Raw genomic sequence first — 55585 nt, 5'->3', positions numbered from 1 at the left:
GCCCGAGACGCTAGACGCCGCGGAAAGCGCGCGCTGGGAAGCCTTCCGCCGCGACCGTCTGACCAAGGTCACGGCGCTGACCACGCTTACCCTGGACGATTACTTCGCCACCCTTGCCGCGCTGCGCGCCGACCCGGCCCGCGCCAGCCAACTCGCCCTGCTCGACCAGTTGCAGGCCTGGGGCGACGAGCTCGCCGCCGACCTTTCCCCCTGATACCCATGTCGAAAGCCTATTTCACCCCCGCCGCCTTCCGCTTCTGGAACGCCCTCGCCCGCCACAACAACCGCGACTGGTTCAGCGCCCACAAGGACGACTACGAACGCCACGTGCGCGAGCCCTACCTCGCCTTCATCGCCGACATGCAGGCGCCGCTGGCATCGATCAGCCCGCATTTTCGCGCCGACCCGCGCAAGCAGGGCGGTTCGCTCTACCGCTACTTCCGCGATACGCGCTACAGCGCCAACAAGATGCCGTACAAGACCTGGCAAGGCGCGCGTTTCTACCACGAGCGCCGGCACGAAATCGTCGCCCCCGGCTTCTTCATCAACCTCGAACCCGGGCATTGCTGGGCCGGCGGCGGCCTGTGGAACCCCGAGCCAGACGTGCTGCGGCACCTGCGCGACTTCCTCGCCGACAACCCGGAGGCGTGGAAACGCGCCACCCGCGGCAAGGCCTTCGTCCAGCACCTCGAACTGCGCGGCGAAACGCTCAAGCGCCCGCCGCGCGGCTACGACGCGAACCACGAGCTGATCGAGGACCTGAAACGCAAGGACTTCGTCGCCGGCAGCGCGTTCGACGAAGCCCTGGCCTGCTCCGCCGAACTGCTGCCGCGCGTGGTGGACACCTTCCGACGCGCGGCGCCGCTGGTGGACTACCTCTGCGCCGCGCAGGAACTGGAGTTCTGAACCGGCGGCGCGACCGCCGCCAGCCGCCACAGCGCCACCGCCGCCCCCGCCAACGCGGCCAGCGCCACGTAATGCGCCGGCGCCAGCGCGCCATGGTGCCGTACCAGGGCAGCGATCAGGGGCGGCGTGAGACCGCCGAACGCGGCATAGGCCACGTTGTAGGAAAACGATAGTCCGGAGAAGCGCACCGCCGGCGGAAACACGCCCACCATCAGCGCGGGCACCACGCCCACCACGCCCACGGCCAGGCCGGCGAGGCTGTAGAGCAGCAGGAAATGCGCCGCCCCGGCGCGCAGATCCAGGTACAGCACATAGCCGGAAACCGCCAGCAGCACGGCGCCGAGCAGCAAGGCACGCGCCGCGCCGATGCGGTCGGCCAGCCAGCCATAGCCCAGGCAACCCAGCGCCAGCGTCAGCGACGCCAGGCTGTTGCCGAGGAAGGCGCGCTCCGGCGCGATGTGGAACATCCCCTGCACCAGGCTGGGCGTCATCAGGATCAGCACCAGCACCGCCGCGGTGAGCATCCAGGTGGCCAGCATGGATTGCACGATGCCGCCGCGATGCCGCGCGAACACCTGCCGCAGCGGCAAGCCGCTGGCCAGCTCGCGGCGCGAACGCATGGCCTCGAACACCGGCGTCTCGCTGAGCCAGCGGCGCAGCCACACCGCGCAGAAACCGAACACGCCGCCGAGCAGGAACGGCAGGCGCCAGCCCCAGGCCAGGAGCTGCGCCGCATCGAGCTGCCGGTGGATCGCCGCCGCCACCAGCGAGCCGAGCAGGATGCCCACGGTGAGCCCGGCGGTCAGGCTGCCGCAGGCAAAGCCCACGCGCCGCGCCGGCACATGCTCGGCCACGAACACCCAGGCGCCCGGCACCTCGCCGCCCACTGCGATGCCCTGCACGATGCGCAGCAGCAACAGCAGCAAGGGCGCCAGCAGGCCGATCTGCGCATGGGTGGGCAGCAGGCCGATGCCCAGCGTGGGCAGCGCCATCAGGAACACGCTGAGCGTGAACATGCGCTTGCGCCCCAACAGGTCGCCAAAATGCGCCATCACGATGCCGCCCAGCGGCCGCGCCAGATACCCCGCGGCGAAGATGCCGTAGACCTTCAGCTGGGCCAGCCACGGCGCGGTGTCATGGGGAAAGAACAGCTGTCCCAGCGGGATCGCGAAGAACACGAACACCACGAAGTCGTAGAACTCCAGCGCGCCACCCAGCGCCGCCAGCACGAGGGTGCGCGCGTCATGGCGGCCCATGCTTCTGGACAGAACAAATTGGTCAGCATCATGCATGCGGCGTCCCCTGGCATCGGCAAGCGCCCACGATAACCCGAACCCGACGTTGGCTTGATGGCTTGTGCACACGCCGTCCTTTTGCTACACAACGGCGGGGGGAACACCACCGATATCCGCCAGCCATGGCGCCGGAGGCCAGCATGCCGCGACCCGCCGCACCACCTGCCGTGCACCGACTGCGGCACCTTGCCACCGCGCTGTGTGCGCTTTTGCTGCTGTCTGCCTGCGAGGTTCATGCCATGGGAAAGATGTGCCTGTTTTCCGCCGTGCACGGCGTGGTGCTCGACCACGACAAACCGGTCGCCGGCGCCACCATCGAGCGCAGCTACAACTGGGCCTGGAAGAACCAGAACGGCGGCGACCAGACCACCACCGATGCCACCGGCACCTTTGCGTTGCCGGCGATCTGGGGCAGCTCGTTCTTTGGCTCGCTGCTGCCGCATGAGCCCGTCGTCGAGCAGACCATCCTGATCCACCATGCCGGCAAGACGTACGACGGCTGGATGATGTTCAAGCACAACTACGACGAAAACGGCGAGTTGAAAGGCCGCCCGATCTCCTTGGTATGCCGGCTCGAAGCTGCCCCGACGCGCCACGACGAGTTCTACGGCATCTGCGAAGCGCAGTGATCGGCACCACCACCCGACGAGTGATATCCGCATGAGCACACTAACACCCGCCCAAGCCGCGCAGATCGCCAAAAGCGTATACAACCTGCGCATGTACAGCATCGAGCAACTTGCCCGACGCGGCGAGACGATGGGTTGTGATGGAATGTTCCAGACCGGCGCCGATTCCCGCCTGACCGGCCGCTCCGGTGGCCTCATCGCCGTCAAGCAGCTGAGTGGCTTCGGTTATATCGCCCGTGGCACCGGCGCCTACGCGGGCGACATCCTGATCGCCACGCGCGGCACCGACACCATGTACGACTGGCTCAGCAACTTCAATGTCGCCGTGCAGAAGGGGCCGGGCGGCACGCCGGTGCACGCGGGTTTCCACGAGGTGTGGAAGTCCTTCGCCGCCGAGATCGCCAGTTTTGTCCGCGGCCAGAACATCGCCACCGTGCACTGCGTGGGCCACAGTCTGGGCGGCGCGCTGGCCACGCTGAACGCCGATCACTTTTCCAGCCTGGGCACGGCGGTGAAGCTGTACACCTTCGGCTCGCCGCGCGTCGGCGACCTGTTCTTCTCGCGCAGCCTGAGCCAACGCGTGGGCGCGGAAAACATCTACCGCGTGCACCACCACGCCGACCCGGTACCCAAGATCCCGCTGTTCCCGTTTTTCCACGTGCCATGGGCGAACGAGGGCTACCGGGTGGCCGGCGGGCCGGGCGGGCTAATCAGCAAGGCGGCCCACTCGATGGAGAAGACCTATATCCCCGGCATGGGCGCGCACAGCTGGGCCGATCTCGCGCTGGCCGGCGGCGTCGGCGCGGGCGAGGTCGCCCCCGCCACCTGGCTGGAGCAGATCGGCTCCAACGGCAACGGCATCCTGATCGGCAGCGCCTGGGCGCTGCAGATGATCGGCAAGGCGCTGGGCTGGCTGCTGGCCAAGGTCGGCCAGCTGGCGGCGGGCACGCTGGGACTGGCGCTTACCGCCGGCATGACCGTGCTCGACCGCCTGGCCTGGATGCTGGCGCGGGGCGCCACCCTGTCGCTGGAGGTTTCCAGCTACGTGGGCAACCTGATCGGCGCCATCTTCCGTTTTCTTGGCCGTGGCCTGATGCGCGGTGTCGCGCTGACGCTGGACTTCATCCGCTGGGTGCTTGGCCTGCTGTTCGACGCCCTCGCCGCCGTCGCCAGACGCGCCTTCGCCCTGCTGGGTTAGGAGCTTGGGCGGTAGAAACCAAGCCGGCGAGGCAACGTCCGTTTTGAACCGGCCTGCCGTGACGGTTTGCAGACCCATGGCTCAGCCGGCGCACCCGGCCAGCACCGCACCGGCCACGAAGAACGAACCGAAAGCAAGAATGCGCTCGCCCGGTTGCGCCGCCGCGCGGGCCGCCGCCAGCGCGGTGGCGACGTCGGCGTGCTCGGCGTGCCTCGCCTGCGGCAAGCTCTCGCGCAGTACGCCCGCCAGCGCCGTCACGCTCATGCCACGCGTGCTGGCGCCATCCAGCCCGGCCAGGTGCCAGTACTCGATGCGCGGCCCCAGCGCCGCGATCACCCCTGCCACGTCCTTGTCGCCCAGGGCGCCATACACCGCATGCGTGGGCATGGCCGGCTGCGCGTCCAGCCATGCGGCCAGCGCGCGCGCCGCCTGCGGGTTGTGGCCCACGTCCACGTACAAGGCAGGGTCGCCGCCCAGCGCCTGCAGGCGCGCCGCCACGCGCACCTGCCGCAAGCCACGGCAGATGGCCGCATGGTTTTCGCGCGGCGCCAGCGGGCCGGTGTCCGGCCACAAGGCATGCCAGGCGGCGATCGCCGCCGCCGCGTTGGCGTATTGCACCGGTGCCGGCAGCGCCGGCGCGGGCAATGCCATCGCGGTGCCGTCGCGGTGGCGCCAGCACCAGCCATCGGCATGACGTTCCACGTCGAAATCCACGCCGGCGCGCTCGATGTGCGCGCCGATGCCGGCCAGGGCATCAAGCAAGCCACGCGGCGGCGCCGCCTCGCCCACGATCACCGGCCGACCCGCGCGGGCGATGCCCGCCTTCTCGCGGCCGATGCTGTCGCGGTCGGGCCCCAGCCATTCCATGTGGTCGAGGTCGACGGTGGTGACCACCGCGACATCGGCGTCGACGATATTCACCGCGTCCAGCCGCCCGCCCAGCCCCACTTCCAGCACCGCCACGTCCAGACCGGCGCGGGCAAACAGATCCAGCGCGGCCAGCGTGCCGAACTCGAAATAGGTGAGCAGCGTGGCGCCGCGCGCCGCCTCGATGCGCTCGAAGCTGGCGATGAGCGAGGCATCGTCCACCTCCACGCCATCGATGCGGATGCGCTCGTTGTAGGCCAGGAGGTGCGGCGAGGTGTACGCGCCCACGCGCAAACCGGCACCCCGCAGCATCGCCTCCAGCAGGGCCACGGTGGAGCCCTTGCCATTGGTGCCGCCCACGGCGACGACCCGCCGCGCGGGCGCCGCCGCGCCCATCTGCCGCCACACGCGGCGCACCCGTTCCAGCCCCAGCTCGATGCTGTGCGGGTTGACTTGCTCCTGGTACGCCAGCCATTCGGCGAGAGTGCGTGACATGCGGCTTGCGGCCTTGCGATTGCGGGGGCGCAAGCTTACGCCAGCACACGGGCAGCCGGTGAGCCAGGCTGGCCCCGTTCCCCTCCCCCGTAGCCACGGCGTCCGGCGCGCGCGGGCAAACCACGCGAAGCCGTGCTGGCCATCACCAGATCAGGTCGTCCGGCACCGCGAACTGCTTGTAGTACTCATCGTCCGCTGCATCGCCGCTGCTGCCCGCTGCCGCTGGCTGGCCGTGGTCGAGCACGATCAAGCCCGCATCGCGCTCGCGCAGCTTGTCGGCAGCGGCGCGCGGCAGCAGTTCGTAGCCCTCGCCATGACGCACGATCACCAGCGCGCCGCTGGCCAGTTGCACGCGCAGCGCGGCGTTGACCAGCACGCTCCTGATCGCGCCGCCGTCGACGAAGCGGTAGGCGATCTCGCCTTCGCGCTGCTGCCGGTGCGTCTCGACGATCTGACGCGCCTGCGCACGCGCCTCGTCGACGCGCAGCTTGGCGTTGCGCTCGGCGGCCAACGCGCGATCGCGCTCGGCCTTCTCGGCCCGCAGGCGTTCCACCTCGCGCTGTTCGGCGCTGGGCGCGGCCGGCTGCTTGCCCTTGTGCTTCGCGGCCTGCTCGCGCACGGCCTGCGCGGCCTTGGCCTTGTTGACCAGGCCGGCCTTGAGCAGTTGTTCCTGCAGGGGATTGCGCATGGTGCACGGAGCTCGCTGGATGATGCCGTGATTGTAGCCGGTGCCGCCCGCCGCACTTCGCGCGCAAGCCGCGGCGACCAGCCATGGACGCCGCATCGTCCTATGCTTGCCGGGTCGCCACCGCAGGCCAACGTCATGTTGAACAAGAGCTACCCCTACTACCTCGCCAACCGCCCGCAGACGTCGAAGAACCTGCTCGACGTGCGCGACAAGTACAGCGGCAAGCTCGCCACGCGCGTCGCCATGCCGGACGCGAAGGCCACCGAGAAGGCGATCGCCGCCGCGGTGAAGGCAGCCAGGCCGATGCGCGAGTACAAGCCGTGGGCGCGGCAGGCGGTGCTGCAGCATTGCGCGGCGCGCTTCGCCGAACGCCGCGACGAGCTGGCCGAGGCGCTGTGCATCGAGGCGGGCAAGCCGATCAAGGACGCCGCCGGCGAGGTGACGCGGCTGATCGAGACCTTCCGCATCGCCGCCGAGGAGGCCGTGCGCATCAACGGCGAGACGCTCAACCTGGAACTGGCCAGCCGTCTGGACGGCTACCACGGCTACACGAAGCGCGTGCCGATCGGCCCCGTGTCCTTCATCACGCCGTTCAACTTCCCGCTGAACCTGGTGGCGCACAAGGTGGCGCCGGCGATCGCCGCCGGCTGTCCGTTCGTGCTGAAGCCATCGGAGAAGACGCCGATCGGCGCGCTGATCATCGGCGAGGTGCTGGCAGAAACCGACCTGCCGCGCGGCGCATTCTCCATCCTGCCGCTGGATGGAGCGCACGCCGCGCCGTTGGTGGAGGACCCCCGCTTCAAGCTGCTCTCCTTCACCGGCGGCCAGATCGGCTGGGACCTGAAGGCACGCGCCGGGCACAAGAAGGTGACGCTGGAACTGGGCGGCAACGCCGCGTGCATCGTCGACGCCGACCAGGGCCCGAAGCTGGACAAGGTGGTCGCGCGGCTGATCTTCGGCGCGTTCTACCAGTCCGGCCAGAGCTGCATCGGCGTGCAGCGCATCTACGTCCATGCCGACATCTACGACGCGCTGAAGCGCAAGCTGGTTGCCGCCACGAAGAAGCTGAAGGCCGGCGATCCGAAAGACAAGAGCGTGTTCCTCGGCCCGATGATCGACGAGGCCGCCGCCGAGCGCCTGCACGGCTGGATCCTCGAGGCGAAGAAGGCCGGCGGAAAAATCCTCTGCGGCGGCAAACGCAACGGCAACATGCTCGACGCCACCCTGATGGAAAACGTGCCGGCCGACGCGAAGGCCAACCGCATGGAGGCGTTCGGCCCGTTCGCCCTGCTCGCTCCGTTCAACACGTTCGACGACGCCATCGCGCTGGTCAACGACTCCGACTACGGCCTGCAGGCCGGCATCTTCACCGACAGCCTCGACCATGCCATGCGCGCGTGGAACGAGCTGGAACAGGGCGGCGTGATCGTCAACGACATTCCCAGCTTCCGCGTGGACAACATGCCGTACGGCGGCGTGAAACTGTCCGGTCTGGGCCGCGAGGGCGTGCGCTACGCGATCGAGGACATGAGCGAAGTCCGCCTAATGGTGATGCGCGAGTCGTGATTTGCTGGAGTTCGCTCGCGAGCAATGTCTTTTGCAACGTGATGGAATGCCATCGTCCGCCAGCGGGCTCCTACAACGACCCGGGTCGGGTCGCCCGCACGTTCCAGCCCATCGCGTTGTACACGTGGTAGCGCACGATGCCGGCGTACTCGTGCAGGGCCAGGTCGGCCATGGCGAAGTTGTACGACAGCGGCAGCCAGGACAGCATGCCGTCGACGTGGTCGGCTGGCACCGGCACGGCACGGATGCCGAAGTGCGTGAAGTACAGCATGGCGCGGCGCAGGTGGAAGCCGGACGACACCAGCAGCACACGGTCGGCGCCGTAGGCTTTCAGCAGCGGGCCGCTGAACTGCGCGTTCTGCCAGGTGTTCATGCTGCGCGATTCCAGCAGCAGGTCGGCGGTATCCACGCCAAGCCGCTGCAGCTCGCCGGCGTAGACGGCTGCCTCCGACCGACCCAGTCCGCGCGCATCGCCGCCGCTCACCTCGACCTTGCACTCGCGCCCGGCCTGCCGGCATGCGCGGTACAGCTGCGCCGCCTTGCCGATGCGGCCGTAGGCGAACAGGCTGGGCTCGACCTCGCCACTGCCGGCCACGCGCACCGTGCCGGCGCCCAGCAGCACGATCGCGTTGCGCTGGCCCCAGTCGATCGCTGCGGTCGTCGCGTGGCCCGCTTGCAGCCGCGCCAGCAGCCAGCGCGGCACTGGCCCGCAACCGACCGCCAGCAACAAGACCAGCGCCAAGCCCAGCAGCGCGCGGTTGCAGCGGCGCCATCCCGACAGCGCCAGCACGCCGGCAAGCACGAGCAGGATCAGCAGCACGGTTACGGTCATGGGCGGGGGCGGCGAAGAGGGCGGGACATGGGCGCCATTATGCCGATGCGCCGCGCGAACCGGGGGCGTACCCATTTTGGGCAGTCGGTCAAAAGTTCACATCGCCAGTCCTACTTTTGTCATCTTGTTGTGGGATAAATGGCGGGTCGGGAAAGAAGCCGGGGGGCTCTGCTCGACCCACTCAACCGGGGAACCTATCAATGAACTGGAAAACCAGGATCGCTGGCGGCTTGCTGCTGGCTTGCTCAATTGTTTCTGTTTCGGCATTCGCCGGCAGCCTGCCCGACCACGAGGAGTTCGACGCCGCGCTGCAGGTGCCGTTCCGCAGCACCGGGATGCGTCCCGTGACGATGCACTTCTCCTATCCCGGCGCGGCGCCGGGAACCCAGGTGGCCTGGGAGATCGCCCTGCTCGGCCACAACGGCGGCGAGCTGCGTACATGGCAGGGACACAGCACGATCGGCAATGGCAGCACGCAAGCCCAGGTACGCTGGGACGGGCTGGATCGCCAGGGCCACGCCCTGCCCACCGGCTATGTGACGGTACGGCTGCGCGCCGTGGCGCTGGATAGCACCACGGTGGCGCGCATCGGCAGCGGCCTGCCCGGCCAGGCGTTGACGCTGGCGCAACAGCGGGCACCGGAGCTGATCGAGGAGCAACGCTACGATGTGATGGTGGGTGCCGTCGCCGCACCTGCCATGCCGCACTTCCAGGCCCTGCGCCGACACATCGGTGCCACCACCGCGTTGTCGCCGATGTCGGTGGCCACCACCGGCGGCCTGCCGTACACCATCTACCTCGGCAACCTGCACAGCCAGACCAACCACAGTGACGGTGGCGGCGTGCTCTCCAGTTGTGTCGGCGCGCAGAGCCCGCAGAGCGGCGCGTACGGCCCGTCGGATGCCTACCAGTACGCCATGAACGAAGGCCTGGACATCCTGATGACGTCCGAGCACAACCACATGTACGACGGCTCGACCGGCACCAACGCGTCGGCCAATCCCACCACCGCGCACAACCTGTACCAGTCGGGCCTGCAGGCGGCCAGCACGTTCAACGCCGCGCATGCGAATTTCCTGGCGATCTACGGCCTGGAATGGGGCGTCATCAGCAACGGCGGCCACCTCAACATCTTCAACACGCCCAGCTTGCTGGAGTGGGAACACAACAGCTCCAACCAGCTGATCGGCGACGTGTACACCGCCAAGAGCGACTACGGCTCCTTGTACACACTGATGAACACCAACGGCTGGGTGGGGCAGTTCAACCACCCCGCCAGCACTGGCCAGTTCAACATCGGCGGAACGGATCTCGCCTATACCGCCGACGGCGACGCCGTGATGGCGCTGGCCGAGGTGCTCAACAGCTCGGCGTTCTCCAGCAACTCCACCGAGACCGAGACCAGCCACACCAGCTACGAGGCGGCCTACAACATCCTGCTCGAGCGCGGCTACCACGTGGCCCCCAGCTCCGACCAGGACAACCACTGCGCCAACTGGGGCGCCAGCTACACCAACCGCACCGGTGTACTGATTCCCAACGGCACCGCGCTGAGCCTCAACGCCTTCCTCGATGCGGTGCGTGCGCGCCACGTGTTCGCCACCGAGGACAAGACCGGCCAGATCGTGCTGACGGCGAACGGCCACATCATGGGCGACCGCTTCAGCAACAGCGGCCCGCTGACGTTGACCGTCAACTACGCCAGCAGTGCCGGCCACACCGCGCAGCGCGTGCAGGTGTTTGAAGGCGTGCCGGGCAGCAACGGCACCATCGGCAATACGTCCAGCACGGCGACCACCACCATCACCCCGACCAATGGCGATCACTTCTACTACGCCAAGATCACCCAGGAAGACGGCAAGCAGCTGTGGTCGGCGCCGGTGTGGGTCACCCAGGGCGCGGGCGGCGGCGACACCACGCCGCCGACGGTGAGCGCATCCGAGAGCGGCAGCTCGGGCACCATCACCCTGTCGGCCAGCGCCACGGACAACGTGGGCGTGACCAAGGTGGCGTTCTACGTCGACAACGCGCTGGTGGCCACTGACACGGCCACGCCGTACCAGGCCACCGTCGATTCCACCACGCTGGCCAACGGCAGCCACAACCTGGTGGCGAAGGCCTATGACGCAGCCGGCAACGTGGGCACCAGCAGCACGGTGAGCTTCGGCGTATCCAACAGCACCGGCGGCGACACCACCCCGCCAACGGTGAACGCGTCCGAGAGCGGCAGCTCGGGCACCATCACCTTGTCGGCCAGCGCCACCGACAACGTGGGCGTGACCAAGGTGGAGTTCTACGTCGACAACGCGCTGGTGGCTACCGATACCGCCACGCCGTACCAGGCGGCGCTCGACTCCACCACGCTGGCCAATGGCAGCCACAGCCTGGTGGCGAAGGCCTACGACGCGGCTGGCAACGTGGGCGCCAGCAGCACAGTGGCCTTCTCGGTGTCCAACAGCACCGGCGGCACAGGCACGCAGCTGGTGCAGAACAGCAGCTTCGAGAACGGCACCACGCCGTGGGCGCAGTCCTCCGGCGTGATCGACAGCACTGCCAGCGAACCGGCCCATACCGGCAACTTCAAGGCCTGGCTGGATGGCTATGGCACCACGCACTCCGACTACGTGCGCCAGAGCATCACCATCCCGGCCACGGCCACCAAGGCCACGCTGGATTTCTTCATGCACATCGACACCGCCGAAACCTCGACCAGCACGGCCTACGACAAGCTCAGCGCGCAGGTGATCACCTCCGCCGGCAAGTACGTGACGCTGGCCACCTGGTCGAACCTCAACGCAGCCAACGGCTACGTCGAGCATGCCGTGGATCTGTCGCCCTACATCGGCCAGACCATCCAGATCAACTTCTACGGCGTGGAAGACAGCTCCAACCAGACCTCGTTCGTGATCGATGACGTCAACGTGATGGTGCAGTAAGCGGGAGGGCGGGAGTCCGGCGCCGGACTCCCGCCTTCTTCACCCAGGTCGCGCATGCATCGGCACAGCGGGGCAACGGCGAACGCACACGAAACCGTTCAGGCGTTGCCGCGCATCCGCATCGTCAGCCCCTGCAGGAAGTTGCGCAGCAGCGCATCGCCGCACAGCTTGAAATTCTTGTGGTCGCGCTGGCGGAACAGCGCGTTGAGTTCCAGCTTGGACACCGGGAAGCCGGCGCTTTCGAGGATCTGGTGCATGTCCACGTCCTTCAGCTCGAACGCCACCCGCAGTTTTTTCAGCACCACGTTGTTGGTGACATGCTTCTCCGGCGGGCGCGGCGGTTTGTTCCCGTCCTTGCCGCGACGATGGAACACCAGGCCGTCGAGGAACAGCGCCAGCACTTCGTTGCTGCAATCCGCGCAACCGGGCTCGGTCCTTCTTCAGGAATGCCTGCACGTCGCCCTGGCCGATCGGAGAGGCCGCATCCGCGAGGTGGATGATCTCCACCACCCTGCCGTCGCTGAGGCCGAGCATGTAGCGGATGGCGCGCAGTACGTCGTTGTTGATCATGCTATGGATTCGGTCTCTGCCGGGGGCGCCATGCTACCGCACGCCCCCTCGTGCCCGATGAAGCCGGTCGGCGCACCGCGCCTACCGATGCCCGGCGGTTTGCCTTAACCTCGCCACCCATGGATGCCGCGGCCGCCCCCGATACGATGCCGATGCCGGCCGGCGCGTGCGACCAGCTCGCCGCGGTCGAGACGCCGCATGCGCATCGCCACGACACGCCACGCCACTTCCCACAGGGCGAATCCGCTGACCGGATGCAGCCGCAACGGAAGCTGCCACCGAGGCTTCACTCGGAACGGCGCGAGCCATGAGCGAAGCGCTGTCGACGCTGACCCAACCCTGCCGCCACCAGGAAGAGATCAAGAAAAGCCGCTTCCTCGCGCTGGCCGCTCCGGTCGAGTCCTCCGCACAGGCGCTGGCCTTCCTGCGCGAGGTGAGCGACCCCACCGCCACCCACAACTGCTGGGCGTACCGCATCGGCCAGGACTACCGCTTCAACGACGACGGCGAACCCGGCGGCACCGCCGGCCGGCCGATCCTGCAGGCGATCGAGGGTCAGGGCATGGACCGCGTCGTGGTGCTGGTGACGCGCTGGTTCGGCGGCACCAAGCTCGGCGCCGGCGGGCTGGTCCGCGCCTACGGCGGCACCGCGGCGGAATGCCTGCGCCGCGCCGAGCGCGTGACTATCGTGGCGATGGCGCGGCTGGGCCTGCGCTGCGACTTCGCCGAGCTGTCGCTGTTCAAGGCACGGCTGAAGGACCTGCACGCCGTGATCGAGTCGGAACAGTTCGACGCCGATGGCGTCGCGCTGCAACTGCAGCTGCCGCTGGATCGCGTGGCCGCCGCGCAGGCGCGCGTGCGCGACCTCAGCCGTGGCCGCCACGAGGCGCGTCTGCTGGATTGAATCCGCGTTCGCCCGGCTGCCATCAAATCGCCCGAAGCCGGTCTCGGGCGAGACAGCTTCAATGCCCATACTCGCCGCTCATCGGGCAGGCGGCGGCATCGGGCATGGAGCCCGATGCGGAGCATGCCACCCGCAAGGGGATGCCATGCACCGCCTGCCCGGTCTCGACCTGCTGCGCGCCATCGCCATCGTGTGGGTGATGCTGTTCCACTCCTGGATGATCGGCGGCCTCGGCGCGCCATACCAGCCGATCGCCGACTATGGCTGGATGGGCGTGGACCTGTTCTTCGTGCTCAGCGGCTACCTGATCGGCTTCCAGCTGCTGGAACCACTGAGCCGCGGCGAACCGTTGCGCTTCGGTGCGTTCTACCTGCGCCGCGCGTTCCGCATCCTGCCCGCCTTCCTCGTGGTGCTGACGGTGTACGCGCTGTGTCCGTCGTGGCGCGAGGCACCCGGCATGCAACCCCTGTGGCAGTTCCTCACGTTCACGATGAACCTGCTGATCGACTACCGGCACAACCAGGCGTTCTCGCATGCGTGGTCACTGTGCGTGGAGGAGCATTTCTACCTGCTGTTTCCGCTGCTGGCGTGGTGGCTGGCGCGACGTCCATCGTGGCGGCGCAGCGTGGGCGTCGGCCTCGCCGTGGTCGCGGCAGGCATGCTGTTGCGCGCGCAGGCTTCGCTGCGCGGCCTGGATTACCTCGAAAACATCTACTACCCCACCTGGACGCGACTGGACGGCCTGCTCGCCGGCGTGGCGCTGGCGGCGATCCAGGCCTGGCGCAAGGACTGGTGGGCGGCACTGCAGGCACGCGCCGGTACGCTCGCCTGGCTCGGGCTGCTGGTGACCGGCGCCGTCATCGTGCTGTTCCGCCATCGCTTCACGCTGACGGCGAGCGTGTTCGGCTACCCGCTGCTCGCGCTGGGCCTGGCCTTGCTGGTCGCTGCCGCGACAAGCCAGCGAGGCTGGCTTGGCCGCTGGCGCGTGCCGGGTGTCGGCTGGATCGCCGCGATTTCGTACAGCCTCTACCTCAGCCACAAGCTGGTCTTCCACGCGGTCGCCACCGCGTTGGCCACGCGACCACAGCTCCACGGCTGGGCCGCCTTCGCCGCGTACGCGGCGGCGGCCCTCGCCGCTGGCGCCCTGCTCCACTACGCCGTGGAGCGGCCGTTCCTGCGCCTGCGCACGCGCCTCGGGAAAACTCGCAATCGAGCCACCGCGGTGGAAGCCGCGCCCGCCTGAGCGGCGCCACTGCGGCGCGCGATTGAATCGCCTGCGGCGGCCCCCATGTGTTTCGGGATTCCGCCGCGGCGAGCGCCATGAGCACACCCCAGACACCCGATGCCCGATCGCCACGCCGCATCGGCGCACTACGCGAACTGTGGCCGTTCCTGAAACCGCATCGCGCGCTGGCGATCGGCTGGCTGTCCTTCCTCGCCCTGTCTTCCGGCGCTTCGCTGGTGCTGCCACTGGCGTTCCGCCACATCATCGACCAGGGCTTCGGCCACTCCAGCAATACCGCGATCAACCAGACCTTCACCGCCCTGTTCGGCGTGGCGCTGGTGCTGGCCTTCGCCACCGCCGCCCGCTATTTCTGCATCACCCTGCTCGGCGAGCGCGCGCTGGCCTCGCTGCGGCAGACGCTGTATGCGCACGTGATCCGGCTCGACGTGGGCTTCTTCGAGAAGAGCCGCGTGGGTGAGCTGCTGTCGCGCCTCAGCGCCGACACCGAGGTGGTGCAGGCGCTGATCGGCTCGGGCGTGTCGGTGGCGCTGCGCAGCGCGGTGATGCTGGTCGGCGCGGCGGTGGCGATGGTGTGGACCGCGCCGTCGCTGGCCGGGCTGACCGCGCTGGTGATCCCGGCGGTGATGCTGCCGATCCTGGTGTTCGGCCGGCGCGTGCAGAAGCTGTCGCGGGCCAGCCAGGACCGCCTTGCCGACGCCGCCGCGATCGCCAACGAGACGCTCAACGCCTCCACTGCGGTGAAGGCGTACGCGCGCGAGCACATCGAGAGCACCCGCTACGGCGGTGCGATCACCCGCGCGCTGGCCACCGCGCGCCGACGCATCGGCATGCGCGCATTGCTGACCCTGGCGGTGATCGTGCTGGTGTTTGGCGCGATCACCCTGGTGCTGTGGGCCGGCGCGCGCCAGGTGCTGGCCGGCACGCTGGGCGCCGGCGTGCTGGGCCAGTTCGTGCTGTACGCGGTGTTCGCCGCCGGTTCGGTGGCGGGCCTGTCCGAGGTGTGGGGCGACGTGCTGCGCGCGGCCGGCGCGATGGAGCGCATCGGCGAACTGCTGGGCGAGCGCGCCGACATTGTCGACCCGCCGCAGCCACAGGCGCTGCCGCAACCGATGCGCGGCGAGCTGCGCTTCGACGGTGTGACCTTCCACTACCCCACCCGCCCCGACGCGCCGGCGCTGCACGACTTCACCCTCACCGTGCGGCCCGGCGAGACGGTGGCGCTGGTCGGCCCCTCCGGCGCCGGCAAGAGCACCGTGTTCGCGCTGTTGCTGCGCTTCTACGATCCGCAGGCCGGCCATATCGCCCTCGACGGCGTCGACCTGCGCGCGGCCGCGATGGATGACCTGCGCGGGCGCATCGCGCTGGTGCCGCAGGAAACCGTGATCTTCGCCGGCAGCGCGGCGGACAACATCCGCTTCGGCCGCCAGGACGCCGGCGACGACGAGGTGCGCGAGGCCGCCCGCGCCGCCGAGGCGCACGAGTTCATCAGCGCGCTGGATGGCGGCTACAACGCCGAACTGGGCGAGCGCGGCGTGCGCCTGTCCGGCGGCCAGCGCCAGCGCATCGCGATCGCCCGCGCGATCCTGCGCGACGCGCCGCTGCTGCTATTGGACGAAGCCACCTCGGCGCTGGACGCGCAGTCCGAGGCCGCGATCCAGCAGGCGCTGGCACGACTGGAACAGGGCCGCACCACGCTGGTGATCGCCCACCGCCTCGCCACCGTGCAGCGCGCCGACCGCATCGTGGTAATGGACGGCGGCCGCATCGTGGCGCAGGGCACGCACGAGAGTCTGCTGGCCGAGGGCGGACTGTACGCGGAGCTGGCAAGGCTGCAGTTCGTGGCGTAGCGACCGCCGACGCGACCGACGCGCGCCCAGTCCGCCATGGCCGGGCCTCGGGTTTGAAACACTCACCAACGCTCAGGGTTTGCCCGCCGCATCCACCGCCTGCTTGATCGCACTGACGAAGGCGCGGCGCCCTTGCACCAGCTCCTTCGACGTCGCCGCCGGCCATGAGGCCACTTGCGCGATCACCAACTGGCGCGCGGGGTCGACGTACACCATCTGCCCGAAGATGCCGATGGCGGCGTAGCTGCCGTCGGTGTCCGTCCACCAGAGATAGCCGTAGCCGCGCGGCGGCGCGTTGGCAGCGGCGTGTTCGTGGGTGGCGCCGGCCAGCCACGCCTCGGCGATCACCGGCCTGCCGCCGAGGCGGCCGCCACCCAGCATGAACTGGCCGAAGCGCGCGTAGTCGGCCAGCGTGGCGGAGAGGCCGCTGCCGCCGGTGTCGCTGCCGTCGCATTCGTCCTTGATCCAGTAGGCATCGCTGGCCATGCCATACGGCTTCCAGATCGTCCGCGACAGGTAGGCGGCCAGCGACTGATGCGTGGCCCGCTGCACCAGGATGCCCAGGAGATCGATCTCGGCAGTGTTGTAGTTCCAGTGGGTACCGGCCGGCCACTGCCGCGGCAGATTCTTGAGATACGTGAGCACGTGCGCCTCGCCGCGCTGGCACTGGCCCAGGTACATGCGCGCCACGTCGGATCCGGCATCGTCGTAATCCTCGTTCCAGCGCACGCCCGAGGTCATCGTCAGCAGCTCCTTCACCGTGACGTCGGCATACGCGCTGCCGCGCAGCTCGGGGATGTAGCGCACGAGCCGGTCGTCCATGCCATGGATGTCGCCGCGCGCCAGCGCCACGCCCAGCAGCACCGAGGTCACCGACTTGGCCACCGAGAACGACGTCCAGCGCGCATCCGGCTTGAAGCCAAGCGCGTACCGTTCGGCTACCACGCGACCGGCGCGCACCACCATCACCCCGGCCACGTGGTTCTTTGCCATGTAGCCGGCCAGCCAGGCCCCGCCATCGCGCCCACCGATGGCGAGCGGCGCGCCCACCGGCAGCGCGCGCACCGGATCGCCATGCGCGGCCAGGTCGCTGGGAAAGTGCAGGTACATGCGCCGGAACTGCGCATCGCGCTCGGCCTGCGGCCAGAACAGCACGCCCTCGCGCTGCGCGCCGATGCTGGGTTTGCCCGCATCGGCGGCCAGCACCGGCCAGGCCACGCCAAGGCACAAGCCCAAGCCGATCCAGATCCGCAAGACGACGGTAGACATGCGTAACGGCCCATGCGGACGAAAAAGGCATTTTACCCCGCGCCGCCGGCGTGGCCGGCACTTGCGTCACCGCCTGGCCGGCGTAAGATAGTAAATACTTACTATCTTTAGGCATTCCCATGCGCGACCCTGCCCGCCACCTGCCAGCCGACGAACGCCGCAACGTCACGGTGGAAACCGTGGTCGCGCTGGCCGCCGAACAGAACCCCAGCGACATCACCACCGCCGCCATCGCCCAGCGCATGGGCGTGACCCAGGGCGCGCTGTTCCGCCACTTTCCGAGCAAGGACGCAATCCTCGAAGCCACCCTGGGCTGGGTGGCCGACCGGCTCCTGGCACGCATGGAACGCGCCGCCAAGGGCAAGCCCGACCCGCTGGCCGCGCTGGAGGCGATGTTCGTGGCGCACACCGGCTTTGTCAGCGACCACCCCGGCGTACCACGGATGATCCTGGGCGAGCTGCAGCGCCCGGGCGACACCCTGCCCAAGCAGATGGTGCAAGGCCTGATCCTGCGCTATGGCCAACTGGTGCGCCGGCAGCTCGCCGCCGGCAAGGCACAAGGCATGTTGCCGGATGAACTGGACGAAAGTGCCGCCGCCAGCCTGTTCATCGGCAGCGTGCAGGGGCTGGTGCTGCAATCGCTGATGACCGGCAAGGTGGCCGGCATCCGTCGTGCCGCGCCGGGCGTGTTCGCCATCTACCGTCGCGGCATCACGGGGGCGCCATGAAACGACCCACTCTCCCGCGTCGCGCATGGGCGCCGCTGGGCGCCGCCGGCGTGCTGCTCGCGCTGTTCGCCTGGGTCGCCGTGCGCACGGGCCCGCTGGCGCCCGTGCCGGTGACCATTGCCACCGTTACCACGCAAAGCATCCAGCCGACGTTGTACGGACTGGGCACGGTCGCCGCACGCTACAGCTACCGCATCGGCCCCACCGCACCAGGCCGCCTGTTGCAGCTGGACGTGCACGTTGGCGACCGCGTCGCGGCCGGCCAGGTGCTGGGCGCGATGGACCCGGTGGACTTGCAGGCGCGCACCCGTGCGCAACAGGCCGCGCTGGACAGCGCCACGGCCGAGCTGCGCCGGGCCCAGGCCAATCAAGCGCTGGCGAGAAGCCAGGCCGCGCGCTACCAGAAGCTGCTCGACGTGCATGTGGTCAGTGCGGAACTGGCGCAGACCAAGCACACCGACCTGGCGCTGGCCGAGGCGGCGCTGCTTGCCGCGCATGGTGGCGTGGCGCACGCACGCGCCGAACTCGACGCCCTGCATGCGCAGCGCGACCAACTGCAGCTGCGCGCTCCCGTCGACGGTCTGGTCACCGTCCGCGACGCCGACCCCGGCACCACGCTGGTCGCCGGCCAACGCGCGCTGGAACTGATCGACCCCCACAGCCTGTGGATTGATGCCCGCTTCGACCAGAGCAGCGCCGCCGGCCTTGCCGCCGGCCTGCCGGTGCGCATCACGCTGCGTTCGCGCCCCGGGCAGACCTTGCCCGGCCACGTGCTGCGGGTGGAGCCGCAAGCCGATGCTGTCACCGAGGAGCTGCGCGCACGCATCGTGTTCGACGCCCCGCCCTCGCCGCTGCCGCCGCTGGGCGAACTGGCCGAAGCCAGCGTGCAACTGCCGCCACTGACCGCCGCACCGACCATTCCAGACGCCGCGCTGCGCGAGGTGCATGGCCAGCACGGCGTATGGACGCTCAGCCACGGCGAGCTCGCCTTCGTGCCGGTGGTGGCCGGTCGCGGCGATCTGGATGGCCGGGTGCAAATCCTGCGCGGTCTTGCCGCCGGCCAGCACATCGTGGTGTACAGCGCCGCGCCGCTGGGCAGGCACCGTCGCGTACGCGTCCAGCCTGAACTCACGCAGGCCGCGCCATGATCAGCCTGGCCGGACGCGACATCCTGCATGTGTGGGGCAAATTTGTCTTCACCGGCATCGGGCTGGGCCTGTTGATCGGCGTGACCCTGACCATGGCCGGCGTGTATCGCGGCATGGTGGCCGATGGCGAGGCGCTGATCGCCAACAGCGGCGCCGACCTGTGGGTGGTGCAGCGCGACACGCTCGGACCGTATGCCGAACCCTCCAGCGTGCCGGATGAGCTTTGGCGCAGCGTGCGCACGGTGCCCGGCGTGGCGGCCGCCGCCAACGTCACCTACCAGACCATGCAGGTGCGCGGCGAGCGTCACGAGGTGCGCGCGATGGTGGTGGGCGTAGCGGCCGGCGACCCCGGCACGCCGGGTTGGCCGCCCTACCTGGTGGCGGGCCGGCAGATCACCCGTGGCCATTACGAAGCCGTGGCCGACGCGGCCAGCGGCTTTCGTCTGGGCGATGCGCTCACCCTGCGCCGCAACCGCTACAGCGTGGTCGGGCTCACCCACCGCGCGGTGTCGTCCAACGGCGACCCGATGATCTTCGTGCCGCTGAAGGACGCGCAGCAAGTGCAGTTCCTCAAGGACAACGATGCCATCGGGCGCGACCGCCGCCGCAGCGCCGCGAACCCGGCGTTCGACCAGCCCGGCCAGCCCGGCCTGCTGGCGGCGGTGGACGCCATGCAGACCAGCAGCCACACCGTCAACGCGGTATTGGTGCGGGTGCAATCGGGTGTCGATCCCGGCCGGGTGGCGACCACCATCAGCCGCTGGCAGCGCTACACCGTGTACGACCGCGCGCAGATGCAGGCCATCCTGGTCGGCAAGCTGATCCGCACCTCGGCGCAGCAGATCGGCCTGTTCCTGGTCATCCTGGCCGTGGTCAGCGCCGCCATCGTCGCCTTCATCATCTACACCCTGACCATGGACAAGATCCGCGAAATCGCCGTGCTCAAGCTGATCGGCGCACGCAACGCGACCATCGCCGGCATGATCCTCCAGCAGGCGCTGGCGCTGGGCGTGATCGGTTTCATGGTGGGCCGGGTCAGCGCCAGCTTCGCCGCCCCGCATTTCCCCAAGTACGTGTTGTTGCTGCCCGGCGACGCGCTGCTTGGCTTCGCCGCCGTGCTGGCGATCTGCCTGCTGGCCAGCGTGGTCGCCATCCGCCTGGCGCTCAAGGTCGATCCGGCCGTGGCCATTGGAGGCTGACATGTCGACGCAAGGCATCCGCATCGAGGGCCTCGCCAAGCGTTATGGCGAAGGCAGCAACGCCGTGCACGCCTTGCGCGGCGTGACGATGCACGTGGAGCCGGGCGAGGTGGTGGGCCTGATCGGCCCCTCCGGCTCGGGCAAGAGCACCCTGCTGAAATGCCTGGGCGCGGTGACCGACCCCAGCGCCGGGCGCATGCAACTGGGCGGGCAGACGATCTACGACGACGGCTGGCAAGTGCGCGACCTGCGCGCTTTGCGCCGGGATCGCATCGGCTTCGTGTTCCAGGCGCCCAACCTGATTCCCTTCCTCGACGTGGTCGACAACGTGGCGCTGCTGCCGATGCTGGCCGGCGTGCCCAACGCCGAGGCGCGCGAGCGCGCCCGCGAACTGCTCGCCGCACTGGACGTGGCGCACCGCGCCGACGCCATGCCCGCGCAGCTTTCCGGCGGCGAACAGCAGCGTGTAGCCATCGCGCGCGGACTGGTCAACCACCCGCCGGTGATCCTGGCCGACGAGCCCACCGCCCCGCTAGATTCGCAGCGCGCCATGGCGGTGGTGCGCATCCTCAACGCCATGGCGCAGCGCTACGCCACCGCCGTGATCGTGGTCACCCACGACGAGAAGATCATCCCCACCTTCAAGCGCCTCTACCGCATCCGCGACGGCGTCACCCACGAGGAGGCGGGCGAAGGGCGCGTGCCGCAGTGAGCGCGCGCCGCGCCGCCGAAGTTACAGTTCCACGCAATCAAACCGCCGATCCGCCGCCACGTCCTGCTCGTAGTCCACATCGCTGCGGTCGAAGCCGAACAGTTTGAGGAACTCGTGCTTGTAGCCGGCGTAGTCGGTGATCTGCTTGAGCGTTTCGGTGGTGACGGTGGGCCACAGCGCCTTGCAGGCGTCCTGCACGTCCTCGCGCAGTTCCCAGTCGTCCAGTCGCACACGGCCCTCGGCATCCAGCGGCGCGGCGGCGCCGTCGGCGCGGTAGAAGCGGTCGTGGAACAGGCGGTTGGCCTGCTCGATGCAGCCTTCGTGGATGCCTTTCTCCTTCATGATCTTGAAGGCGATGGAAACGTAGAGCGGGATCACCGGGATCGCGGCGCTGGCCTGGGTGACCACGGACTTCATCACGCCGACGCGGGCGTCGAGGCCGGCATGGCGCGCGCGCAGCGCCTTGGCGGTGTTGTCGAGGTGCTGCTTGGCCTGGCCCAGGGTGCCGTGCCAGTACATCGGCCAGGTGATCTCGGTGCCGATGTAGCTGTAGGCGACGGTCTTGGCGTCCTTCGCCAGCACGCCGGCGGCAGCCAGCGCGTCGATCCACAGCGCCCAGTCCTCGCCGCCCATCACGGTGACGGTGTCCTGCACTTCCTGCGCGGTGGCTGGCTCCACGCTGGCCTGGATCACCACGTCCTTGTTGGTGTCGACGGAACTCGCGGTGAAGGTGTCGCCAATGGTCTTCAGCGCCGAGCGCACCAGTTCGCCCGAACCCGGCAGCTTGCGTACCGGCGAGGCCAGCGAGTAGACGACGAGGTCGATCGGGCCGCCCATTTCGGCCTTGATGAGCTCGATGGCGCGGGCGCGGGTTTCGTCGGCGAAAGCGTCGCCGTTGATGGATTTGGCGTACAGGCCTTCGGCCTTGGCGAACTGGTCGAAAGCGGCGGCGTTGTACCAACCGGCGGTGCCGGGTTTGTCCTCGCTACTGGGTTTTTCGAAGAACACGCCCAGCGTCGCCGCGCCATAGCCAAAGGCGGCGGTGATGCGCGAGGCCAGGCCGTAGCCGGTGGAGGCGCCGATCACCAGCACGCGCTGCGGGCCTTTGCCGTCATCGTGGATGGCCGCCTTGGTGGTGGCGATCTGCTCGGCCACGTTGCGCTCGCAACCGATCGGGTGGGCCGTGACACAGATGAAGCCGCGCACTTTGGGTTTGATGATCACGTTGGAGCGCTCCGCGAAGGGTGGGCAAAGCGCCATCTTAACCAAGCCGGCGCCCCATGCGCTCCAGTAGGGCATGCATGACTGCGCTCAGCCCGGCTCATCCAGGGCAAAGCCGCAGCCGTTGGCCAACGCCATGAAACCGGGGAAGGAAGTGGCGACGTGGCCGCAATCGCGGATGAGTACGGGCGCCGCGGCCACCAGGCCCGCCACCGCGAAACTCATCGCGATGCGGTGATCCATGTGGGTGTCGATGCTGCCACCGCCCAGGCGACCGCCATGGATGCTCGCGCCGTCGGGGGTTTCATCCACCGTGACGCCCAGGCTGCGCAGGCCGGCGGCCATGCTGGCGAGGCGGTCGGACTCCTTCACCCGCAGCTCGGCGGCGCCGCGCACCACGGTGCGGCCTGCGGCCACCGCGGCAGCGACGAACAGCACTGGAAATTCGTCGATCATGTCCGGCACCAAGGCCTCAGGCAGTTCGACGCCGTGCAGCGGCGCGTGGCGCACCACGAGGTCGCCCACCGGCTCGCCGCCACTGGTCTTCGTGTTTTCGATGCGGATGTCCGCGCCCATCAGGCGCAGGGCCTCCAGCAGGCCGGTGCGGCGCGGGTTGAGGCCCACCGCCGGCAAGCGCAACGCGGAACCCGGCACGATGCTCGCGGCGACGAGGAAGAACGCAGCGGAGGAAAAATCCGCCGGCACTTCGACGTCGGTGGCGCGCAGCGCGTGGCCACCGCTGAGCTTCGCCCAGCCCGGCTCGAATGCGACCGGCCAGCCGAACGCGGCCAGCATGCGCTCGGTGTAGTCGCGCGTGGGATGCGGCTCGATGACTTCGGTTTCGCCTTGCGCATACAGGCCCGCCAGCAGCAATGCGGACTTCACCTGCGCGCTGGCCACCGGCAGCTCGTAGCGGATACCGCGCAGCGGCTGCCCGCCACGCACGACGAGCGGCGGCAGGCCATCGTGCGCATCGATGCGCGCGCCCATCGCGGCCAGCGGCGCGGTGACGCGGCGCATCGGCCGCCTGGAAAGCGAGGCATCGCCGACCAGGGTGCTGTCGAAGGCCTGCCCGGCCAAGAGGCCCGCCAGCAGGCGCATGCCGGTGCCGGCATTGCCGCAATCCAGCGGTTCGGCGCTGACGCGCAGGCCATGCAGGCCCACACCGTGCACCACGCGCTCGCCCTCGGCGGGCGTGTCGATACGCACGCCGAGCTGCTGCAGCACGGCGGCGGTGGCGCGGGTGTCCTCGCCTTCGAGAAAACCATGGATGCGCGAGCGGCCCTCGGCCAACGCGCCGAACAGCAGCGCACGGTGCGAGACGGACTTGTCGCCAGGCACGCGCAGCTCGCCGCGCAAGGGGCCGGCAGCGCGGCTGCGCCAATCCGCCACGCCGCTCACGGCAAGGCCACCGGATAGGCGCCAAGCACGCGCAGCTGCGCCACCGAGGACTCGATTTCCTTCACCGCGGCTTGCAGGGCGCCGTCGTTGATATGGCCGGAGACATCGATGAAAAAAGCGTACTGCCACTTGCCGGTGTGCGCCGGGCGCGACTCGATGCGGTTCATGCTCACGCCATGGCGCGCGAACGGACTCAGCACGTCGTACAAGGCGCCAGGCTTGTCGTTGACGGTGATGAGCAGCGAGGTGCGGTCGTTGCCCGAAGGCGGGAACAGCTTGCGACCGATCACCAGAAAACGCGTGGTGTTGTCGGCGCGATCCTCGATGCCCACGGCCACGGCTTTCAGTCGGTACACCTTGCCGGCCGACTCGCCGGCGATGGCCGCCACGGCGTCATCATGGCTGGCGATGCGCGCGGCCTCGGCGTTGCTGGCCACCGCGAAGCACTCGACGTCCGGCAGATTGATGCGCAGCCAGGTCTTGCACTGCTGCAGCGACTGCGCATGCGCATAGACCCGACGCACGTCTTCCAGCTTGCCGGCGCGCGAATGCAGGCACTGGTGCACGCGCAGCTCCACCTCGCCGCAGATGGTGGCATCGGCGGTGAGGAACATGTCCAGCGTCATCTGGATCATGCCCTGCCCGGAGTTTTCCACCGGCACCACGCCGAAATCGGCGTGGCCGGCGGCGACTTCCTGGAACACCTCCTCGATGCTGCCCAGCGGCAGGCCGTAGGCGGCATGGCCGAAATGCTTGCGCACGGCCTGCTCGCTGAAGGTGCCCTCGGGGCCGAGGTAACCGATCTTCAGCGGGTCTTCCTGCGCCAGGCAGGAGGACATGATCTCGCGGAACAGCCGCACCATTTCCGTGTCGGTGAGCGGCCCCTGGTTGCGGTCCACCACCATGCGCAGCACATGCGCCTCGCGCTCGGGTCGGTAGTAGTCGATGGCGGACAGGCCCTCGCCCTTCACCTTCGCCACCTCGCGCGCCCAGTTGGCGCGCTCGGAGATCAGCTCCTGGATCTGCCGGTCGATGCTGTCGATGCGCTCGCGCACGTCGTCCAGGGAAGTCTTGCTTTCGGTCATGGCGGATGTCTAAACGGATGGAAGGCCAAATGTCACGACAGCATGATGCCCGAAACGCCTAACCGTGTCGCGCCTGGAAGTCGTGCATGAAGGCCACCAGTGCCTCCACCGCCGCCAGCGGCACCGCGTTGTAGAGCGAGGCGCGCATGCCGCCCAGTGCCTTGTGCCCCTTGAGCGCGACGAGGCCGGCGGTCTCGGACTCGGCGAGGAATGCCGGCTCGAGCGCCGCATCGTGCAGCACGAAGGTCACGTTCATGCGCGAGCGCGCGGCCGGCTCCACCAGGTTGCGGTAATAGCCGCCGGAGCCGTCGATGGCGGCATACAGGCAGTCGGCCTTGGCACGATTGCGCTCGGCCATCGCGGCCAGGCCGCCCTGTGCCTTGAGCCACTCGAAGGTGAGCCCGGCCAGGTACCAGCCCCAGGTGTTGGGGGTGTTGAGCATGGAATTGGCGGCAGCGTGGTCGGCGTAGCGGAAGATCTTCGCCATCGGCCGTGTGGCGCGCGCCAGGAGATCGCGGCGCACGATCATCAGCACCAGGCCGGAGGGACCGATGTTCTTCTGCGCGCCGGCGTAGATCAGGCCGAAGCGGCGCACATCGATGGGCGCGGAGAGGATGTCCGAGGACATGTCGGCCACCAGCGGCACCGTACCCACCTCGGGCACCACGTGGTGCTGCACGCCGTGGATGGTTTCGTTGGGTGTGTAGTGCACGTAGGCGGCGCGCGGGTCGAGCCGCCACTGCGCGCGTGGCGGCAACTGGCGGTACTCGCTGGCCTTGCTGTCGGCGGCCACGTTGACCTTGACGTAGGGCGCGGCCTCGCTGGCCGCCTTGGCACCCCAGTGGCCGTTGACGATGTAGTCGGCGCCCTCGCCTTCGCCCGCCAGGTTCAGCGGGATCTGCGCGAAATGCTGGGTGGCACCGCCCTGCAGGAACAGCACGGCGTAATCATCGGGAATGCCAACCAGGGCACGCAGCTCGGCCTCGACCCGCGCCGCCATCGCGATGAAGCGCTTGCCGCGATGCGACTGCTCCATCACCGACATGCCGCTGCCGTCCCAGTCCAGCAGCTCGCGCTGCGCGCGTTCGAGCACCTCGCGCGGCAGCGCCGCCGGACCCGCACTGAAATTCCACACCTGGCTCACCGGACGACCCCTTGCTGGTTGCGATCCACGGCATTATGCCGCGTCGCAGCATGACGTCGTCAATGGCATGCGCCCGTGTCCGGCCAATCGTCCGCTCTTACCACTACGGAGCCCGCAACCCCTTCAGAACCGCAACCACAAGGCCAACGCAATGGCCAGGGCCAGTGCGGCGGCGGTAAGCATCAACCACCACACCTCGCCACGCACGCCGGTGGCGGACGCCGGCGCGATCGGCGCCGTGGCAGCCGCGGGCTCGGGCTCCGCCTGCATGCCTGGCGCATCGAGCACCCACCGATGCGGCCCCAGGCTGAGCTGGTCGCCCGGCTGCAGCGGCGCACACTGCACCGGCACGCCATTCACCCGCAAGGGGCAACTCGGGGAGGCCGCCACGGTGCCCAGCATCAACCGGCCTTGCTGCCAATCCACGCGGAATCCGGCATGCTCACCGCGCGGCAACTCCAGCGCATGGCGGCCATGCGGGCCCAACTCCAGACCCGCCGCAATCGGCAGCACCCGGCCCGACAGGTTGCCAGCCACCGCACGCAGCGCCGCCGTGCGACCGGCCGCGGCGGGCGATGCCGGCAGTACGCGCTGTTCGGGCGAGGCATCCTCGCGCAGCAGCATGCGGCAATCGCCCACGCCGAGCGTGTCGCCCGGGCGCAGCAAGGCACGTTCACGCACGGGGCGCGCGTTGACGTAGACGCGGGCAGCCGCCGGCAGCACGTGCAGCACCCAGCCGCGGCGATCCATCTCGATGCGCAAGTGGCTGGGCGCCGCCTGGGCGCTTGCCAGCACCAGGTCGTTGTCCGCCGCGCTACCGATCCGCAATTGCGCCTTCGTCCACTGGAAATCGTCGCGGGCGGAATGGGAAAACTCGATGCGCATGGCATTACCCGTCCATTGACCGGCAAACTCTAGCATGTCGCCACCCTGCCTTATGATGCCCGTCCATCCACGGAGCCGCCCATGTCCACCATCGACATCAACCACCCCCATCACCTGCCGCTGGTCGAGGCCCGTGCCAAGGTTGACCAGGTGGCCGCGCGCCTGCGCGAGAAGTTCGACCTGACGAACCAGTGGCAGGGCGACACGCTGCACTTCACCCGCGCCGGTGTGAAGGGGCTGATCGCCGTGGACGAGACCGCCGTCCGCGTGCGCGCCGAACTGGGCCTGTTGCTGGCGCCGCTCAAGGGCGTGGTCGAAGACGAGATCCGCCGCAAGCTGGGCGAGCACTTCGCCTGACGCCCACCGGATCGTCCTTTGCCCGACGGTTCGAACGTGCCATAATGGCAAGCTTACGCGACCACGACGGCCGCGCGCGATCCGGACCACATGGCCAAAGACGACGTCATCGAAATGGAAGGCACGGTCACCGAGACCCTGCCCAACACCATGTTCCGCGTGCAGCTGGAAAACGGGCACGTGGTGATTGCCCACATCTCCGGGCGCATGCGCAAGCATTACATCCGCATCCTCACGGGCGACAAGGTCAAGATCGAGATGACCCCGTACGACCTGAGCAAGGGCCGGATCACCTACCGCATGAAGTAGGCAAGACCCGGGCACCGCTGCGTTGCGCAGCCCTTCGGTTTCGACTCGAAGGGCGCGTGTCCAGGGCAAACCAAAAGCAAAGGCCGCGCATTGCGCGGCCTTTGTGTTGTCTGCAGCCCAACTACTCCACCACGGCAGGCAGTTGCTCGATCGCCTCGGTGCGCACGGTGAGTTCGCCGTCCTGGACGCCCAGCAGCACCTTGCCGCCGTCCATCAGCTTGCCGAACAAAAGCTCGTCGGCCAGCGCGCGTTTCACCTTCTCCTGGATCACCCGCGCCATCGGACGGGCGCCCATCTGCGGATCGAAACCGTGTTCGGCCAGCCAATGGCGGGCGGCGGCGTCCACATCCAGGCTCACGCGCTTGTCGGCGAGCTGGGCTTCCAGTTCGATCAGGAACTTGTCCACCACGCGCAGGATGTGCTCGAAGTCCAGCGCATTGAACTGGATGATCGCGTCCAACCGGTTGCGGAACTCGGGCGAGAAAGCACGGCGGATGACTTCCATCGCGTCGGTCTGGTGGCTCTGCTCGACGAAGCCGATGCTGCGCCGCGCCGCCTGCGCCGCGCCGGCATTGGTGGTCATCACCACGATCACGTTCTTGAAGTTGGCCTCACGCCCATTCGTATCCGTGAGCACGCCGCGATCCATCACCTGCAGCAGGATGTTGTAGACGTCGGGGTGCGCCTTCTCGATCTCGTCGAGCAGCAGCACCGCGTGCGGGTGCTTGGTCACCGCCTCGGTGAGCAGGCCGCCCTGGTCGAAGCCGACGTAGCCCGGGGGCGCGCCGACCAGGCGCGACACCGAATGCGCCTCCATGTATTCGGACATGTCGAAACGGATCATCTCGATGCCCAGCTGCAGCGCGAGCTGGCGGGTGACCTCGGTCTTGCCCACGCCGGTGGGGCCGGCGAGCAGGAAGCTGCCAATCGGCTTGGCCGGATCGGCCAGGCCCGAGCGCGCCATCTTGATCGAGGCGGCCAGCGCCTCGATGGCGCTGTCCTGGCCGAACACCACCATCTTGAGGTTGCGCTCCAGGTTTTTCAGCACGTCGCGGTCGGAGACGGATACCTGCTTGGGCGGGATGCGCGCCATCTTGGCCACGATGTACTCCACCTCGGCAACATCCACCCGACCGCTGCGCTGATCCTCGGGCAGCAGGCGCTGGCGGGCACCGGCCTCGTCGATCACGTCGATAGCCTTGTCGGGCAGCAGCCGATCCGGGATGTGCTTGACCGACAGATCCACCGCCGCCTTCAGCGCCTCGTTGGTGTAGATGACGTTGTGGTGCTCCTCGAAACGCGAGCGCAGGCCCTTGAGGATCTCGAGGCTCTCGGCCACCGAGGGCTCGACCACGTCGATCTTCTGGAAGCGCCGCGCCAGCGCGCGATCCTTCTCGAATACACCGCGGTATTCCTGGAAGGTGGTGGAGCCGATGCAGCGCAGCTCGCCCGAAGCCAGCATCGGCTTGATGAGGTTCGAGGCATCCATGGTGCCACCCGAGGCGGAACCGGCGCCGATGATGGTGTGGATCTCGTCGATGAAAAGAACGGCTCCCGGCTGCTTCTTCAGCATGCCGATCACGCTTTTCAGGCGCTTCTCGAAGTCGCCGCGGTACTTGGTGCCGGCCACCAGCGCGCCCAGATCCAGCGCCCAGATCGTGGCGTTCTCCAGCACGGCGGGTACGTCGCCGTCGACGATGCGCTTGGCCAGGCCTTCGGCCAACGCGGTCTTGCCGACACCGGCATCGCCCACGTAGAGCGGATTGTTCTTGCGCCGCCGGCACAGCACCTGGATGGTGCGCTCGATCTCGTCGGCACGACCGATCAGCGGGTCGATCTTGCCCTCCAGCGCACGCTCGTTGAGGTTGGTGGCGAATTCGGAGAGGTTGCCGGCCTTGCTCTCGCCGCCTTCCTCGCCCTCGCGCTCCACGCCGGCGGCCGGGCCGCTGGGCGACTCGTCACCCACCTTGGCGATGCCGTGCGAAATGTAGTTGACCACGTCCAGCCGGGTGATTTCCTGCTGGTGCAGGAAATACACGGCATGGGAATCCTTTTCGCCGTAGATCGCCACCAGCACGTTGGCACCGGTGACTTCCTTCCGCCCGGAGGACTGCACGTGGTACACCGCACGCTGCAGCACGCGCTGGAAACCCAGCGTGGGCTGGGTATCGCGCTCGTCGCCGTGCGGCAACACCGGCACCGTCTCGGTGATGATTTTTTCCAGCTCGCGCACAAGCCGGGGCAAGTCGACCCCACAGGCGCGCAGGGCGCCCAGCGCGGACTGGTTGCTGGTAAGCGCCAGGAGCAGGTGCTCCACAGTCATGAACTCGTGGCGCTGCTCGCGGGCCTGCTTGTAGCACTGGCCGATAGTGACTTCGAGATCCTTGCTGAACATCCGGATCGTCTCCGTGGCGATGGCGTGGGCGGCGGTGGCCGCGATGGCTACATGATGGGGTCGGTCAGAGTTTTTCCATAGTGCACAACAGCGGGTGTTGACGGGAGCGTGAATACTCGTTGACCTGGTTCACCTTGGTTTCGGCCACCTCGCGAGTGAACACGCCGCAGACACCACGACCGCGGGTATGCACGTGCAACATCACCTGCACGGCCTTTTCCTGCCCCATGCCGAAGAAGCCGCGCAGCACCTCCACCACGAAATCCATCGGGGTGAAATCGTCATTGAGCAGCAGCACTTGGAACAGCGGTGGCTTGGCCACCTCCGGCCTCGCCGCCTGCACCGCCAAGCCGCGGCCGCTCTCGTGTTCGTTATCGGGTTGCTGGGGCATGGACTTGAGGGAACCTGCTGGATGATGGCGATTATACGCTGGGCACCCGTGCGGCCAGCGGCACCCGCCCCTCAGGTAATGGCACAATGACGGCTTTTCCAGCCCTTTTCCCGCCATGACGCCCAACGCCGAGCAAGCCGCCATCTGGCGCCCGCACGCCACCGTGGCCTGCGTGGTGAGCGATGGCGCGCGTTTCCTGATGGTGGAAGAAGAGGTCAAGGGCCGCCTCGCCTGGAACCAGCCCGCCGGCCACCTCGAAGACCGCGAGCGCCTGGTCGACGCCGCCGTGCGCGAGACGCTGGAGGAAACCGGCTGGACGGTGGAGCTGCGGCACCTCATCGGTATCTACCAGTGGCGCAGCACCGAGCACGGCGACGGCGTGATCCGCTGCTGTTTCGCCGCACGCGCCGTATCCCACGACCCCACGCGTCCGCTGGACACCGGCATCCGTCGCGCGCTGTGGCTCACCCGCGAGGAAATCGTCGACCTGGGCGAACGGCTGCGCAGCCCGCTGGTGCTCGCCAGCATCGACGACTGGCTCGCCGGTGCGCGCCTGCCGCTGGACGCGCTGCACTGGTGGCCGGACACCGCCACGCCATGAAGGTGATGCTGGGCATCTCCGGCGGCGTCGACTCCTCGGTCGCGGCGCTCCTGCTGCAACAGGCCGGCCATGAGGTCGAGGGCCTGTTCATGCAGAACTGGGAAGAGGACGCGCGCTCCGGCCCCTGCACCATGGATGCCGACCGCAAGGACGCCGTGGCCGTGTGCGGACGCCTCGGCATCCCGTTCCACGCGCGCAACTTCGCCACCGAGTACTGGGACGGTGTGTTCGCGCATTTCCTTGCCGAATACCGCGCCGGCCGCACGCCCAACCCCGACGTGCTGTGCAACCGCGAGATCAAGTTCAAGACCTTCCTCGACGAGGCGCGCGCACTGGGCGCGGACAAGATCGCCACCGGCCACTACGCCCGCGTGGCCTGCGTGGATGGCGAATACCGCCTGCGGCGCGCGGTGGACACCGCCAAGGACCAGACCTATTTCCTGCACGCGCTGGGTCAGGCGCAGCTCGCCGCCACGCTGTTCCCGGTGGGCGAGATCGAGAAGCCGCGCGTGCGCGCGCTGGCCCGCGAGGCCGGCCTGCCCACCCACGCCAAGAAGGATTCCACCGGCATCTGCTTCATCGGTGAGCGCGATTTCCGCAGCTTCCTCGCCCAATACATTCCGGCCCGCCCCGGCGAGATACGCACGCCCGAAGGCCAACGGGTCGGCGAGCATCAGGGCGCGATGTACTACACCCTGGGCCAGCGCAACGGACTTGGCATCGGCGGCCGCCGGGGCGCCGGTGGCGAGCCGTGGTACGTGGTGGGCAAGGACGTGGCCGCCAACGTACTCTACGTGGCCCAGGGCAACGCCAACCACTGGCTGGATTCGCGCAGGCTGCGCAGTGAGGCACCGAGCTGGGTGGCTGGCCGCGCGCCGGCCGAATCCTTCCGCTGCACCGCCAAGACCCGCTACCGCCAGGCCGACCAGAGCTGCACGGTGGCCGTGACGGAAACCGGCCTTGACGTAGACTTCGACACCCCGCAGCGCGCCGTCACGCCCGGCCAGTCGGTGGTGTTCTACGCTGGCGAAACCTGCCTGGGCGGCGCCGTGATCGCCGCCACTGACGCCCCCTTCGGCGGTCTCTCCCCCACCCCGACCAAGAGTTGAACCTGAAGTGTTTGAAGCCTTCGCGATGAACGAGGAACGCGTGCTGGCGCTGGCCGGCCTGTACCAGGCCTGCGCGCTGGCGCAGCAACTGGCCGCCCAGGGCCGCTGCGACGAGGCCGCGCTGGAAGCCAGCCTGGCCAGCGTGTTCCGCATCGACGCGCCCTCGGTGGTAGCCGTGTACGGCAGCATCGCCGAACTGCGGCCGGGCCTGCGCGCGCTGGTGTCCCAGCTCGACGAGAACGGCGGCGACATGGCGGTGACGCGGATGGCAATGACCGTGATGCGGCTGGAACGCAGCCTGTCCGGCCGCCGCGACCTGCTCGACCAGTTGCAGCAAGGCATCCTGGCCACGCAGCGCCAGGTGGAGCACTTCGGGCTGGGCTCGGCCACGGTGCACGCACGGCTGGCCGAACTCTACGCCACCACCCTGTCCACCTTGCGCCCGCGCGTGATGGTCAACGGCGACCCGCAACACCTGCAGCAGCCGGCCATCGTCGAAAAGGTGCGCAGCAGCCTGCTCGCCGCCATGCGCTCGGCGGTTTTGTTGCGCCAGCTCGGCGGCCGCCAGTGGCAACTGCTGCTGTTCCGCAAGCAATGCAGCATGCTGGCGCGCGGGCTGCTCACGGGTTCCACGCTGGGCGGCCGCTAACCAAGCAGCTTCAGCCCCGGCAAGGGCCTTGCCAGCGCGCGCAGCAGCCTGGCAAAGGCCACCAGATCGGCACCCCATGGTGTCGCCTCGCGCCAGTACAGCGCGATCTCGCGGCCCGGCGCCTGCCCTTTGATCTTCGCCAGCACGATGTCGGGCTTGGAAGCCAGCCGTTCGTGCGCCAGCGCCGGCACCAGGGCGTGGCCGCCGCGCAGGCTGACCAGGGCGGCCAGGCTCTCCAGGCTCACGTCCTGCACATGGCCGGCGCCTTCGGCGTGACTCTCGGCCATCAGGATCGCGTCCGCTGCATCGAGCTGCTCCGGCGCCACGCTGCGCCGGCCGGCCAGCGGGTGGTCGGCGCGCAGCATCAACTCCCACGGTTCGAAGAACAGCGGCCGCATGGCGATGCCGCTGGCCACCGGCGCGAGCGGCGCCAGCACGGCATCGAGCTCGGCCTCGTGCAGGCGGCGCAGCAGACCGCGCGGCTTGCCTTCGGAGATGCCCAGCCGTGCACCGGGAAAGTGCAGCGGGAACGGTTCGATCAAATGCGGCAACAGGTACGGGCCCAGCGAGGCCGGCACGCCCAGACGCAGCTCGCCACCGAAGGCCGCCGCACCGGCGCGGGCACTTTGCTGCAACAGTTCGGCCGCCGCCAGCACGGCGTCGATACGCTCCAGCAAACGGCGGCCGCCGGCGGTGGGCACCACCTTGCGCCCGCCACGCTCGAACAACGGCGTACCCAGCGCCTGCTCGACTTTCTGCACCTGGTGCGACAGCCCGGACGGACTGATGTGCATGGCCCGCGCCGCGCTGTTGAAACTGCCTTGCCGGTGCACTGCCTGCACCAGCGCGAGGTCGCGCAGGGAAACCGCCGCCAACGCCGTCGAAATCATCGCATGCTGCATGTCATCAAATGGGTTTGTGCGCGATCGCACCGGCGACCATGCTATATGGCGCGGGGCCGGCGCGCCTCTCTGCGCGGCTTGCCCCGTGTCGCGCCGCGACAACGAGCGCGCAGTGTTTGCGCGATAATGCCTCTTTCCCAAGGTCCGGTGCGCAGCGCGCGCCGTCGCCCGCTTTCCCCCGTCCCAGCAACGATCTCGCCAGGAGCCCCTCCATGAAAGACTCATTCCAGGTTCGCGACACCTTCGAGGCCAACGGCAAGCCGTACCACTTCGCCAGCCTCGCCAAGCTGGGCCAGCGCTTCGACATCAAGCGCCTGCCCTACTCGCTGAAGATCCTCTTGGAAAACCTGCTGCGCCACGAGGACGGCGTGGACGTCGCCGCGCACCACATCGAAGCCATCGCGACCTGGAACGCCAAGGCCGAGCCGAGCACCGAGATCGCCTTCATGCCGGCGCGCGTGATCCTGCAGGATTTCACCGGCGTGCCCTGCGTGGTCGACCTGGCCGCGATGCGCGACGCGGTGGTGAAGCTGGGCGGCGACGCCACCCAGATCAACCCGCTGAACCCGGTGGAGCTGGTGATCGACCACTCCGTGCAGGTGGACGTGTTCGGCTCCGAGGATGCACTGGAGCAGAACGTGGAAATCGAATTCCACCGCAACAAGGAGCGCTACAGCTTCCTGCGCTGGGGCCAGAAAGCCTTCGACAACTTCAAGGTGGTGCCGCCGCGCACCGGCATCGTGCACCAGGTGAACCTGGAGCACCTCGCCCGCGTGGTGTTCGACACCGAACTCGACGGCGTGCGCTGGGCCTTCCCCGATACCCTGTTCGGCACCGACTCGCACACCACCATGGTCAACGGCCTGGGCGTGCTGGGCTGGGGCGTGGGCGGCATCGAGGCCGAGGCCGCGATGCTGGGCCAGCCTTCCTCCATGCTGATCCCGCAGGTGGTGGGCGTGAAGCTCTCGGGCCGGCTCGGCGAAGGCGTCACCGCCACCGACCTCGTGCTCACCGTCACCCAGATGCTGCGCAAGCTGGGCGTGGTGGGCAAGTTCGTGGAGTTCTTCGGCCCGGGCCTCAAGCACCTTGCATTGGCCGACCGCGCCACCATCGGCAACATGGCCCCGGAATACGGCGCCACCTGCGGCATCTTCCCGATCGACCAGGAGGCGCTGAACTACCTGCGCCTGTCCGGCCGCAGCGCCGAGCAGATCGCGCTGGTGGAGACCTACGCCAAGGTGCAGGGCATGTGGCACGACGAACACACGCCGGACGCCGAATACTCCGCCGTGCTGGAGCTGGATCTCGCCGACGTCAAGCCTTCGATGGCCGGCCCCAAGCGTCCGCAGGATCGCGTGCTGCTCACCGACGTGCAGAAGAACTTCCACGAGATCGTCGGCCCGCTCACCGCCAGCCGCAGCAAGCCGCACGACGCCGCCGGTGTGGCGGTCACCCGCAACGGCCAGAACTTCCACGTCAACGACGGCTCGGTGGTGATCGCCGCGATCACCTCCTGCACCAACACCTCCAACCCGGCGGTGATGCTGGGCGCGGGCATCGTGGCCAAGAAGGCCGCCGCGCGTGGCCTCACCGCCAAGCCCTGGGTGAAGACCTCGCTGGCACCCGGCTCCAAGGTGGTCACCGACTACCTTGAGCAGACCGGCCTGTTGAAGGAGCTGGAGAAGATCAACTTCTACGTGGTCGGCTACGGCTGCACCACCTGCATCGGCAACTCCGGCCCGCTGCCCGAGGAAGTGAGCAAGGGCATTGCCGAGGGCGACCTCGCCGTGGGCGCGGTGCTCTCGGGCAACCGCAACTTCGAGGGTCGCGTGCACGCCGAGGTGAAGATGAACTACCTCGCCTCGCCGCCGCTGGTGGTGGCCTATGCCCTGGCCGGCACGCTGGACATCAACCTCGCCACCGACGCCCTCGGCACCGGCAGCGACGGCCAGCCGGTGTACCTGAAGGACATCTGGCCCAGCAACCAGGAAATCTCCGACGCCATTGCCGGCGCGATCAACCCGGCCATGTTCGCCAAGAACTACGCCAACGTGTTCAAGGGCGACGAGCGCTGGAACGGCATCGCCTTCCCCGGCGGCGACGTGTACCGCTGGGACGACTCCACCTACATCAAGAACCCGCCCTACTTCGACGGCATGAGCATGGCCGTGGGCACGGTGGCCGACATCCACGGCGCGCGCGTGCTGGGCCTGTTCGGCGACTCCATCACCACCGACCACATCTCGCCGGCCGGCTCGATCAAGAAGGACAGCCCGGCGGGCCGCTTCCTGATCGAAAAGGGCGTGGCGCCGAAGGACTTCAACTCCTACGGCTCGCGCCGCGGCAACGACGACGTGATGGTGCGCGGCACCTTCGCCAACATCCGCATCAAGAACCAGCTGCTGGATGGCGTCGAGGGTGGCTACACCAGGTACATCCCGTCGGGCGAGCAAATGGCGATCTACGACGCCGCCATGAAGTACAAGGCCGATGGCACGCCGCTCATGGTGATCGCCGGCAAGGAATACGGCACCGGTTCGTCGCGCGACTGGGCGGCCAAGGGCACCCTGCTGCTGGGTGTGAAGGCAGTGCTGGCCGAGAGCTTCGAGCGCATCCACCGCTCCAACCTGGTGGGCATGGGCGTGCTGCCGCTGCAGTTCAAGGCCGGCGAGAACGCCAAGTCGCTGGGCCTCGACGGCACCGAAGCCTTCGACATCACCGGCCTTGCCGACGGCAACGCCAAGGAAGCCACCGTCACCGCCACCGGCAAGGACGGCAGCAGGAAGACCTTCACCGTGCACGTGATGCTGCTCACGCCGAAGGAGCGCGAGTTCTTCCGCCACGGCGGCATCCTGCAATACGTGCTGCGCCAGCTGGCCAGCAAGAAAGCCGCCTGAGCGCCCGCCACGCGATGCGCTGAAACTGCAAGCCGCCCCGGAACGTGGGGCGGCTTTTTTTCGGCGCCTCGCCTTGCCGCATACGCTTACGCATGCTCCAATGCCGACAGGGGAGCATCGCCACCACACCGCCTCGGCGATCACGATCTGGGAGTCCACGATTCATCATGAGCAACGAGCGTCCCTGGCTGGCCCATTATCCCGAAGGCGTCCCCGCCGAGATTGACCTCAACACCTATGCCTCGGTGGCCGCCGTGCTGGAAGAAGCCTTCCAGCGCTTCCGCGACCGCCCGGCTTTCGCCAACTTCGGCAAGCGGCTCAGCTACGGCCAAGTCGACCAGCTCAGCCGCCAGTTCGCCGGTTACCTCACCGGTACGCTCAAGCTCGGCAAGGGCGATCGCATCGCGATCATGATGCCCAACGTGCTGCAGTACCCCATCGCGCTGTTCGGCGCACTGCGCGCCGGCCTGGTGGTGGTGAACACCAACCCGATGTACACCGCGCGCGAACTCCAGCATCAGCTGGAGGACTCCGGTGCCCAGGCCATCGTGGTGCTGGACAACTTCGCCGCTACCTTGCAACAGGTGGTGGCTGAAACGAAGGTGAAGCACATCATCACCACCGGCGTCGGTGACCTGCTCGGCTTCCCCAAGGGCGCACTGGTCAACTTCGTGCTCAGGCACGTGAAGAAGATGGTGCCGGCCTACGACTTGCCGCAGGCGGTGCGTTTCAAGGACGCCCTCGCGCAAGGCGCCCGGCATCCGCTGTCCAGGGTCGAGCTGAACCACGCCGACCTCGCCTTCCTGCAATACACCGGCGGCACCACCGGCGTGGCCAAGGGTGCCATGCTCAGCCACGGCAACATGGTGGCCAACATGCTGCAGGCCGGCGCCTGGATCGGCAAGAACGCGAAGGAAGGCGAAGAGGTCATCATCACCGCGCTGCCGCTGTACCACATCTTTTCGCTCACCGCGAACGGTCTGGTGTTCATGCGCCTGGGCGGACTCAACTGGCTCATCACCAACCCGCGCGACATGCCCGGCTTCGTGAAGGAGCTGAAGCAATCCGGCTTCACCGCGCTCACCGGCGTCAACACGCTGTTCAACGGCCTGCTGAACACCCCGGGCTTCGAGCAGCTGGATTTCTCGCGCCTGCATCTCACCCTGGGCGGCGGCATGGCCGTGCAGCGCACGGTGGCCGAACGCTGGAAGAAGGTCACCGGCTGCACTTTGGCCGAAGCCTACGGCCTCACCGAAACCTCCCCCGCGGCCTGTATCAATCCGCTGAACATCAAGGAATACAACGCCTCGATTGGCCTGCCGATCCCATCCACCGACGTGGCGATCTGGTCGGAAGACAACCAGCCGCTGCCGATGGGCGAGGCAGGCGAATTGATGGTGAAGGGGCCGCAGGTGATGCAGGGTTACTGGCAGCGCCCCGATGAAACCGCCAAGGTGCTGGGCAGCGACGGCTGGCTGCACACCGGCGACATCGCCAAGATGGACGCCGACGGCTACTTCTACATCGTCGACCGCAAGAAGGACATGATCCTGGTGTCCGGCTTCAACGTGTACCCGAACGAGGTGGAGGACGCGGTGATGGCCCACCCCGGCGTGGCCGAGGTGGCCGCGGTGGGCGTGCCCGACGAGCACTCCGGCGAAGTGGTGAAGCTGTTCGTGGTGCGCAAGGACCCCGGCCTCACCGAAGACGCGCTCAAGCAGTTCTGCCGCGACACGCTCACCGGCTACAAGCGGCCCAAGCTGATCGAGTTCCGCGACTCCCTGCCCAAGAGCAACGTGGGCAAGATCCTGCGCCGCGAGCTGCGCAACGAGGCAAGGCAGGCCGCCGCCCACTGAAAAAATCGCCCCGCCGCGCAGCTCGGTGCGCGGCGGGGCGTGACGTTCGCGCCGTTACCAGTTCAGCCGTTCCACGGCTCCAGGATGTCGGCATAGCCGCCCAGGAGATTCCACAGCGGCACCTGTTTGTCTTCAGGGATGCTGACGTAGGAGAACCCCACGTGATGGTCGGCGACACGCGCCACCTGCGCCTCCAGGTGGATGTGCAGGTCGTTGCCGAAGATCATGTCGAGCAGCCAGCTCTGTCCCGGCTCGCCCGACCAGCCCAGTGGTCGGCGCAACAGCGCGCCGGTGGCCGAAATATCCACCAGCTCGGTGGGATGCGATTCCACGCCACGGCTCATCAGCACGGTCGTCTCGATCTGCATGCGCGCCGGACGCAAGCGTTCGACGTCTCCACCCAGTTTGTCTTCGTTCGCCATTCACCGGTTCCCTGATCGGTTGCCCCGCCGCGCCATTCCCGCAGCCAGCGGGTAGGACTTGCCGCGCGCGCCTCGACGTCTTTCAAGCAAAATGTGTGCCGCGTCACGAAAAGTGGCCACACCCGCTCTCGCCTCCGCCGCCGCCAGCGCTGCGGCTGACGCGGAATTGCCGTAGTCGCCGCAGAAGGTCACCCGGTCGCACGTCTTGCAAGCCGCCGATCACCGCACCGTACCGCGCGGCGACACCGCAGGCGGGATTGTACCCACGAAGCACGGCGTTCGGCGTGAATCCGCCGGCATGTCGCTGGCCCCATCGCTGGACTTGCCAGCGCCTACTCGCTACTCTTTACCCGCGCGTGACGCCATGTCCAATGGCCGGCCAGTCGAGCCGGCAGTGATGGGCGCACACCCGATGCCTCAGGCAGATCGTCCGACGGGGCGATGGCGTCCAAGTCGCCCTCACCCGATCCGTACCCGCCCACCACCTTGCGTTGCGTGTCGGCACATGGCCGCCACGGCAGCATGCCCGGCGGAACCGCAACGCGGCCTTGCCGGCAGCTCGCGGCACGGAAGGGGGGCACGACCTGCACGGCACCGCGCGGAACCGCTTTGCCGAAGTGTCACCCTGGCGCCACGATCCATGCACGGGCTCGCCCTTGGATCGCGCCGCGGGTAACCGTTTCGCCCGTGAAGAACCAAGACGTTTTGCCGGCCGCCATGCGGCCCAACGACACGCATCAATGAGCACCGACATCCCCGGGCCACCCGCCTCCGCCGCTGCGCAGGATCAGCACGCCACGCCGCCCCAGCAGCAGGAAATGCCGCTGGCGATCGTGCGTGGCGAACCCGTGCTGGCGATGCCGCAGGATCTGTACATCCCGCCGGATGCGCTGGAGGTGTTCCTGGAGGCGTTCGAAGGCCCGCTGGATCTCCTGCTCTACCTGATCCGCCGGCAGAATCTGGACATCCTGGACATTCCGATTGCCGAGATCACCCGGCAATACATGGAATACATCGACATGATGCAGGAAACGATGCGGCTGGAGCTGGCCGCCGAATACCTGCTGATGGCCGCGATCCTGGCCGAAATCAAATCGCGCCTGCTGCTGCCGCGCCCGCCCGCCGAGGAAGGCACCGAGGACGACCCGCGCGCCGAGCTGGTGCGCCGGCTGCAGGAGTACGAGCGCTTCAAGAAGGCCGCCGAGGAGATCGAAGCCCTGCCCCGTCTGGAGCGCGACACCGTGGTGGTGCACGCCGACACCGGCGAGCGCAACGTGATCCGGCTGCCACCGCCGCTGGATCTCAAGGACATGCTGCTGGCGCTCAAGGACGTATTGCACCGCGCCGAGCTGTTTGGCCACCACGCCATCAAGCGCGAGGCGCTCAGCGTGCGCCAACGCATGGGCGAGCTCCTGGGCAAGCTGGACAACAGCACGTTCCATCGTTTTGAAACCCTGTTCGACCCGGCCGAGGGCCGCTTGGGCGTGGTGGTCACCTTCCTGGCCATGCTGGAACTGGCCAAGGAAATGCTCATCGAAATCGTGCAGGAGGCACCGCTGGCGCCGATCTACCTGAAATCCCGGGTGGATCGCGGCGAAGCGTCCGCCACCGACGAAGAAACGGACGAGCCCGCCACCGAAGAAGAATCGGCCTTCGAAGCAACGCCAGAAGCCGGCAACGGCACGCACTGACAGACCCGCCGCCCATGCCCATCGAGCAACTCAAACCCATCATCGAAGCGGCCCTGCTTGCCGCCAGCCAACCGATGACGGTCGCCCAACTCGGCGACCTGTTCACCGAGGACGACGAGGTCGGCCACGAGCAGATCGCCCGCGCGCTGGAAGCCCTGGCTACCGATGCCGAGGGCCGCGGCGTGGTGCTGAAAGAAGTCGCCTCCGGTTTCCGCTACCAGGTACGCCAGGACGTGCACCCGTGGATCGCGCGGATGTGGACGGAAAAGCCCAGCCGCTACTCGCGCGCCCTGCTGGAAACCCTGGCGCTGATCGCCTACCGCCAGCCGATCACCCGCCCCGAGATCGAACAGATCCGCGGCGTGGTGGTGTCCAGCAACATCATCAAGACCATGGAAGAGCGCGAGTGGATTCGCGTGGTCGGCTACCGCGACGTACCCGGCAAGCCGGCGCTGTTCGGCACCACGCGCGCCTTCCTCGACTACTTCAACCTGAAATCACTGGATGAGCTGCCCACGCTGGCTGAAATCCGTGACATGGAAGACCCGCAACTGGGCTTCGAGCAGACCCCGCTGCCGCCGCGCGTCATCAAGGATCTGCCCATCGACCCTGAGGCTGTGGCTGAGGCTGAAACAGCAACCCCTGCCCACGACGACATGGACGCGCCCGCGCCCACCACCGACCTCGTCGACGCGACGACCGACCATTCCATCCAACAATCCGTCACTGCCGACGAGGCAGCGATCCCCGCGGACGTCGACACCGACGCCACCGCACCGCATCCCGAGGAGTCACGCGCATGACTGCGCCGAAAAAATCCACCCTTTCCCTGAAACGCTCGCCGCTACCCGAAAGCGCCCCCGTCGAAGAGCGCCTGCACAAGGTGCTGGCCAACGCCGGTCTGGGCTCGCGCCGTATGCTGGAGCAGCGTATCCAGGCCGGTGAAATCGAATTGAACGGCAGCCCCGCCACCATCGGCACCAGCGTGCACGCCGGCGACCGCGTGGTGATCGACGGCAAGCAGTTCGTGGTGGCCACCGACAACCGCGGCAACGCCGAGGTGCTCGTCTACCACAAGCCCGAAGGCGTGCTGACCACCCGCGACGACCCCGAAGGCCGTCCCACCGTGTTCGAACAGCTGCCGCGCCTCAAGGGTGCGCGCTGGGTCGCCGTGGGCCGGCTGGACATCAACACCACCGGCATCCTCCTGCTCACCACCGATGGCGAGCTGGCCAACGCGCTGATGCATCCCAAGAGCGGCGTCGAGCGCGAATACCTCTGCCGCGTGCACGGCGAAGTGCCCGATGAGGTGATCGAGCAGCTCAAGGCCGGCGTGGAGCTGGACGATGGCCCCGCGCGTTTCGACGAGATCGCCGTCATCAGCCGCGGCAACAGCCACTCCTGGTTCCGCGTGGTGATCCGCGAAGGCCGCAACCGCGAAGTGCGCCGCCTGTGGGATTCGCAGGGTTTTCTGGTCAGCCGGCTCAAGCGCATCCGCTATGGCGGCATCGAGCTGCCGCGCACCCTGCGCCGCGGCGACTGCGAGACCCTGGATGAGGAAGGCGTCAAGCAGTTGCGTGAGAGCACCGGCCTGGGGGCGCCGCAACCGGTGCTGACCCTGAGCCCGGTGCTGCATCAGCGTCGCGCCAGTCGCAGCCTCACCGAATACCGTCCCGAAGGCGGCACGGCCGGCGGCTGGAGCAGCGGCCATCACGACGAAGCCCGCGAACTGCGCGCCTTCGACCGTATCCGCGAGGAGCCGACGCGCGGTCGCCAGCAGAAGGCACGCCGCCCGGGCAAGGAAGTGAACGGCAACGTCGCCCGCCCGGAACGCCCCGCCGGCGGCGGCTTCCAGCGCAAAAGCAAGCGCGGCGTCGCCCCTGGCCAGGAGCTGCCCTCGGTGCGCACCTGGTTTGCCGGCGACAGCCGCGACGGCGGCGCGCGTCCGTCCTCCGCTGGCCAGGGCAACCCGCGCCGCGGCGGCAAGCCCGGTGGCGGCGGCAAGCCTGGCAGTGGCAAGCCTGGCGGCTTCGGCAACGCCAATCCGTATGGCGGATTCAGCGGCGGCCACGCGGGCAGTGGTCATGGCAGCGCCCACGGCAACAGCCATGGCAGCGAAGGCCGCCCCGCTGGCAACCGCCAGGGTGGCCGTGGCCGCCCGCAGGGCCAGGGCGGCAATCGCCCTCCGCAAGGCGGCGGGCGCCCCGGCGGCAACCGTCCGCATGGTCGCGGCGGCAGCGGTGGCGGCAACCGTTCGGGCAACCGTTGATGATCCGCATCTACCACAACAACCGCTGCAGCAAGTCGCGTGGCGCGCTGGCGCTGCTGGAAGGGCGCGAAGTCGAGGTGGTGAACTACCTCGACACGCCGCCCTCGGCCGCTGAAATCACGCATCTGTTGACCCTGCTCAACCTCCCCGCCCGCGCGCTGCTGCGCACGGGCGAGGCGGCGTATCAGGAACTCGGCTTGGCCGACGCCACGCTCACCGACGCGGCACTGATCACCGCGATGGCCGCCCACCCCATCCTGATCGAGCGCCCCATCGTGGTCGCCAACGGCAAGGCCGTGATCGGCCGGCCACCGGAAGCGGTGCTGGCCATTCTGTGACGCCAAACCCGTAGGAGCCCGCTAGCGGGCGATGTGGCTTTTCGCGAAAGGCTTCATCGCCCGCCAGCGGGCTCCTGCCCGAGATTTTCAGGTGAGCATGAACTCGTCGGCGTCCATCCACGCCGGAAAGCGCTCGCGGTGGGCGAGCAGTGGCGCGGGGTCGAGGGTGAGTGTGGCGACCTGTTCGATGGCGCCGCATTCCACCAGGGTTTCGCCCACCGGGTCGATCACCGCGCTGTCGCCGGCGTAGGGCAGCTCGTTGCCGTCCACGCCCACGCGGTTCACGCCGATCACGCAGACGAGATTCTCGATGGCGCGGGCGCGCAGCAAGGTGCGCCACGGGTGACGACGCGCGGACGGCCAATTCGCGACGAAGATCGCGAGGTCGTAGTCCATGCCGCCAGCCGCGCCTTCCAGCCGGCGGTTGCGCAGCCATACCGGGAAGCGCAGGTCGTAGCAGACCTGCGGCAGGATGCGCCAACCCTTGAGCACCACGATCAGCCGCTCGCTGCCGCCGCCGTAGCGGGTGTGCTCGCCGGCCATGCGGAACAGGTGGCGCTTGTCGTATTGCGCGAAGCTGCCGTCCGGGCGCATCCAGACCAGGCGATTGAACACCGTGCCGCCCTCGCGTATCGCGAGGCTGCCGCAGATCACCGCGCCCACTTCGGCGGCCAGGGAACGCAGCCAGGCCAGGCCCTCGCCATCCATGGTATCGGCGCTGGCGGCCGTGTCGTTGCTGAAGCCGGAAAGGAAGGTTTCCGGCAGCACAATCAAATCGCTGCCGCGCGCCCGGTGCACCAGTTCGCCGTAATAGTCGCGGTTGGCCGGCGCGTCGTGCCAGCGGGTGGCGCCTTGCACCAGCGAGACGGTGAGCGGCTGCAGCGCCTCGCTCACAGCATGCTCATTCACAGCCGGCACAGCCGCTCGGCGGCCGCCTCCATCGTGGCATCGCTCTTGGCGAAGCACAGTCGCAACAGGCGCGTGCCCGGCGCCGCCTCATAGAACGGCGTCAGCGGGATCGCCGCCACTCCGCCCTCGGCGACCAGCCAGCGACTGAAGGCGAGATCGTCCTCGTCACGGATCGCCGCGTAGTCCACCAGTTGGAAGAAGCCGCCGGCGACGTCCAGCAGCTTGAGACGCGAGGGTGCCAGCAGCGCGCGGAAGCGGTCGCGCTTGGCCTGGTAGAACGCCGGCAGTTCCAGGTAATGCTGCGGCGAGCTTGCGAGGAATTCGGCGAACGCGACCTGCTCGGGATGGAAACTGCAGAAGGTGAGGTATTGGTGCACCTTGCGGAACTCCGCGCTGAGCGCGCGCGGCGCCACCGCGTAGCCCAGCTTCCAGCCGGTGCAGTGGTAGGTCTTGCCGAAGGAGGAGATCACGATGCTGCGCGCGGCCAGTTCCGGGTGGCGCAGCACGCTCTCATGCGCACGACCGTCGTAGACGATGTGCTCGTACACCTCGTCGGACAGCACCACGATGCTGGTGTCGCGCACGATGGCGGCAAGCTCGTCGAGATCGGCCGCCGACAGCACCGCGCCGGAGGGATTGTGCGGGCTGTTGACCACGATCATGCGCGTCTTGGGCGTCACCGCGTCGCGCACGCGCTGCCAATCGACGGAGAACGCCGGCGCAACCAGCGGGATGTGCACCGCGCGCGCGCCCTGCAGTTCGATCGCCGGCTCGTAGCTGTCGTAGGCCGGGTCGAACACGATCACTTCCTCGCCCGCGCGCACGACGCCGGCGATGGCGGCGAACAGCGCCTCGGTGGCACCGGAGGTGACCGTGATCTCGGCGTCCACGTCCGGGCGATGGCCATACAGGCGCGCGGTCTTGGTCGCGATCTGCTCGCGCAATGCAGCGGTACCGTGCATCGGCGCGTACTGGTTCTTGCCCTCGTTCATCGCGCGCGCCAGTGCGTCGCGCAAACCCTGCGGCGGCTCGAAATCGGGAAAGCCCTGGCCCAGGTTCACCGCCTTGTGCTCGGCCGCGAGCTGGCTCATCACGGTGAAAATGGTGGTGCCGACCTTGGGCAGTTTGGTGTCGATCTGCATGGCTGCGTCTTTCGTGAACCCAAAACGAAAGCGTAGCACGCGACTACCCGGTGACCTGTCCACCTTGCGCGGGCCGGCCGTGCGCTGCCTGCGGCAGGCGTTCGGCGAGAAAATCCACCAAGGCGCGCACGCCGGGCAGCATGCCGCGACGGCTGGGATAGACGAAGTGCATGGTGCCCTCGGGCACGCTCCAGTCGGGCAGCAGCACCTCCAGCTCACCCTGCGCCACCGCCGCCGCGCACACCGATTCGGGCAGCATCGCCACGCCGGTGCCGCGCCTGGTCGCCTCCAGCAGCAGGGCGAAATCGCCGCAGACCAGGCGTGGCTGTACTTCCACATTGACGCGCTTGCCGGTGCCGTCGAGCAATTCCCAGGTCAATGGGCCTTCGTGCTCCTGCATGGATAGCGCCGGGAAACGCGCCAGCTCGTCCGGATGTCCGGGCCGGCCCTGCTCGGCGAGCAACGCGGGGCTGGCCACCGGCAGGATGCGCGCCTGGCCGAAACTGCGCAGTATCAGGTTGGCGTCGGTATCGAGCTTGCTGCGCACGCGGATGGCGAGGTCGAAACCCTCGCCGATCAGATCTACCCGCCGGTTGCTGGCCAGCACGCGTACCTGCAGCTTGGGGTAGTGCATGAGGAAATCCGGCAGCACCTGCGCCAGCGCGGTCTGCGCCAGCGATACCGGGCAGCTCAGGCGCACCACGCCGCGCGGCTCGGCACGCAGTTCGTCCACCGCCTCCTGCGCGGCACGCGCCTCCTCCAGCACCGCGCGGCAATGCGCGTAGAAACGCTCGCCCACTTCGGTGACCACGAAGCGGCGGGTGGTTCGCTGCAACAGGCGCACGCCCAGGCGTTCCTCCAGTTGCGCCACGCGCTTGCTGAGCCGCGACTTGGGCACGCCCAGCGCGCGTCCGGCGGCGGAGAAACCACCATGCTCGACCACGGCGGCAAAGAAATACAGGTCGTTGAGATCCTGCAGGACGGCGTTGAAGGGCGGCATAACCGTTTCCTGTCGCGAACGATACGTTCAACGATACCCGACTTATCGCCCCACCATTCGCCTCCCGATAATGCCGTCATGCCGACGAGGGTCGACCGACCCCCGCCTTCCTTCCTGCCCGCGGAGGCTCCCATGAACGTCAAACTCGCCATCGTCTACTACTCGACTTACGGCACCAACCACCAGATGGCCAGCCTCGCCGCCGAGGCCGCGCGCGCCGCCGGCGCCGAGGTGCGCCTGCGCAAGGTGCCGGAAACCGCGCCGGCCGCCGTCGTGGCAGGCCAGGAGGCGTGGAAGAACCACGCCGAAGCCACCGCGGATGTACCGGTGGCGACCGCGGAAGACATGGCCTGGGCCAACGCTTATCTGTTCTCCGCGCCGACCCGCTTCGGCGTGCAGGCCAGCCAGATGCGCGCCTTCATCGATACGCTGGGCCCGCTGTGGTTCCAGGGCGAGCTGGCGAACAAGCCGGTGTCGGCGATGTCCTCGGCGCAGAACGCGCACGGCGGCCAGGAGGCCACCCTGCTGTCGTTCTACACCACGATCATGCACTGGGGCGGCATCATCGTGGCCCCGGGCTTCACCGATCCGTCCATCTACAAGGTGGGCGGCAACCCATACGGTTACAGCCACACCGCGGGCCAGCCCTTCGACGACGACGCCAAGGCGGCCATTGCGCATCAGGCACGCCGCCTGGTGGAGGTGGCGGCCAAGCTCGCCTGAGATTCTGCAAAAACGTCGCGGGGGCGTCGGCGGGCGCCCTTGGCGGCGGCAAGCCGTCCGCAATATCCGCCCGATCAGGCCAGGCCAGCCCCACGCTGACCTGGCCTTTTTCTACCCCTGCCATCAGTCATGGCCCGCATCGCTTGACGGTTTTCGCTATGGTGTTATAGTTCACTACAACACCGGTCAACGAACTCACTAGAGGAGCGCCGCCATGAACACCCCGTCCGCCAGCCGCCACCCCGCCGCCGCCGACATCTACACCACGACCCTGCTGCCAGGCAGCCGCTGGATCGCCTCCGCCATCGCGGTGCTGATGACCAGCCTGACCCTGGCCGTGGTCAGCTTGCCCATCCACACCCCGCGAATCGCCTGGGTCGGCGGCGTCCACATCACCGATCTCGCCCCGGTGGCGGTCAGCCCCAGCCGCGCCGAACTGAGCGCCGCCGGCGTGCTGGAACACGCGGCCGTGGGCGCCGCCGCGATCTCCGAAAGCGCGCATGCCGCCCAGCTCGGGGCGCAATTGGCCATGCCCTACTATTCCTTTGGCACCCCCAGCAACAAGGAATGATCCATGACCATCACCTGGAACGACAGCATCCCGATCTACCGCCAACTGCACCAGCGTGTGGTGGCGATGATCCTGGATGGCGCCTTGAACGAGGGTGACCCGTTGCCGTCGGTGCGCCAGGTGGCCGCGGATTTTCAAATCAATCCGCTGACCGTATCCAAGGCGTACCAAGAGCTGGTCGACGAAAACCTGGTTGAAAAACGAAGGGGACTTGGCATGTTTGTCATCGAAGGAGCGCGCGGTGAACTCCTGAAATCCGAGCGCGAACGTTTCCTGCGCGAAGAATGGCCCGCGCTGTACGCCCGCCTGCAACGGCTGGGGCTGGACCTGAAAACCCTGCTGCGCGATGCGCAGTCCACGCCGGAGCAGCCCGCATGACCGCCGTCGTCGCCGCTCGCGGCCTCTCCAAGCGCTACAAGAACATGGTGGCGCTGGACAGCGTCAACTTCGAGATCCAGCCCGGTCGCATCGTGGGCCTGATCGGCCCCAACGGCGCCGGCAAGACCACCGCGCTGAAGGCCATCCTCGGCCTCACCGACTTCCAGGGCGAGCTCAGCGTGCTCGGGCTCGACCCGCGCCGCGAACGCGGCAAGCTGATGGGCGAGGTGTGCTTCATCGCCGACGTGGCCGTGCTGCCGCGCTGGATCCGGGTCAGCGAAGCCATCGACTTCGTCGCCAACGTGCACCCGCGCTTCGACCGCAAGAAGTGCGAGGCCTTCCTCGCCCGCACCAAGCTCACCCCGCTGATGCGCGTCAAGCAGATGTCCAAGGGCATGGTGGTGCAATTGCACCTGGCGCTGGTCATGGCCATCGACGCGCGCCTGCTGGTGCTGGACGAGCCCACGCTGGGGCTGGACATCCTCTACCGCAAGCAGTTCTACCAGAGCCTGCTGGAAGACTACTTCGACGAGGACAAGACCATCATCGTCACCACGCATCAGGTGGAAGAGGTGGAGCACATCCTCACCGACCTCATGTTCATCCAGGGCGGCAAGATCGTGCTGGACGCCGACATGGACACCGTGGGCGAACGCTTCATCGAAGTGATGGTGGGCGCCGAGCGCGCCGCCGAGGCGCGCGCGCTCAAACCCATCGACGAGCGATCGGTGTTCGGCAAGAGCATCTTCCTGTTCGACGGCGCGCAGCGCGCCACGCTCGAAGCGCTGGGCGAAACCCGCCGCCCCTCGGTCAGCGACCTGTTCGTCGCCACCATGAAAGGAACCTACGCATGAACACCCCGATCTTCAACCAGCTCTACTGGCTGGTGAAACGCGAATACTGGGAGAACCGCGGCGGCTTCCTGCGTGCGCCGCTCATCACCGGCGGCATCTTCCTGCTGCTCAACCTCATGGGCATCATCACCGGCGAAGTGATGCGCGTTCGTCACGGCATCGCATCGAACAACCTGGGCCTGTTCAACCGCGCGCTCGCCGACGGCGACCTCGCCAAGGTCGGCACCGGGCTGGACATCATGATGTTCTCCACCAGTGCGCTCATCAGTCTGGTGCTCGGCTTCGTGGTGTTCTTCTATTGCCTCGGTGCGCTGTACGACGACCGCCGCGACCGCAGCATCCTGTTCTGGAAATCGCTGCCCGTCTCGGATACCGCCACCGTGCTGTCCAAGGTGCTGGCGGCCACCGTTCTGGCACCTGCCATCGCGGTGGTCTGCGGTGTGGTCACCGGCTTCCTGATGTTGTTGTCCTATGCCGTGGTGCTCGCCTTCCACGGCATCGGCATCTGGCATCTGCTGACCCTGGCGCACCCCTTCCGCGTGGCCGGCGCACTGATCGGCACCATCCCGCTGTACTTCCTGTGGGCGCTGCCCACCCTGGGCTGGCTGCTGCTGTGCTCGGCGTGGTCGCGCAGCAAGCCCTTCCTGTGGGCCGTGGCATTGCCCATCGCCACCGGCGTGGTGCTGAGCTGGTTCAACCTCCTTGGCACCGTCGGCGGCAGCGTGTGGTACTGGCAACACATCGCCAGCCGCGCCCTGCTCGGCGTGTTCCCCGGTGGCTGGTTGGGTCAGGCCAATCTGGCGTCGATGCACGGCGACATGGATCAAGCGATGGACTTCCTGTACCTCAACCACTCCTACGGCGCGCTGGCCACCCCGGCCGTGTGGATCGGCGCTGCTGCCGGCGCCACGATGATCGCCGGTGCGATCTGGCTGCGCCGCTGGCGCGACGACAGCTGAAAGCACCAACACCAAGCCCGGCCATGGACGGCCAAACACCCGGCCCGCATCCGCCCCAAGCACTTCGATGACCGAGAGCACTTCGATGAAGACCCGTATCCTCACCACCTGCCTGCTCGCTGCCTTGCTGTCGCCACTGGCCGCGTGCAGTCCCTCCGAACCGGCTTCCAACGGCGCCGATCACCCTGCCTCGGCCACCAGCACATCTTTCGTGGCGCAGAAAATCCACGAAGGCATGGCCAAGGCCAGGCAGGAAATGGTCAGCCGCGACATCGACATCGGCGGCATGCGCTTCGGCAAGGGCAGCTTTCACGTCGGCGGTGCCTGGCAGCAAAGCGACGACCAGCGCCCGCACGCCGTCATCACCCCGCAAGGCGACCTCGTCATCGCCGGGCAGAAGGTCGACGTCACGCCCGCCCAGCACACGATGCTGGTCGACTACCGCCAACAGATCATCGGCATCGCCGAAGCCGGCATGGCCATCGGCGAACGCGGTGCCGACCTCGGCATCAATGCCGCCAGGCAAGCCATCGCCGGCGCGCTCGCCGGCAAGAGCGACGCACAAATCAACGCCACCATCCAGCCGCAAGCCGACGCCATCAAGAACGCCACCCTGCAACTGTGCCAGCGCCTGCCTGGCCTGATGAGCACGCAACAGCAACTCGCCGCCGCCCTGCCCGCCTTCAAGCCCTACGCCACGATGACGCAGAAGGACGTCGACGACTGCGGCAAGGACATCGCCGACAAGAACGGCAAGAAGGGTGTTGCCGTGTTTTCCGATTGATGCCGGTGCATGCGCCGAAACAAACGATCACGCGCCATTTCGCACCCATCCCCGTGCCAAGAACCTGGCACTCGTGATCGTGCAAGCCAGCGGCGCGAACGACGCGAAAAACTGGCGATCCGCCGCATCTCCCCTCACCGACGAAGGAAGGCATCCGCATGCGACATCTGATCCTGCTTGGCGCCATGGCCGCAACGGCCATCATTGCATTGCCGGCACACGCCGACTGGTACGTGAAGATCCACGGCACCCGCGACAGCCTGACCTGGCACACCGACAAGGGACGCGCCCTCGACCTCGCCTCGCCCGAGGGCAAGGGCGTCCACATCAATCGCATCGAGCCGGCCGGCCGCGATGGCCTGCAGCAAGGCGACTTGATCGTCGCGGTCGATGGCCAGCCCGTGGCGCATGTGGTCGACCTGACGAACTTTGCGAACGCGCACTTGCAGGTGGCCTGCAAGCTGACGGTGCAAAGGGGTCAAGACAAGGTGCAGGTGGCCTTGCCAGCGGGCGAACTGACCGCGCTGGTGCACCCCAGCCCCTGAACCCCGTGAAAAACCATCCGCCGGCTACGACCAGCCGCCAAACGCCGCTGGCAACGGGCAAATGCGTTGCCCACTTCCCGTGACGACCCGCCGCAAGGAAACGCCCATGAGTCCAAGGGATCGAGCCGCCCGACAAGCCGGCCTGCTCTACCTGCTGGTGGTGCTGATCGCGCCGTATCGCCTGATCTACCTGCCAAGCACATTGTTCGTGGATGGCAATGCGGCCGCGACCATCGCGAACATCGCCGCGCACGAGACGCTGTTCCGCTTCGGCCTCGCCGCCGACCTGGTCTGTGGTGCGCTGCAAGCCTTCGTGGTGCTGGCGCTGTTTCGCCTGCTCGGCGAGGTCAATCGCTCACGCGGCATCGCGATGCTGTTGCTGGGCGGCGCGCTGGTGCCGGCACTGTACTTCTTCAACGTGATCAACGACGCCGCCGCCCTGCTGTTGGTGCGTGGCGGTGATGCGCTGGCCGCGTTCGATCCGCCGCAGCGCGCGGCACTCGCCATGCTGTTCCTGCACCTGCACGGGCAGGCGGTCAGTGCCGCCGAAATACTATGGGGACTATGGCTGTTCCCACTGGCGCTGCTGGTGCTGCGCGCGGGCTTCCTGCCGCGCCTGTTCGGCTACGGCTTGATCCTCAACGGCCTGGCCTATGTAATCCAGAGTATCGCCTGGGCCGTGCTGCCGCAGTGGCAGGACACGCTTTCCAGCGCGCTCGGCCCGCTGCAATTCGTGGAAGTGCTGTTCATGCTCTGGCTGTTGCTGCTGGGTGCGCGCCCCGGCTTCCGGCGAGCGCAAACTGCACCCGTCATGCCCACGCGCGCGTGACCGCTCCCTTCCATCGCCTGTCAGGAGGTTTGCCTTGAACACGAACGCCAAGCCGCCGCTGGAACACTGGCGCGCACCCGTGCAACTGAAACTGGCCGCGCTGTGGACGTCGGTGATGTTCTGCTACATCTACGGGGATTTCCTCGGGCTTTACCGGCCCGGGGATATCAAGGGAATACTGGCTGGTCAGGGCTTGCTGGGGCCGAGCAGCCAGGGATCGCTGCTTGCGGTGGCCATCCTGATCGCCGTGCCGGCCGTGATGATCTTCCTGTCGCTGACGCTGCCGCCGGCACTGGCCCGCTGGTTGAACATCCTGGCCGGCGTGCTGTTGACCGTCATCGTGCTGATGACGATGCCCGGGTCGTGGATGTTCTACATTTTCCTCAGCAGCATCGAGGTGGTGCTGCAGTCGCTTGCGGTCTGGTACGCATGGCGGTGGCCACGCAGCGCCACGGCTTCCTGAGCCAAGACACTGCGTCGCGCCGGCACAGGCAGGTTCAAACCGACGTTCCACGCTCCACCCGCCAGCCACCGGATGCATCCAGCACGCGGCGCGACAGCATCCATTGGCATTTTTCCGCAACCACCCACGACCAGGGAGTCAACGCATGTCCACCGCTACAGAAAGCGCCGCGCAAATGCGCTACGCACGCATCGCCGGCTTCGTCTACCTGCTGCTGATCGTGCTGTTCATGGGCGGCCAGTTCCTGATCGGCCATGTCACCGGCAGCGGAACTTTCGCCGAGCGCACCACGCGTATCGCCTCGGAACTGCCGCTCTATCGCGCCGCGCTCGTGCTGCAATTTCTGGCCTCGGTGTTCACGGTATTGCTGGCGTATTCGTTGTACGTGGTACTCAAGTCGGTGGACGAACACATTGCGCGGCTGGCGCTGTATTTCAGGCTGGGCGAGGCCTTCGGCGGACTGACCGCGTTCGTCACCTTTGCCGCGCTTGCGCTGCGGACGGAACCGAAGTTCGCGCAATCCCTGGGCACCGCGCCGGTGGAAGCGCTGGTGGGGCTGGCCCAGGCCGCCGACTTCGCCTCCTTCAATATCGGTATCGTGTTCTTCAGCTTCGGCTCGACGCTGTTCTACCGGCTGTTCCTGCGCACGCCGTATCTGCCGCGTGCGCTCTCCGCGTTCGGCATGTTCGCGTCGGCGCTTACCTTCGTGGTGGCGGTGACCAGCCTGGTGATGCCGGCGTGGGGCGACGCCTTGCAAGTCGGCTGGATCCCGATCTTCATTGCCGAAATCGCGACCGGCATCCTGCTGCTGGTTCGCGGCGCGCGGCCGGCGCCGGTCGTCGGCTAGCCGGGCAGCGACACGTCATCGGGAAGCTCGACTGAAGGCAGCCACGCCGGCTCGCCGTCATCCCGTGTGCCGCACCGACTCCGGAATGACGGCAATCCGTGGGTCACTCGCCGTGGATACCGCCCTTGGTGAGCGCCAGCGGATCGAGCAGTTTCGCCAATTCCGCTTTCGACAGCCCGGTGGTTTCCAGCGCCACGTCCATGATCGGGCGGTGTTCCTTGTAGGCTTTTTTCGCGGTGGCCGCACCCTTTTCGTAGCCGATCACCGGGTTCAGCGCGGTGACCAGGATGGGGTTCAGCGCCAGCGCCTGGTTCACGCGCGCCTTGTTGACCGTGAAGCCGGCGATAGCTTTGTCGGCGAGCAGGCGCGTGACGTTGGCGAGGATGTCGATGGATTCAAGCAGGTTGTAGGCGATCAGCGGCAGCATCACGTTGAGCTGGAAATTGCCGCTCTGCCCGGCCACGGCGATGCCGGCGTCGTTGCCGATCACGCGTGCGGCGACCATCGCCACCGCTTCAGGGATCACCGGATTGACCTTGCCGGGCATGATGGATGAGCCGGGCTGCAGCGCCGGCAGCTCGATCTCGCCGATGCCCGCGAGCGGGCCGGAGTTCATCCAGCGCAAGTCGTTGGCAATCTTCATCAGCGCCACGGCCAGGGTCTTGAGCTGACCGGACAGCTCCACCGCGTCGTCCTGCGCGGCCATGCCCTCGAAGAAGTTTTCCATGGGTTCGAAGCGCACGCCGGTGAGTTTTTTCAGCTCGCGCGCGATGGCGGCGGCGAAACGCGGATCGGCATTGATGCCGGTACCCACGGCGGTGCCGCCCTGCGGCAGGCGGCGCATGCGCTTCATCGCATCCTCGATGCGCGCGCTGGCCGAACCGATCTGCGCGGCCCAGCCGGAGAGCTCCTGGCCGAAGGTCACCGGCATCGCGTCCATCAGGTGCGTGCGGCCGGTCTTGGCCACGTTCTTCAACTGGCGCGCGCGCTGCTCGATGGTCTTCTGCAGGTGCTTGAGCGCCGGCAACAGCTGCTCGTGCGCGGCCAGCGCGGCACTGACATGGATCGCGGTGGGGATCACATCGTTCGAGCTTTGCCCGTAGTTGACGTGGTCGTTCGGATGCACCCTGGCGCCAGCCGCCACCGCCAGGTGGGCGATCACCTCGTTGGCGTTCATGTTGGTGCTGGTGCCCGAACCGGTCTGGAACACGTCGATGGGGAACTGCGCGTCGTACTGGCCCTCGGCCACCGCCAGCGCGGCCTTGCGGATCGCCGTGGCCTGGCCCCTCTTCAGATGCCCCAGCGACAGGTTGGCCTCGGCGGCGGCGGCCTTGATGAGGCCGAGCGCGCGGATGAACCCGCGCGGCAGGCGCAGCCCGGAAATCGGGAAGTTGTCGATGGCGCGTTGGGTTTGTGCCCCATACAGCGCATCGGCCGGCACCTTCAACTCGCCCATGCTGTCGTGTTCGACGCGAAAACCGCTCATGGCCAATCCTTCGGGATGGAAAGCTCCGGACTATAGGCCCACGGCCATCGCGCCGCCGTCAATGTAAAATGGCCGTTTCGCCTGCCGGAACGCCACCATGTCCATGAATGCCTTAACCGCCCTGTCGCCGCTGGACGGCCGCTACGCCGGCAAGGTCGAGGCGCTGCGCCCGATCTTCAGCGAGCTCGGCCTGATGCACCGCCGCGTGCACGTGGAGATCGAGTGGCTGCTGGCGCTGGGCGCCGAACCGGGCATGGCGGAGCTGCCGCCGTTCAGTCATCTGCAGACCGAACACCTGCGCGCCATCGCGGCGGGCTTCGGCCTGGTCGACGGCTCGCGCATCAAGGCGATCGAGGCCACCACCAACCACGACGTCAAGGCGGTGGAGTACTTCATCAAGGAGCGCATCGGCAACGACGCGGCGCTGGCGCAGGCCAAGGAGTTCGTGCATTTCGCCTGCACCAGCGAGGACATCAACAACCTCTCCTACGCGCTGATGCTGAAGGACGCCCGCGCGGCCGTGCTGCTGCCCGAACTGGACGCCATCATCGCCCGGTTGCGCGCGATGGCGCACGAGCACGCCGCGCTGCCGCAGCTCGCGCGCACCCACGGCCAGACCGCCTCGCCGACCACGCTGGGCAAGGAGCTGGCCAACGTGGTGGCACGCCTGGAGCGCCAGCGCGCGCAGCTCGCGGCGGTGGAGATCTCCGGCAAGATCAACGGCGCGGTGGGCAACTACAACGCCCACGCCATCACCTACCCCGAGGTCGACTGGCGCGCCTTCTCCGCGCGCTTCGTCGCTGGCCTCGGCCTGGCGTACAACCCCTACACCACGCAGATCGAGCCGCACGACACCGTGGCCGAGTACTGCGACGCCGTGCGCCGCATCAACGTCATCCTGATCGACTTCGCGCGCGACGTCTGGGGCTACATCTCGCAGGGCTATTTCACGCAGACGCTGAAGGCCGGCGAAGTGGGTTCCTCCACCATGCCGCACAAGGTCAACCCGATCGACTTCGAGAACGCCGAGGGCAACCTCGGCCTCGCCAATGCGATGCTCGGCCACTTCGCCGAGAAGCTGCCGATCAGCCGCTGGCAGCGCGACCTCACCGACTCCACCGTGCTGCGCGCGCTGGGC

53 protein-coding genes and 1 pseudogene (2 of these 54 only partly in view) are annotated in these 55585 nt (G+C 67.9%); 35 read left to right on the top strand and 19 right to left on the bottom strand.

The features are described from left to right. Positions 1-214: the 3' end of an exodeoxyribonuclease I gene (gene sbcB, locus AC3WQA_RS16580; protein WP_492676132.1), read on the top strand. The gene continues 1226 nt to the left of window position 1, outside the view; 214 of the gene's 1440 nt are visible here — the last part of the coding sequence; its start codon lies beyond the left edge, outside the window; the stop codon is at positions 212-214. A gap of 5 nt (positions 215-219) precedes the next feature. Then, positions 220-906 carry a DUF2461 domain-containing protein gene (locus AC3WQA_RS16575; RefSeq protein WP_492676131.1) on the top strand — a complete coding sequence of 229 codons (687 nt, stop codon included), beginning with the start codon at positions 220-222 and terminating at the stop codon, positions 904-906. On the opposite strand, the gene AC3WQA_RS16570 is transcribed toward AC3WQA_RS16575, so the two are convergent. Continuing rightward, the gene (locus tag AC3WQA_RS16570) at positions 873-2198 is read right to left on the bottom strand and encodes an MFS transporter (RefSeq protein ID WP_492676130.1); all 1326 of its coding nucleotides are present in this window, start codon (positions 2196-2198) and stop codon (positions 873-875) included. The genes AC3WQA_RS16575 and AC3WQA_RS16570 overlap by 34 nt on opposite strands. Positions 2199-2440: 242 nt before the next feature. Between AC3WQA_RS16570 and AC3WQA_RS16565 the strand changes: the two genes are divergently transcribed. Both AC3WQA_RS16565 and AC3WQA_RS16560 read left to right on the top strand, forming a co-directional pair. Continuing rightward, the gene (locus tag AC3WQA_RS16565) at positions 2441-2830 is read left to right on the top strand and encodes a DUF6795 domain-containing protein (RefSeq protein WP_492676129.1); all 390 of its coding nucleotides are present in this window, start codon (positions 2441-2443) and stop codon (positions 2828-2830) included. A gap of 31 nt (positions 2831-2861) precedes the next feature. Then, the gene (locus AC3WQA_RS16560) at positions 2862-4028 is read left to right on the top strand and encodes a lipase family protein (RefSeq protein ID WP_492676128.1); all 1167 of its coding nucleotides are present in this window, start codon (positions 2862-2864) and stop codon (positions 4026-4028) included. An 81-nt stretch (positions 4029-4109) separates the two neighbouring features. Here the strand turns inward: AC3WQA_RS16560 and folC are convergent, their stop codons facing one another. Together folC and AC3WQA_RS16550 are read right to left on the bottom strand one after the other, a co-directional pair. After that, positions 4110-5390, bottom strand: coding sequence for a bifunctional tetrahydrofolate synthase/dihydrofolate synthase (folC, locus tag AC3WQA_RS16555; protein WP_492676127.1), 1281 nt, complete (start codon positions 5388-5390; stop codon positions 4110-4112). Between the two features lie 142 nt (positions 5391-5532). Continuing rightward, positions 5533-6078, bottom strand: a complete 546-nt coding sequence (locus AC3WQA_RS16550) for a DUF2058 domain-containing protein (RefSeq protein WP_492676126.1) — start codon at positions 6076-6078, stop codon at positions 5533-5535. 135 nt (positions 6079-6213) lie between these two features. Between AC3WQA_RS16550 and AC3WQA_RS16545 the strand changes: the two genes are divergently transcribed. Further along, on the top strand, positions 6214-7644 hold the full coding sequence (locus AC3WQA_RS16545) for an aldehyde dehydrogenase family protein (protein WP_492676125.1): 1431 nt from the start codon (positions 6214-6216) through the stop codon (positions 7642-7644). A gap of 70 nt (positions 7645-7714) precedes the next feature. Here AC3WQA_RS16545 and AC3WQA_RS16540 read toward each other — a convergent pair whose 3' ends face one another. After that, entirely contained in the window at positions 7715-8476 is a 762-nt protein-coding gene (locus AC3WQA_RS16540) for a YdcF family protein (protein ID WP_492676124.1), read from the bottom strand. Between the two features lie 200 nt (positions 8477-8676). Between AC3WQA_RS16540 and AC3WQA_RS16535 the strand changes: the two genes are divergently transcribed. Continuing rightward, complete coding sequence (locus AC3WQA_RS16535) at positions 8677-11412, top strand: Ig-like domain-containing protein (RefSeq protein ID WP_492676123.1); 2736 nt, start codon at positions 8677-8679, stop codon at positions 11410-11412. Positions 11413-11510: 98 nt separating this feature from the next. On the opposite strand, the pseudogene AC3WQA_RS16530 reads toward AC3WQA_RS16535, so the two are convergent. Continuing rightward, a pseudogene (locus AC3WQA_RS16530) lies at positions 11511-11982 on the bottom strand (YehS family protein). A 307-nt stretch (positions 11983-12289) separates the two neighbouring features. Between AC3WQA_RS16530 and AC3WQA_RS16525 the strand changes: the two are divergent. The 3 genes from AC3WQA_RS16525 to AC3WQA_RS16515 all read left to right on the top strand — a co-directional run bounded on the left by AC3WQA_RS16525 (position 12290) and on the right by AC3WQA_RS16515 (position 15979). Continuing rightward, a complete protein-coding gene (locus tag AC3WQA_RS16525) occupies positions 12290-12886 on the top strand; it encodes an IMPACT family protein (RefSeq protein ID WP_492676122.1) in 597 nt (198 codons plus the stop codon). A 145-nt stretch (positions 12887-13031) separates the two neighbouring features. Then, the gene (locus AC3WQA_RS16520) at positions 13032-14129 is read left to right on the top strand and encodes an acyltransferase family protein (RefSeq protein ID WP_492676121.1); all 1098 of its coding nucleotides are present in this window, start codon (positions 13032-13034) and stop codon (positions 14127-14129) included. 77 nt (positions 14130-14206) lie between these two features. Next, complete coding sequence (locus AC3WQA_RS16515; RefSeq protein WP_492676120.1) at positions 14207-15979, top strand: ABC transporter transmembrane domain-containing protein; 1773 nt, start codon at positions 14207-14209, stop codon at positions 15977-15979. Positions 15980-16051: 72 nt separating this feature from the next. On the opposite strand, the gene AC3WQA_RS16510 is transcribed toward AC3WQA_RS16515, so the two are convergent. Next, a complete protein-coding gene (locus AC3WQA_RS16510) occupies positions 16052-17248 on the bottom strand; it encodes a serine hydrolase domain-containing protein (protein ID WP_492676119.1) in 1197 nt (398 codons plus the stop codon). Between the two features lie 119 nt (positions 17249-17367). On the opposite strand from AC3WQA_RS16510, the gene AC3WQA_RS16505 reads away from it, so the two are divergent. Genes AC3WQA_RS16505 through AC3WQA_RS16490 form a run of 4 tightly spaced genes read left to right on the top strand, consistent with a single transcriptional unit; the run spans position 17368 to position 21035 of the window. Beyond that, the gene (locus AC3WQA_RS16505; protein WP_492676118.1) at positions 17368-17976 is read left to right on the top strand and encodes a TetR/AcrR family transcriptional regulator; all 609 of its coding nucleotides are present in this window, start codon (positions 17368-17370) and stop codon (positions 17974-17976) included. After that, on the top strand, positions 17973-19124 hold the full coding sequence (locus tag AC3WQA_RS16500) for an efflux RND transporter periplasmic adaptor subunit (protein WP_492676117.1): 1152 nt from the start codon (positions 17973-17975) through the stop codon (positions 19122-19124). Before AC3WQA_RS16505 ends, AC3WQA_RS16500 begins: the two co-directional genes overlap by 4 nt. Next, the gene (locus AC3WQA_RS16495; protein ID WP_492676116.1) at positions 19121-20323 is read left to right on the top strand and encodes an ABC transporter permease; all 1203 of its coding nucleotides are present in this window, start codon (positions 19121-19123) and stop codon (positions 20321-20323) included. The genes AC3WQA_RS16500 and AC3WQA_RS16495 overlap by 4 nt, the downstream gene beginning before the upstream one ends. A gap of 1 nt (position 20324) precedes the next feature. Continuing rightward, complete coding sequence (locus tag AC3WQA_RS16490) at positions 20325-21035, top strand: ABC transporter ATP-binding protein (protein WP_492676115.1); 711 nt, start codon at positions 20325-20327, stop codon at positions 21033-21035. Positions 21036-21056: 21 nt separating this feature from the next. Here the strand turns inward: AC3WQA_RS16490 and fabV are convergent, their stop codons facing one another. The 5 genes from fabV to AC3WQA_RS16465 form a co-directional block, all read right to left on the bottom strand. Further along, a complete protein-coding gene (gene fabV / locus AC3WQA_RS16485) occupies positions 21057-22259 on the bottom strand; it encodes an enoyl-ACP reductase FabV (RefSeq protein WP_492676114.1) in 1203 nt (400 codons plus the stop codon). An 87-nt stretch (positions 22260-22346) separates the two neighbouring features. Further along, complete coding sequence (aroA, locus tag AC3WQA_RS16480) at positions 22347-23657, bottom strand: 3-phosphoshikimate 1-carboxyvinyltransferase (protein WP_492676113.1); 1311 nt, start codon at positions 23655-23657, stop codon at positions 22347-22349. Further along, positions 23654-24742 carry a prephenate dehydratase gene (gene pheA / locus AC3WQA_RS16475; RefSeq protein ID WP_492676112.1) on the bottom strand — a complete coding sequence of 363 codons (1089 nt, stop codon included), beginning with the start codon at positions 24740-24742 and terminating at the stop codon, positions 23654-23656. Before pheA ends, aroA begins: the two co-directional genes overlap by 4 nt. Before the next feature lie 58 nt (positions 24743-24800). Beyond that, positions 24801-25886 carry a 3-phosphoserine/phosphohydroxythreonine transaminase gene (gene serC, locus AC3WQA_RS16470; protein WP_492676111.1) on the bottom strand — a complete coding sequence of 362 codons (1086 nt, stop codon included), beginning with the start codon at positions 25884-25886 and terminating at the stop codon, positions 24801-24803. A 123-nt stretch (positions 25887-26009) separates the two neighbouring features. Next, complete coding sequence (locus AC3WQA_RS16465) at positions 26010-26807, bottom strand: FHA domain-containing protein (protein WP_492676110.1); 798 nt, start codon at positions 26805-26807, stop codon at positions 26010-26012. Between the two features lie 45 nt (positions 26808-26852). Here AC3WQA_RS16465 and AC3WQA_RS16460 point away from each other — a divergent pair, with 45 nt between their 5' ends. Continuing rightward, positions 26853-27128: a polyhydroxyalkanoic acid system family protein gene (locus AC3WQA_RS16460; RefSeq protein ID WP_492676109.1), complete on the top strand. Its 276-nt coding sequence runs from the start codon at positions 26853-26855 to the stop codon at positions 27126-27128. Positions 27129-27218: 90 nt separating this feature from the next. Beyond that, positions 27219-27437, top strand: a complete 219-nt coding sequence (infA, locus tag AC3WQA_RS16455; RefSeq protein WP_492676108.1) for a translation initiation factor IF-1 — start codon at positions 27219-27221, stop codon at positions 27435-27437. A gap of 121 nt (positions 27438-27558) precedes the next feature. Here infA and clpA read toward each other — a convergent pair whose 3' ends face one another. Further along, complete coding sequence (gene clpA, locus AC3WQA_RS16450; RefSeq protein ID WP_492676107.1) at positions 27559-29832, bottom strand: ATP-dependent Clp protease ATP-binding subunit ClpA; 2274 nt, start codon at positions 29830-29832, stop codon at positions 27559-27561. 64 nt (positions 29833-29896) lie between these two features. Next, the gene (clpS, locus tag AC3WQA_RS16445) at positions 29897-30223 is read right to left on the bottom strand and encodes an ATP-dependent Clp protease adapter ClpS (protein ID WP_492676106.1); all 327 of its coding nucleotides are present in this window, start codon (positions 30221-30223) and stop codon (positions 29897-29899) included. Positions 30224-30338: 115 nt separating this feature from the next. On the opposite strand from clpS, the gene AC3WQA_RS16440 reads away from it, so the two are divergent. The 3 genes from AC3WQA_RS16440 to hflD are packed head-to-tail and all read left to right on the top strand — an operon-like array spanning position 30339 to position 32582. Then, complete coding sequence (locus tag AC3WQA_RS16440) at positions 30339-30824, top strand: NUDIX hydrolase (protein WP_492676105.1); 486 nt, start codon at positions 30339-30341, stop codon at positions 30822-30824. Next, on the top strand, positions 30821-31933 hold the full coding sequence (gene mnmA, locus AC3WQA_RS16435) for a tRNA 2-thiouridine(34) synthase MnmA (protein ID WP_492676104.1): 1113 nt from the start codon (positions 30821-30823) through the stop codon (positions 31931-31933). Before AC3WQA_RS16440 ends, mnmA begins: the two co-directional genes overlap by 4 nt. 25 nt (positions 31934-31958) lie before the next feature. Further along, positions 31959-32582, top strand: coding sequence for a high frequency lysogenization protein HflD (gene hflD, locus AC3WQA_RS16430; protein ID WP_492676103.1), 624 nt, complete (start codon positions 31959-31961; stop codon positions 32580-32582). Here hflD and AC3WQA_RS16425 read toward each other — a convergent pair. Further along, positions 32579-33484: a LysR family transcriptional regulator gene (locus AC3WQA_RS16425; protein ID WP_492676102.1), complete on the bottom strand. Its 906-nt coding sequence runs from the start codon at positions 33482-33484 to the stop codon at positions 32579-32581. The genes hflD and AC3WQA_RS16425 overlap by 4 nt on opposite strands. A 212-nt stretch (positions 33485-33696) precedes the next feature. On the opposite strand from AC3WQA_RS16425, the gene acnA reads away from it, so the two are divergent. Both acnA and AC3WQA_RS16415 read left to right on the top strand, forming a co-directional pair. Continuing rightward, positions 33697-36381, top strand: a complete 2685-nt coding sequence (gene acnA / locus AC3WQA_RS16420; protein ID WP_492676101.1) for an aconitate hydratase AcnA — start codon at positions 33697-33699, stop codon at positions 36379-36381. A gap of 167 nt (positions 36382-36548) precedes the next feature. Beyond that, positions 36549-38237 (top strand): AMP-binding protein, encoded by a 1689-nt coding sequence (locus AC3WQA_RS16415; RefSeq protein WP_492676100.1) that lies wholly within the window; start codon positions 36549-36551, stop codon positions 38235-38237. A 62-nt stretch (positions 38238-38299) separates the two neighbouring features. Here AC3WQA_RS16415 and AC3WQA_RS16410 read toward each other — a convergent pair whose 3' ends face one another. Then, positions 38300-38659 carry a PilZ domain-containing protein gene (locus AC3WQA_RS16410; protein WP_492676099.1) on the bottom strand — a complete coding sequence of 120 codons (360 nt, stop codon included), beginning with the start codon at positions 38657-38659 and terminating at the stop codon, positions 38300-38302. A 740-nt stretch (positions 38660-39399) separates the two neighbouring features. On the opposite strand from AC3WQA_RS16410, the gene AC3WQA_RS16405 reads away from it, so the two are divergent. Genes AC3WQA_RS16405 through arsC form a run of 4 tightly spaced genes read left to right on the top strand, consistent with a single transcriptional unit; the run spans position 39400 to position 42957 of the window. Continuing rightward, complete coding sequence (locus tag AC3WQA_RS16405; protein WP_492676098.1) at positions 39400-40350, top strand: segregation and condensation protein A; 951 nt, start codon at positions 39400-39402, stop codon at positions 40348-40350. A gap of 14 nt (positions 40351-40364) precedes the next feature. Then, positions 40365-41153, top strand: a complete 789-nt coding sequence (scpB, locus tag AC3WQA_RS16400; RefSeq protein ID WP_492676097.1) for an SMC-Scp complex subunit ScpB — start codon at positions 40365-40367, stop codon at positions 41151-41153. Beyond that, positions 41150-42619, top strand: a complete 1470-nt coding sequence (locus tag AC3WQA_RS16395) for a pseudouridine synthase (RefSeq protein ID WP_492676096.1) — start codon at positions 41150-41152, stop codon at positions 42617-42619. Before scpB ends, AC3WQA_RS16395 begins: the two co-directional genes overlap by 4 nt. Beyond that, complete coding sequence (gene arsC, locus AC3WQA_RS16390) at positions 42619-42957, top strand: arsenate reductase (glutaredoxin) (RefSeq protein ID WP_492676095.1); 339 nt, start codon at positions 42619-42621, stop codon at positions 42955-42957. The genes AC3WQA_RS16395 and arsC overlap by 1 nt, the downstream gene beginning before the upstream one ends. 87 nt (positions 42958-43044) lie before the next feature. Here arsC and AC3WQA_RS16385 read toward each other — a convergent pair whose 3' ends face one another. Genes AC3WQA_RS16385 through AC3WQA_RS16375 form a run of 3 tightly spaced genes read right to left on the bottom strand, consistent with a single transcriptional unit; the run spans position 43045 to position 46008 of the window. Next, on the bottom strand, positions 43045-43839 hold the full coding sequence (locus AC3WQA_RS16385) for an amidohydrolase (RefSeq protein WP_492676383.1): 795 nt from the start codon (positions 43837-43839) through the stop codon (positions 43045-43047). A gap of 23 nt (positions 43840-43862) precedes the next feature. Further along, positions 43863-45008 (bottom strand): pyridoxal phosphate-dependent aminotransferase, encoded by a 1146-nt coding sequence (locus tag AC3WQA_RS16380; protein WP_492676094.1) that lies wholly within the window; start codon positions 45006-45008, stop codon positions 43863-43865. Positions 45009-45051: 43 nt separating this feature from the next. Beyond that, on the bottom strand, positions 45052-46008 hold the full coding sequence (locus AC3WQA_RS16375; RefSeq protein ID WP_492676093.1) for a LysR substrate-binding domain-containing protein: 957 nt from the start codon (positions 46006-46008) through the stop codon (positions 45052-45054). A gap of 132 nt (positions 46009-46140) precedes the next feature. Here AC3WQA_RS16375 and wrbA point away from each other — a divergent pair, with 132 nt between their 5' ends. From wrbA to AC3WQA_RS16325, 10 genes are all read left to right on the top strand, one after another. Further along, complete coding sequence (gene wrbA / locus AC3WQA_RS16370) at positions 46141-46731, top strand: NAD(P)H:quinone oxidoreductase (protein WP_492676092.1); 591 nt, start codon at positions 46141-46143, stop codon at positions 46729-46731. Between the two features lie 214 nt (positions 46732-46945). Beyond that, positions 46946-47302: a hypothetical protein gene (locus AC3WQA_RS16365; protein ID WP_492676091.1), complete on the top strand. Its 357-nt coding sequence runs from the start codon at positions 46946-46948 to the stop codon at positions 47300-47302. A gap of 3 nt (positions 47303-47305) precedes the next feature. Further along, positions 47306-47680, top strand: a complete 375-nt coding sequence (locus AC3WQA_RS16360; RefSeq protein WP_492676090.1) for a GntR family transcriptional regulator — start codon at positions 47306-47308, stop codon at positions 47678-47680. Continuing rightward, entirely contained in the window at positions 47677-48534 is an 858-nt protein-coding gene (locus AC3WQA_RS16355; RefSeq protein ID WP_492676089.1) for an ABC transporter ATP-binding protein, read from the top strand. Before AC3WQA_RS16360 ends, AC3WQA_RS16355 begins: the two co-directional genes overlap by 4 nt. Continuing rightward, positions 48531-49493 carry a hypothetical protein gene (locus AC3WQA_RS16350; RefSeq protein WP_492676088.1) on the top strand — a complete coding sequence of 321 codons (963 nt, stop codon included), beginning with the start codon at positions 48531-48533 and terminating at the stop codon, positions 49491-49493. Before AC3WQA_RS16355 ends, AC3WQA_RS16350 begins: the two co-directional genes overlap by 4 nt. Before the next feature lie 85 nt (positions 49494-49578). Further along, a complete protein-coding gene (locus AC3WQA_RS16345; protein ID WP_492676087.1) occupies positions 49579-50277 on the top strand; it encodes a YggN family protein in 699 nt (232 codons plus the stop codon). Positions 50278-50435: 158 nt separating this feature from the next. Beyond that, positions 50436-50822, top strand: a complete 387-nt coding sequence (locus AC3WQA_RS16340) for a PDZ domain-containing protein (protein ID WP_492676086.1) — start codon at positions 50436-50438, stop codon at positions 50820-50822. A 106-nt stretch (positions 50823-50928) separates the two neighbouring features. Further along, entirely contained in the window at positions 50929-51651 is a 723-nt protein-coding gene (locus AC3WQA_RS16335; RefSeq protein WP_492676085.1) for a DUF4386 domain-containing protein, read from the top strand. 34 nt (positions 51652-51685) lie between these two features. Further along, positions 51686-52114: a DUF6326 family protein gene (locus AC3WQA_RS16330; protein WP_492676084.1), complete on the top strand. Its 429-nt coding sequence runs from the start codon at positions 51686-51688 to the stop codon at positions 52112-52114. Between the two features lie 145 nt (positions 52115-52259). Further along, on the top strand, positions 52260-52961 hold the full coding sequence (locus AC3WQA_RS16325; RefSeq protein WP_492676083.1) for a DUF4386 domain-containing protein: 702 nt from the start codon (positions 52260-52262) through the stop codon (positions 52959-52961). A 103-nt stretch (positions 52962-53064) separates the two neighbouring features. Here the strand turns inward: AC3WQA_RS16325 and AC3WQA_RS16320 are convergent, their stop codons facing one another. Further along, a complete protein-coding gene (locus AC3WQA_RS16320) occupies positions 53065-54447 on the bottom strand; it encodes a class II fumarate hydratase (protein WP_492676082.1) in 1383 nt (460 codons plus the stop codon). Positions 54448-54544: 97 nt separating this feature from the next. Here AC3WQA_RS16320 and purB point away from each other — a divergent pair, with 97 nt between their 5' ends. Then, positions 54545-55585, top strand: the 5' portion of a protein-coding gene (gene purB / locus AC3WQA_RS16315; RefSeq protein ID WP_492676081.1) for an adenylosuccinate lyase. 327 nt of this gene lie beyond the right edge of the window; 1041 of the gene's 1368 nt are visible here — the first part of the coding sequence; the start codon lies at positions 54545-54547; the stop codon falls past the right edge of the window.

The organism is Rhodanobacter sp. FW106-PBR-R2A-2-24, from assembly GCF_058789615.1.
This window is presented reverse-complemented; position numbering and strand designations above follow the sequence as displayed.

What these genes read in the sequence shown, in the direction of transcription:
- AC3WQA_RS16575 (WP_492676131.1), top strand. Translation starts at nt 220, where the DNA reads ATGTCGAAAGCCTATTTCACCCCCGCCGCCTTCCGCTTCTGGAACGCC.
- AC3WQA_RS16570 (WP_492676130.1), bottom strand. Translation starts at nt 2,198, where the DNA reads ATGCATGATGCTGACCAATTTGTTCTGTCCAGAAGCATGGGCCGCCAT.
- AC3WQA_RS16565 (WP_492676129.1), top strand. Translation starts at nt 2,441, where the DNA reads ATGGGAAAGATGTGCCTGTTTTCCGCCGTGCACGGCGTGGTGCTCGAC.
- AC3WQA_RS16560 (WP_492676128.1), top strand. Translation starts at nt 2,862, where the DNA reads ATGAGCACACTAACACCCGCCCAAGCCGCGCAGATCGCCAAAAGCGTA.
- folC (WP_492676127.1), bottom strand. Translation starts at nt 5,390, where the DNA reads ATGTCACGCACTCTCGCCGAATGGCTGGCGTACCAGGAGCAAGTCAAC.
- AC3WQA_RS16550 (WP_492676126.1), bottom strand. Translation starts at nt 6,078, where the DNA reads ATGCGCAATCCCCTGCAGGAACAACTGCTCAAGGCCGGCCTGGTCAAC.
- AC3WQA_RS16545 (WP_492676125.1), top strand. Translation starts at nt 6,214, where the DNA reads ATGTTGAACAAGAGCTACCCCTACTACCTCGCCAACCGCCCGCAGACG.
- AC3WQA_RS16540 (WP_492676124.1), bottom strand. Translation starts at nt 8,476, where the DNA reads ATGACCGTAACCGTGCTGCTGATCCTGCTCGTGCTTGCCGGCGTGCTG.
- AC3WQA_RS16535 (WP_492676123.1), top strand. Translation starts at nt 8,677, where the DNA reads ATGAACTGGAAAACCAGGATCGCTGGCGGCTTGCTGCTGGCTTGCTCA.
- AC3WQA_RS16525 (WP_492676122.1), top strand. Translation starts at nt 12,290, where the DNA reads ATGAGCGAAGCGCTGTCGACGCTGACCCAACCCTGCCGCCACCAGGAA.
- AC3WQA_RS16520 (WP_492676121.1), top strand. Translation starts at nt 13,032, where the DNA reads ATGCACCGCCTGCCCGGTCTCGACCTGCTGCGCGCCATCGCCATCGTG.
- AC3WQA_RS16515 (WP_492676120.1), top strand. Translation starts at nt 14,207, where the DNA reads ATGAGCACACCCCAGACACCCGATGCCCGATCGCCACGCCGCATCGGC.
- AC3WQA_RS16510 (WP_492676119.1), bottom strand. Translation starts at nt 17,248, where the DNA reads ATGTCTACCGTCGTCTTGCGGATCTGGATCGGCTTGGGCTTGTGCCTT.
- AC3WQA_RS16505 (WP_492676118.1), top strand. Translation starts at nt 17,368, where the DNA reads ATGCGCGACCCTGCCCGCCACCTGCCAGCCGACGAACGCCGCAACGTC.
- AC3WQA_RS16500 (WP_492676117.1), top strand. Translation starts at nt 17,973, where the DNA reads ATGAAACGACCCACTCTCCCGCGTCGCGCATGGGCGCCGCTGGGCGCC.
- AC3WQA_RS16495 (WP_492676116.1), top strand. Translation starts at nt 19,121, where the DNA reads ATGATCAGCCTGGCCGGACGCGACATCCTGCATGTGTGGGGCAAATTT.
- AC3WQA_RS16490 (WP_492676115.1), top strand. Translation starts at nt 20,325, where the DNA reads ATGTCGACGCAAGGCATCCGCATCGAGGGCCTCGCCAAGCGTTATGGC.
- pheA (WP_492676112.1), bottom strand. Translation starts at nt 24,742, where the DNA reads ATGACCGAAAGCAAGACTTCCCTGGACGACGTGCGCGAGCGCATCGAC.
- AC3WQA_RS16465 (WP_492676110.1), bottom strand. Translation starts at nt 26,807, where the DNA reads ATGCTAGAGTTTGCCGGTCAATGGACGGGTAATGCCATGCGCATCGAG.
- AC3WQA_RS16460 (WP_492676109.1), top strand. Translation starts at nt 26,853, where the DNA reads ATGTCCACCATCGACATCAACCACCCCCATCACCTGCCGCTGGTCGAG.
- infA (WP_492676108.1), top strand. Translation starts at nt 27,219, where the DNA reads ATGGCCAAAGACGACGTCATCGAAATGGAAGGCACGGTCACCGAGACC.
- clpA (WP_492676107.1), bottom strand. Translation starts at nt 29,832, where the DNA reads ATGTTCAGCAAGGATCTCGAAGTCACTATCGGCCAGTGCTACAAGCAG.
- clpS (WP_492676106.1), bottom strand. Translation starts at nt 30,223, where the DNA reads ATGCCCCAGCAACCCGATAACGAACACGAGAGCGGCCGCGGCTTGGCG.
- AC3WQA_RS16440 (WP_492676105.1), top strand. Translation starts at nt 30,339, where the DNA reads ATGACGCCCAACGCCGAGCAAGCCGCCATCTGGCGCCCGCACGCCACC.
- mnmA (WP_492676104.1), top strand. Translation starts at nt 30,821, where the DNA reads ATGAAGGTGATGCTGGGCATCTCCGGCGGCGTCGACTCCTCGGTCGCG.
- hflD (WP_492676103.1), top strand. Translation starts at nt 31,959, where the DNA reads ATGAACGAGGAACGCGTGCTGGCGCTGGCCGGCCTGTACCAGGCCTGC.
- AC3WQA_RS16425 (WP_492676102.1), bottom strand. Translation starts at nt 33,484, where the DNA reads ATGCAGCATGCGATGATTTCGACGGCGTTGGCGGCGGTTTCCCTGCGC.
- acnA (WP_492676101.1), top strand. Translation starts at nt 33,697, where the DNA reads ATGAAAGACTCATTCCAGGTTCGCGACACCTTCGAGGCCAACGGCAAG.
- AC3WQA_RS16415 (WP_492676100.1), top strand. Translation starts at nt 36,549, where the DNA reads ATGAGCAACGAGCGTCCCTGGCTGGCCCATTATCCCGAAGGCGTCCCC.
- AC3WQA_RS16410 (WP_492676099.1), bottom strand. Translation starts at nt 38,659, where the DNA reads ATGGCGAACGAAGACAAACTGGGTGGAGACGTCGAACGCTTGCGTCCG.
- AC3WQA_RS16405 (WP_492676098.1), top strand. Translation starts at nt 39,400, where the DNA reads ATGAGCACCGACATCCCCGGGCCACCCGCCTCCGCCGCTGCGCAGGAT.
- scpB (WP_492676097.1), top strand. Translation starts at nt 40,365, where the DNA reads ATGCCCATCGAGCAACTCAAACCCATCATCGAAGCGGCCCTGCTTGCC.
- AC3WQA_RS16395 (WP_492676096.1), top strand. Translation starts at nt 41,150, where the DNA reads ATGACTGCGCCGAAAAAATCCACCCTTTCCCTGAAACGCTCGCCGCTA.
- arsC (WP_492676095.1), top strand. Translation starts at nt 42,619, where the DNA reads ATGATCCGCATCTACCACAACAACCGCTGCAGCAAGTCGCGTGGCGCG.
- AC3WQA_RS16380 (WP_492676094.1), bottom strand. Translation starts at nt 45,008, where the DNA reads ATGCAGATCGACACCAAACTGCCCAAGGTCGGCACCACCATTTTCACC.
- AC3WQA_RS16375 (WP_492676093.1), bottom strand. Translation starts at nt 46,008, where the DNA reads ATGCCGCCCTTCAACGCCGTCCTGCAGGATCTCAACGACCTGTATTTC.
- wrbA (WP_492676092.1), top strand. Translation starts at nt 46,141, where the DNA reads ATGAACGTCAAACTCGCCATCGTCTACTACTCGACTTACGGCACCAAC.
- AC3WQA_RS16365 (WP_492676091.1), top strand. Translation starts at nt 46,946, where the DNA reads ATGAACACCCCGTCCGCCAGCCGCCACCCCGCCGCCGCCGACATCTAC.
- AC3WQA_RS16360 (WP_492676090.1), top strand. Translation starts at nt 47,306, where the DNA reads ATGACCATCACCTGGAACGACAGCATCCCGATCTACCGCCAACTGCAC.
- AC3WQA_RS16355 (WP_492676089.1), top strand. Translation starts at nt 47,677, where the DNA reads ATGACCGCCGTCGTCGCCGCTCGCGGCCTCTCCAAGCGCTACAAGAAC.
- AC3WQA_RS16350 (WP_492676088.1), top strand. Translation starts at nt 48,531, where the DNA reads ATGAACACCCCGATCTTCAACCAGCTCTACTGGCTGGTGAAACGCGAA.
- AC3WQA_RS16345 (WP_492676087.1), top strand. Translation starts at nt 49,579, where the DNA reads ATGAAGACCCGTATCCTCACCACCTGCCTGCTCGCTGCCTTGCTGTCG.
- AC3WQA_RS16340 (WP_492676086.1), top strand. Translation starts at nt 50,436, where the DNA reads ATGCGACATCTGATCCTGCTTGGCGCCATGGCCGCAACGGCCATCATT.
- AC3WQA_RS16335 (WP_492676085.1), top strand. Translation starts at nt 50,929, where the DNA reads ATGAGTCCAAGGGATCGAGCCGCCCGACAAGCCGGCCTGCTCTACCTG.
- AC3WQA_RS16325 (WP_492676083.1), top strand. Translation starts at nt 52,260, where the DNA reads ATGTCCACCGCTACAGAAAGCGCCGCGCAAATGCGCTACGCACGCATC.
- AC3WQA_RS16320 (WP_492676082.1), bottom strand. Translation starts at nt 54,447, where the DNA reads ATGAGCGGTTTTCGCGTCGAACACGACAGCATGGGCGAGTTGAAGGTG.